Annotated in this window: 45 protein-coding genes, 1 other RNA gene and 1 pseudogene (1 of these 47 running past the window's edge); 35 read left to right on the top strand and 12 right to left on the bottom strand. The window is 62.6% G+C overall.

Going from position 1 to position 57,671, the window contains the following annotated elements; genetic code table 11:
* Positions 1-2,405 carry the 5' portion of an nSTAND1 domain-containing NTPase gene (locus AC1KVE_RS19705; protein WP_481093015.1) on the bottom strand. The gene continues 946 nt to the left of window position 1, outside the view, so only the first 2,405 of its 3,351 coding nucleotides appear in the window; its start codon is at positions 2,403-2,405; the stop codon falls past the left edge of the window.
* 293 nt (positions 2,406-2,698) lie between these two features.
* Here AC1KVE_RS19705 and fabV point away from each other — a divergent pair, with 293 nt between their 5' ends.
* On the top strand, positions 2,699-3,907 hold the full coding sequence (gene fabV / locus AC1KVE_RS19700; RefSeq protein ID WP_047129881.1) for an enoyl-ACP reductase FabV: 1,209 nt from the start codon (positions 2,699-2,701) through the stop codon (positions 3,905-3,907).
* A 172-nt stretch (positions 3,908-4,079) separates the two neighbouring features.
* Positions 4,080-4,367 carry a hypothetical protein gene (locus AC1KVE_RS19695; protein ID WP_184457682.1) on the top strand — a complete coding sequence of 96 codons (288 nt, stop codon included), beginning with the start codon at positions 4,080-4,082 and terminating at the stop codon, positions 4,365-4,367.
* A 169-nt stretch (positions 4,368-4,536) separates the two neighbouring features.
* On the opposite strand, the gene AC1KVE_RS19690 is transcribed toward AC1KVE_RS19695, so the two are convergent.
* Positions 4,537-5,559, bottom strand: a complete 1,023-nt coding sequence (locus tag AC1KVE_RS19690; protein ID WP_481093016.1) for a PfkB family carbohydrate kinase — start codon at positions 5,557-5,559, stop codon at positions 4,537-4,539.
* Positions 5,560-5,844: 285 nt separating this feature from the next.
* On the opposite strand from AC1KVE_RS19690, the gene AC1KVE_RS19685 reads away from it, so the two are divergent.
* The 11 genes from AC1KVE_RS19685 to AC1KVE_RS19635 all read left to right on the top strand — a co-directional run bounded on the left by AC1KVE_RS19685 (position 5,845) and on the right by AC1KVE_RS19635 (position 23,365).
* Positions 5,845-8,625: a TonB-dependent receptor gene (locus AC1KVE_RS19685; RefSeq protein ID WP_349778274.1), complete on the top strand. Its 2,781-nt coding sequence runs from the start codon at positions 5,845-5,847 to the stop codon at positions 8,623-8,625.
* A 245-nt stretch (positions 8,626-8,870) separates the two neighbouring features.
* Positions 8,871-12,071, top strand: coding sequence for a TonB-dependent receptor (locus AC1KVE_RS19680; RefSeq protein ID WP_481093100.1), 3,201 nt, complete (start codon positions 8,871-8,873; stop codon positions 12,069-12,071).
* Positions 12,072-12,084: 13 nt separating this feature from the next.
* A complete protein-coding gene (locus AC1KVE_RS19675; RefSeq protein ID WP_481093025.1) occupies positions 12,085-13,062 on the top strand; it encodes a pectinesterase family protein in 978 nt (325 codons plus the stop codon).
* Complete coding sequence (gene pelA / locus AC1KVE_RS19670) at positions 13,062-14,090, top strand: pectate lyase (RefSeq protein ID WP_481093026.1); 1,029 nt, start codon at positions 13,062-13,064, stop codon at positions 14,088-14,090. The genes AC1KVE_RS19675 and pelA overlap by 1 nt, the downstream gene beginning before the upstream one ends.
* 88 nt (positions 14,091-14,178) lie before the next feature.
* On the top strand, positions 14,179-18,018 hold the full coding sequence (locus AC1KVE_RS19665; protein WP_481093041.1) for a LamG-like jellyroll fold domain-containing protein: 3,840 nt from the start codon (positions 14,179-14,181) through the stop codon (positions 18,016-18,018).
* A 187-nt stretch (positions 18,019-18,205) separates the two neighbouring features.
* Entirely contained in the window at positions 18,206-18,415 is a 210-nt protein-coding gene (locus tag AC1KVE_RS19660) for a hypothetical protein (protein WP_059027527.1), read from the top strand.
* Positions 18,416-18,474: 59 nt separating this feature from the next.
* Entirely contained in the window at positions 18,475-18,624 is a 150-nt protein-coding gene (locus AC1KVE_RS19655) for a hypothetical protein (RefSeq protein ID WP_481093043.1), read from the top strand.
* Positions 18,625-18,880: 256 nt separating this feature from the next.
* Entirely contained in the window at positions 18,881-19,855 is a 975-nt protein-coding gene (locus tag AC1KVE_RS19650) for a hypothetical protein (protein WP_481093027.1), read from the top strand.
* 156 nt (positions 19,856-20,011) lie between these two features.
* Positions 20,012-21,136 carry a hypothetical protein gene (locus AC1KVE_RS19645; protein WP_481093028.1) on the top strand — a complete coding sequence of 375 codons (1,125 nt, stop codon included), beginning with the start codon at positions 20,012-20,014 and terminating at the stop codon, positions 21,134-21,136.
* A gap of 13 nt (positions 21,137-21,149) precedes the next feature.
* A complete protein-coding gene (locus tag AC1KVE_RS19640) occupies positions 21,150-22,412 on the top strand; it encodes a hypothetical protein (protein ID WP_481093029.1) in 1,263 nt (420 codons plus the stop codon).
* A 599-nt stretch (positions 22,413-23,011) separates the two neighbouring features.
* The gene (locus tag AC1KVE_RS19635) at positions 23,012-23,365 is read left to right on the top strand and encodes a SymE family type I addiction module toxin (RefSeq protein WP_481093030.1); all 354 of its coding nucleotides are present in this window, start codon (positions 23,012-23,014) and stop codon (positions 23,363-23,365) included.
* An 82-nt stretch (positions 23,366-23,447) separates the two neighbouring features.
* Here the strand turns inward: AC1KVE_RS19635 and AC1KVE_RS19630 are convergent, their stop codons facing one another.
* Entirely contained in the window at positions 23,448-24,257 is an 810-nt protein-coding gene (locus AC1KVE_RS19630) for an XVIPCD domain-containing protein (RefSeq protein ID WP_481093042.1), read from the bottom strand.
* A gap of 552 nt (positions 24,258-24,809) precedes the next feature.
* The gene (locus tag AC1KVE_RS19625; RefSeq protein WP_081280661.1) at positions 24,810-25,226 is read right to left on the bottom strand and encodes a hypothetical protein; all 417 of its coding nucleotides are present in this window, start codon (positions 25,224-25,226) and stop codon (positions 24,810-24,812) included.
* 357 nt (positions 25,227-25,583) lie between these two features.
* On the opposite strand from AC1KVE_RS19625, the gene AC1KVE_RS19620 reads away from it, so the two are divergent.
* The 11 genes from AC1KVE_RS19620 (at position 25,584) to AC1KVE_RS19570 (ending at position 34,270) form a co-directional block, all read left to right on the top strand.
* Complete coding sequence (locus AC1KVE_RS19620; RefSeq protein WP_481093099.1) at positions 25,584-25,922, top strand: SymE family type I addiction module toxin; 339 nt, start codon at positions 25,584-25,586, stop codon at positions 25,920-25,922.
* 42 nt (positions 25,923-25,964) lie between these two features.
* On the top strand, positions 25,965-26,294 hold the full coding sequence (locus AC1KVE_RS19615; protein ID WP_481093032.1) for a hypothetical protein: 330 nt from the start codon (positions 25,965-25,967) through the stop codon (positions 26,292-26,294).
* Between the two features lie 57 nt (positions 26,295-26,351).
* On the top strand, positions 26,352-26,588 hold the full coding sequence (locus AC1KVE_RS19610) for a hypothetical protein (protein ID WP_481093033.1): 237 nt from the start codon (positions 26,352-26,354) through the stop codon (positions 26,586-26,588).
* A gap of 339 nt (positions 26,589-26,927) precedes the next feature.
* Positions 26,928-27,419 carry a hypothetical protein gene (locus AC1KVE_RS19605; protein WP_481093034.1) on the top strand — a complete coding sequence of 164 codons (492 nt, stop codon included), beginning with the start codon at positions 26,928-26,930 and terminating at the stop codon, positions 27,417-27,419.
* Positions 27,420-28,006: 587 nt separating this feature from the next.
* Positions 28,007-28,396, top strand: coding sequence for a hypothetical protein (locus tag AC1KVE_RS19600; protein ID WP_481093035.1), 390 nt, complete (start codon positions 28,007-28,009; stop codon positions 28,394-28,396).
* Between the two features lie 333 nt (positions 28,397-28,729).
* Positions 28,730-29,287 (top strand): hypothetical protein, encoded by a 558-nt coding sequence (locus AC1KVE_RS19595; RefSeq protein WP_481093036.1) that lies wholly within the window; start codon positions 28,730-28,732, stop codon positions 29,285-29,287.
* 783 nt (positions 29,288-30,070) lie between these two features.
* The gene (locus tag AC1KVE_RS19590; RefSeq protein WP_481093037.1) at positions 30,071-30,526 is read left to right on the top strand and encodes a hypothetical protein; all 456 of its coding nucleotides are present in this window, start codon (positions 30,071-30,073) and stop codon (positions 30,524-30,526) included.
* A 135-nt stretch (positions 30,527-30,661) separates the two neighbouring features.
* A complete protein-coding gene (locus AC1KVE_RS19585; protein ID WP_481093038.1) occupies positions 30,662-31,099 on the top strand; it encodes a hypothetical protein in 438 nt (145 codons plus the stop codon).
* Positions 31,100-31,512: 413 nt separating this feature from the next.
* The gene (locus AC1KVE_RS19580) at positions 31,513-31,902 is read left to right on the top strand and encodes a hypothetical protein (protein WP_481093039.1); all 390 of its coding nucleotides are present in this window, start codon (positions 31,513-31,515) and stop codon (positions 31,900-31,902) included.
* 264 nt (positions 31,903-32,166) lie between these two features.
* Positions 32,167-32,604: a hypothetical protein gene (locus tag AC1KVE_RS19575; RefSeq protein ID WP_481093040.1), complete on the top strand. Its 438-nt coding sequence runs from the start codon at positions 32,167-32,169 to the stop codon at positions 32,602-32,604.
* Positions 32,605-34,045: 1,441 nt separating this feature from the next.
* The gene (locus AC1KVE_RS19570) at positions 34,046-34,270 is read left to right on the top strand and encodes a hypothetical protein (RefSeq protein ID WP_046345278.1); all 225 of its coding nucleotides are present in this window, start codon (positions 34,046-34,048) and stop codon (positions 34,268-34,270) included.
* A 173-nt stretch (positions 34,271-34,443) separates the two neighbouring features.
* Here the strand turns inward: AC1KVE_RS19570 and AC1KVE_RS19565 are convergent, their stop codons facing one another.
* The 4 genes from AC1KVE_RS19565 to AC1KVE_RS19550 all read right to left on the bottom strand — a co-directional run bounded on the left by AC1KVE_RS19565 (position 34,444) and on the right by AC1KVE_RS19550 (position 37,617).
* On the bottom strand, positions 34,444-35,175 hold the full coding sequence (locus tag AC1KVE_RS19565) for a carbon-nitrogen hydrolase family protein (protein ID WP_481092591.1): 732 nt from the start codon (positions 35,173-35,175) through the stop codon (positions 34,444-34,446).
* Positions 35,176-35,410: 235 nt separating this feature from the next.
* The gene (locus AC1KVE_RS19560) at positions 35,411-36,646 is read right to left on the bottom strand and encodes a hypothetical protein (RefSeq protein WP_481093098.1); all 1,236 of its coding nucleotides are present in this window, start codon (positions 36,644-36,646) and stop codon (positions 35,411-35,413) included.
* A 20-nt stretch (positions 36,647-36,666) separates the two neighbouring features.
* On the bottom strand, positions 36,667-36,831 hold the full coding sequence (locus tag AC1KVE_RS19555; RefSeq protein ID WP_481093097.1) for a hypothetical protein: 165 nt from the start codon (positions 36,829-36,831) through the stop codon (positions 36,667-36,669).
* Between the two features lie 120 nt (positions 36,832-36,951).
* Positions 36,952-37,617: a hypothetical protein gene (locus AC1KVE_RS19550; RefSeq protein WP_184609732.1), complete on the bottom strand. Its 666-nt coding sequence runs from the start codon at positions 37,615-37,617 to the stop codon at positions 36,952-36,954.
* Positions 37,618-37,901: 284 nt separating this feature from the next.
* Between AC1KVE_RS19550 and AC1KVE_RS19545 the strand changes: the two genes are divergently transcribed.
* Positions 37,902-38,522: a DUF4142 domain-containing protein gene (locus tag AC1KVE_RS19545; RefSeq protein WP_481092588.1), complete on the top strand. Its 621-nt coding sequence runs from the start codon at positions 37,902-37,904 to the stop codon at positions 38,520-38,522.
* 173 nt (positions 38,523-38,695) lie between these two features.
* Here the strand turns inward: AC1KVE_RS19545 and AC1KVE_RS19540 are convergent, their stop codons facing one another.
* Positions 38,696-39,586 carry a hypothetical protein gene (locus AC1KVE_RS19540; RefSeq protein WP_481092587.1) on the bottom strand — a complete coding sequence of 297 codons (891 nt, stop codon included), beginning with the start codon at positions 39,584-39,586 and terminating at the stop codon, positions 38,696-38,698.
* A gap of 350 nt (positions 39,587-39,936) precedes the next feature.
* Here AC1KVE_RS19540 and AC1KVE_RS19535 point away from each other — a divergent pair, with 350 nt between their 5' ends.
* The 9 genes from AC1KVE_RS19535 (at position 39,937) to AC1KVE_RS19495 (ending at position 53,315) form a co-directional block, all read left to right on the top strand.
* The gene (locus tag AC1KVE_RS19535) at positions 39,937-43,053 is read left to right on the top strand and encodes an alpha-1,4-glucan--maltose-1-phosphate maltosyltransferase (RefSeq protein WP_481092586.1); all 3,117 of its coding nucleotides are present in this window, start codon (positions 39,937-39,939) and stop codon (positions 43,051-43,053) included.
* On the top strand, positions 43,050-46,400 hold the full coding sequence (gene treS / locus AC1KVE_RS19530; protein WP_481092585.1) for a maltose alpha-D-glucosyltransferase: 3,351 nt from the start codon (positions 43,050-43,052) through the stop codon (positions 46,398-46,400). Before AC1KVE_RS19535 ends, treS begins: the two co-directional genes overlap by 4 nt.
* Positions 46,401-46,411: 11 nt before the next feature.
* Positions 46,412-48,595 carry a 1,4-alpha-glucan branching protein GlgB gene (gene glgB / locus AC1KVE_RS19525; RefSeq protein ID WP_481092584.1) on the top strand — a complete coding sequence of 728 codons (2,184 nt, stop codon included), beginning with the start codon at positions 46,412-46,414 and terminating at the stop codon, positions 48,593-48,595.
* A 389-nt stretch (positions 48,596-48,984) separates the two neighbouring features.
* Entirely contained in the window at positions 48,985-49,284 is a 300-nt protein-coding gene (locus tag AC1KVE_RS19520) for a hypothetical protein (RefSeq protein WP_104577506.1), read from the top strand.
* A complete protein-coding gene (locus tag AC1KVE_RS19515) occupies positions 49,274-49,546 on the top strand; it encodes a hypothetical protein (RefSeq protein ID WP_026064062.1) in 273 nt (90 codons plus the stop codon). The genes AC1KVE_RS19520 and AC1KVE_RS19515 overlap by 11 nt, the downstream gene beginning before the upstream one ends.
* A complete protein-coding gene (locus tag AC1KVE_RS19510) occupies positions 49,543-51,108 on the top strand; it encodes a PepSY-associated TM helix domain-containing protein (RefSeq protein WP_481092583.1) in 1,566 nt (521 codons plus the stop codon). Before AC1KVE_RS19515 ends, AC1KVE_RS19510 begins: the two co-directional genes overlap by 4 nt.
* A gap of 155 nt (positions 51,109-51,263) precedes the next feature.
* A complete protein-coding gene (locus AC1KVE_RS19505; RefSeq protein WP_104577504.1) occupies positions 51,264-51,731 on the top strand; it encodes a metallophosphoesterase family protein in 468 nt (155 codons plus the stop codon).
* 105 nt (positions 51,732-51,836) lie between these two features.
* A non-coding RNA gene (locus AC1KVE_RS19500) (sX9 sRNA) lies at positions 51,837-51,913 on the top strand.
* Positions 51,914-52,166: 253 nt separating this feature from the next.
* Entirely contained in the window at positions 52,167-53,315 is a 1,149-nt protein-coding gene (locus AC1KVE_RS19495) for an aldo/keto reductase (RefSeq protein ID WP_104543656.1), read from the top strand.
* 78 nt (positions 53,316-53,393) lie between these two features.
* On the opposite strand, the gene AC1KVE_RS19490 is transcribed toward AC1KVE_RS19495, so the two are convergent.
* The 3 genes from AC1KVE_RS19490 to AC1KVE_RS19480 form a co-directional block, all read right to left on the bottom strand.
* On the bottom strand, positions 53,394-54,299 hold the full coding sequence (locus AC1KVE_RS19490; RefSeq protein WP_425598413.1) for a rhamnogalacturonan acetylesterase: 906 nt from the start codon (positions 54,297-54,299) through the stop codon (positions 53,394-53,396).
* A gap of 192 nt (positions 54,300-54,491) precedes the next feature.
* Entirely contained in the window at positions 54,492-56,114 is a 1,623-nt protein-coding gene (locus AC1KVE_RS19485) for a carboxylesterase/lipase family protein (protein WP_184457728.1), read from the bottom strand.
* On the bottom strand, positions 56,111-57,178 hold the full coding sequence (locus AC1KVE_RS19480) for an alpha/beta hydrolase (protein ID WP_184457730.1): 1,068 nt from the start codon (positions 57,176-57,178) through the stop codon (positions 56,111-56,113). The genes AC1KVE_RS19485 and AC1KVE_RS19480 overlap by 4 nt, the downstream gene beginning before the upstream one ends.
* 140 nt (positions 57,179-57,318) lie before the next feature.
* Here AC1KVE_RS19480 and AC1KVE_RS19475 point away from each other — a divergent pair.
* Positions 57,319-57,671 (top strand): annotated as a pseudogene (locus AC1KVE_RS19475) (2-keto-4-pentenoate hydratase); the annotation flags it as partial.

The raw sequence follows: 57,671 nt of genomic DNA, 5'->3' as shown, positions 1-57,671 counted from the left end.
CCCTGTTCCTTGGCCAGCGTGCCGAGGTTGTTGAGGGCGTAGGACAGTTCCAGTTGCCAGTGCGGATCCTGCGGCGCGGCGCGCACCAGGTGTTCGCAGGCGGCCAGGTACTGCGACCAGTAGCGTTGCGCCACGGGCAACTGCTTGCTCCGGTAGGCAAGATCGCCCAGCCAATACGCGGTCTGCCCGGTTTCGGCGTGCGCCTCCAGGGACGCCGGTGCACGCGCACGCGCCTGCGCGGCAGTGGCGGCGGCACGCGTGAATGCCGCCTGCGCCTCGTCCAGCTTGCCCTGGTTCATCAGCACCTCGCCGGTGGTGCGCAACGCACGGGCGTGGTTGATCAGATCGCCTGTCTGCATGCTCGCGCTGGGCAGGTCTTCCAGATAGCGCAGCGCGCGGCTGCCCACGCTGTCGAGCAGCTTGAGGTTGCCCACCGTGCGCAACTGCTCGGCCAGGTCGCCGAGCATGTAGCTCACCAGTTGCTGGGCCTGGTCGCGCCGTTGTTCGGCCACCTGCTGCGCTTGCCGCGCCTGCCAGCCCAGCAGCATCGACGCGCTTGCCAGCACCACCAGCAAGATCGCCGCCGCTGCATACAGGCCGCGGCGGCGGCGTTGCGAGCGCTCGCAGGCATGCAGGAACGCGTGATCCAGCGCATCCAGATCCTGCGGCATGCGCCGCGCCGCCTCGCGCGCTTCGCTCAACGGGCGGCCGCTGTTGAGCAGGTGATCGCTGCGCCGGCCTTCGGCAGCCCAGCGCTGTGCGGCCAGCTGCAGCCGCTTGCGTGCCTGCAGCAGACGGCGGTTTTCGTGGATCCACTCGGCCGCGCGCGGCCATTGCCGCAGCAAGGCTTCATGCGCAACCGCAAACCCCGGCTCGCCGGCCACCAGCTCGCTGACGAACAGGCGCGCCTGCACGAAGGCATCCACCAGCACGCGCGCTGCGCCGTGCGCCGGCAGCGCCGACCACAGCGCACGCCGCGCGGTCACCGCATCGCTGTCGGGGTGGATCACGCTCAGCAAGCTCAGCACCTGGCCCAGCGCCGCCTGTGCGGCAGCCGGCAGGGCACGGAAGGTGTGTTCGGCATGGTGCGCCAAGGCGCCTTCCAGCCCGCCCAATGCGCGGTAGGCGGCAAAGGTCAGCAGCCCGTCGTCGCTGCGTTGCGCGTGCAAGGCATGCAGCAGATGCTGCAGCAACGGCAGGGCATCGGGCTGGCGTGCGGTGGCATCGCGCAGCACATCGTCCAGCCGGCTGGCGCTGTCGCGGTCCTCTTCGAAACGCAGCCCGGCCATGGCCGCCGGCACGCGGATGATCTGGCCGATCTCGCCATCGCGCGGCGCCAGCAGATCCACGTGGCCGTCGCCGCGTTTGAGTTCGACGATCTGCGGCAAGGCGTCGATCAGGCGCGGGTAGAAATCGCTGCGGGTGAGCATCAGCACCGCCACCTGCGCGCTGCTGCACAGCGCCTGCAAGGCCGCGGCCAGTGCGGCGCGGTCGGCATCGGTGATCCCGGGTGTGGCCACCAGCGCTTCTGCGTGATCGATCACCAGCAGAAGATGGCGCTGGGTCTGCGCGCTGTCGCGCGCTGGTGCGCGTTGACGCATCGCCTCGCCAATGGCCGCATGCAGCGGGGCAGGGCGCTGCAGCCACTCGGGCAACGCCGCCATCTGCGCCGGCGAAAACACCGCGCGCCCGCCGGCTGTCCAGTCGCCGAGTGCGCGCGCCAGCGTGTCGAGCACATCGCCGCCACGGCATTGCGCCAGGTTGCAGTACGCCACCGCAATGGCTTCCAGCCCATCCAGCCCGCCGGGCTGCGCCAGCAACGGCACCACGCCGGCGCGCAGCAACGAGGTCTTGCCGCAGCCGCTGGCACCGCTCACCAGTACCAGCCCGCGCTGGCTGTGCAATTGCGCACGCATCGCGCCCAGCACCTGCGCAATCGCATGGCTGCGGCCGAAGAAGACTTCGGCATATGTGGGATCGAACGCCTGCAGCCCCACATACGGGTTGCCGTGTCCCCACACCTGCGTGCCCATCACCGCACCGCGATAATCGTCGGGAAACACCACCTTGGGCAGCAGCCGGTACCCGCGCTTGCGGATGGTTTCGATGTAGCGTGGTTGGCGGCTGTCGTCGCCCAGCTTGCGGCGCAGTTGGGCGATGGTCTTGTGCACCGGGTTGTCGCCGTAGAAGCTGCCGTGCCACACCTCGATCAGCAACTGCTCGGCGCTGACCACCTCGCCGGGACGCTCGGCCAGCGCGATCAGCACTTCCATCATGCGCGGTTCCAGCGCGATGGCCTGGCCGTCGTCGATCAGCGCAAGCCGTTCCGGCTCGACCAGCAAGGGCCCAAGCCGAAACCGCGGGACGGAGCCCAGCTGCGTGACGCGCTCGCTTCGAAGAGACATTCGCTCGGATACCGGTCGCACGGTGGGAGGAGCCTCGACGATCGCCATCAGGCGCGGCCAGGCACGGCACGGCAGGCGCAAAAGTAGCACAGGCGCTGACGCAGGAAATCGATGGTGATCGCCGTTCGTTCGCGTCCGTGCGCGGAAGATGCATGCCCGGTCGTGCGGCATGCCAGGCGCTGCAAGCGGGCTTCACGCAGCGCCATACAGCGGCGTGTGGTGCGCCTCAGGCTGTTTCGCCAGCAGGCCAGCGATTAAGATGCCGCCAGCATCTTGCTGACCAGGAGTCCACGTTGATCATCCATCCCAAAGTGCGCGGCTTCATCTGCACCACCACGCATCCGCTTGGCTGCGAGCGCAATGTGCTCGAGCAGATCGCGGCCACGCGCGCGCGCGGCGTACGCAACGACGGCCCGAAGAAGGTGCTGGTGATCGGCGCATCCAGCGGCTACGGCCTGGCCTCGCGCATCACCGCCGCGTTCGGCTTCGGTGCCGACACGCTCGGCGTGTTCTTCGAAAAACCCGGCAGCCCCAGCAAGGCCGGCACCGCCGGATGGTACAACTCCGCGGCGTTCGACAAGCACGCCAAGGCGGCGGGCCTGTACAGCAAGTCGATCAACGGCGATGCGTTTTCCGATGCCGCACGCGAGAAGGTCATCGAGCTGATCAAGACCGAGATGGGCGGGCAGGTCGACCTGGTGGTGTATTCGCTGGCCTCGCCGGTGCGCAAGCTGCCGGGCACGGGTGAAGTGAAGCGCTCGGCGCTCAAGCCGATCGGCAACACCTACACCGCCACCGCCATCGACACCAACAAGGACACCATCATCCAGGCCTCGATCGAGCCGGCCAGCGCGCAGGAGATCGAAGACACCGTCACCGTGATGGGCGGGCAGGACTGGGAGCTGTGGATCGACGCGCTGGAAGGCGCCGGTGTGCTCGCCGACGGCGCGCGCAGCGTGGCCTTCAGCTATATCGGCACCGAGATCACCTGGCCGATCTACTGGCACGGCGCGCTGGGCAAGGCCAAGGTCGATCTGGACCACACCGCGCAGCGGTTGAACGCGCGCCTGGCCAAGCGCGGCGGCAGCGCCAACGTGGCGGTGCTCAAGTCGGTGGTCACCCAGGCCAGCGCCGCAATCCCGGTGATGCCGCTGTATATCTCCATGGTCTACAAGATCATGAAGGAAAAGGGCCTGCACGAAGGCACCATCGAGCAGCTCGACCGCCTGTTCCGCGAGCGCCTGTACCGCGAAGACGGCCAGCCCGCCGAGGTGGACGCCGAAAACCGCCTGCGCCTGGACGACTGGGAACTGCGCGACGACGTGCAGGACGCCTGCAAGGCGCTGTGGCCGCAGGTCACCACCGAGAACCTGTTCCAGCTCACCGACTACGCCGGCTACAAGCACGAGTTCCTCAAGCTGTTCGGCTTCGAACGCGACGATGTGGATTACGACGCCGATGTGGAGACGGATGTGAAGTTCGACTGCATCGAGCTGGGCTGAGAGCAGGGATTCGGGAATCGGGATTTGGGATTTGGGATTTGCAAGCGCGGTGGGTGACTGCACCGCTGATCTTCGGCGGATCCAAATGCATTGCGAAGGACAATCGGCAATCGATGCCGGTTGCCCTCGCTGTTACGAATCCCCACTCGCCAATCCCAAATCCCCGCCCCCAATGGACAAACTGATCGCCTTTCTGGTGCTGGCCGTTGTAGTCAGCGTGGCCTGTGCCGTGTTGCTGCGCTTCGTCAGGTTGCACTGGTCATTGAAGGCGATCGCCAATCTGTTGATCACCACGGCCGTCGTCTGCGCCGTGGTGATGCGGGACGGCTCTGCACCGCCCTGGAACCACGCCTTGCTGATCACGCTGTTCTTCAGCGTCCCGGCGTCGCTGTGTGTGGTGCTGCTGAGCGCAGGCTTCAAATGGATCACCAACAAACGCCGCAGCCGTGCGCCCGCCTGAAACGCGTGAGCGCAGCGAACAACACCTAGCAAGCACCTGCCCGCTGCCCACGGGCGCATCAGCCCTCAGCGCACCGCGCTCCGTTAGCAACAAGCCTGGACAGAGCGCCGAAAACCAGCGCTCTTAAGCTCTTACGATTCCCCAATCCCGATTCCCGATTCCCAGCGCGTCAGCGCCGCACATCAAACCGCGCATCGCCCACGCAGGCCTGCACATCGGCCACCGACAGCGGATTGAAATCGCCGGGAATCGAGTGCTTCAGGCAGCCGGCCGCCAGGCCGAAGCGCACCGTGTCGTCCAGCGACCAGCCTTCGATCAGGCCGTGCAGCACGCCGGCGGCGAACGCGTCGCCGCCGCCAATGCGGTCGATGATCGGGCTCAGTTCCTCGCTGGGCGCGCGCGCCACCGCGCCACTGCGCGGCACAAGCAGTGCGCCCAGGCTGTGGTGGTCCACGTTGTGCGCCACGCGCTGCGTGCAGGCCATCAGCTGCAGCTGCGGGAATGCGGCAAAGGCCTGCTGCCCCGCCGCTTCCACACGCGCTTCCAGCGTCTCCTGCGGGAACTCGCCGCCCAGCACCACGCCGATGTCGCGGTAGTCGGCAAACACCACGTCCGCACAGGCGAACAGCTGGTGCAGGATGCCGCGCGCATCGCCCTGCCAGCGTTGCCATAGCTTGGGCCGGTAATTGCCGTCGAATGAGACCTTGACCCCGGCCGCACGCGCCGCGCGTGCCGCCGCCAGCGTGGCCTGCGCCACGTCCGCACCCAGTGCCGGGCTGACCCCGGACAGATGCAGCCACTGCACCCCGTCCAGCAGGGCCGGCCAGTCGTAGGCGTCGGCCGGGGCCAGCGCAAACGCCGAGTCGGCGCGGTCGTAGACCACTTCGCTGGGGCGGTGGATCGCGCCGGTGGTCAGGAAGTACAGTCCCATGCGCCCATCCACCCGCCGCACATGCCGCGTATCCACGTCATGGCGGCGCAACTCGCCCAGCACCGCCGCACCCAGCGGGTTGTCCGCCACCGTGCTGACCATGGCCACGTCATGGCCGAAATGCGCCAGCGACACGCCGACATTGGCCTCGGCCCCGCCGCAATGCACGTCCAGCCGCAGTTGCTGCAGCAGCAGCTCGTGACCAGGCGCCCCCAGGCGCAGCAACAACTCTCCAAAGCACAGGATACGGGCACGACTCATGCGGCAATTACCTCGGCTGTGTGGTGCGTCACGGTGTGGGGGAACCGTCGCGCGTCAGGATGACCATCGGTGTCATTCTAGCCGGCGCCAAACGCGCCGGGCGAGGCCCATGATGCGACGCGCAGTGACCGCTTGCACCCCTTTTGGGCAAATTTGGTGACGTTTTCTGCTGCGCTGCAAGATGTTACGGGAGGATTCAGCTGGTAACGTCGTTTTGACCAGCGGTGTCATTGCCGCTCACAACCAGACTTTCATGTTGTTCATGGACCCTTGGGAGGGGAGGACATGCAATTTCGGACCACCAGCCGGAAGACACCGGTTACCTTGCTGGCGTTGTCGATCGGCCTTGCGCTGAGCGGCCACCTGGCAGCACAAGAAACCACCCAAGCGCCCGCAGAACCGGCCGTCGACCTGGACACCGTCACGGTGACGGGCTATCGCGCCTCGGTGGAAAAGGCCCTGGACATCAAGCGCGGCGAAGCCGGCGTGGTCGATGCGATTGTCGCCGAGGACATCGGCAAGTTCCCCGACCTCAACCTGGCCGAGTCGCTGCAGCGCATCCCCGGCGTGGTGATCACCCGTGAGGCCGGCGAGGGCCGCGCCATCTCGGTGCGTGGCCTGGGCCCGGAGTTCACCCGGGTGCGCATCAACGGCATGGAAGCGCTCACCACTGTGGGCGCCGGCGACCAGAGCGGCGGCACCAACCGCGGCCGCGGCTTCGACTTCAACGTGTTCGCCTCTGACCTGTTCTCGCAGCTGATCGCGCGCAAGACCGCCTCGGCCGATGTGGAAGAAGGCTCGCTCGGCGCCACCGTCGACCTGCGCACCGCGCGCCCGTTCGACTACAACGGCTTCACCTTCGCCGCCAGCGGCCAGGCCGCCTACAACGCCATGGCCGAGAAGGCCAACCCGCGCGTGGCCGCGCTGATCGCCAACACCTGGGCCGACAACACCTTCGGTGCCCTGCTGTCGGTGGCCTACACCGAGCGCGAAGTGCTGGAAGAAGGCGCCAACACCGGCCGCTGGGCCAACGGCCCCAGCAACGGCAACTTCAGTCCCGCCTCGCCGTACGCCGCGGCGCGCTCGGCCGATGTCTACCACCCGCGCTTCCCGCGCTACACCCAGCAGATCCACGACCAGGAACGCCTGGGCGTCACCGGCTCGCTGCAGTGGAAGCCCACCGACCGCACCACGCTGTCGCTGGACGCGCTGTATTCCAAGATCGACGCCAAGCGCGACGAGCACTACATCGAAGCGATCTCCTTCAGCCGCAACCGCGACGGGCTCACCCCGCGCCGGCCGGTGCGCGACGGCAAGCCGGGCACCATCGTGCGCAACGGCGAGATCCGCAACAACGCGCTGGTCTATGGCGAGTTCGACAATGTCGACATCCGCTCGGAAAACCGCCACGACGAGTGGAACACCAAGTTCACCCAGGTCAGCCTGGACCTGGAGCACCGCTTCAACGACGACTTCAGCATCAATGCCCGGGTCGGCACCTCGCGCTCTGCGCACGAGAACCCGGTGCAGACCACCATCATCATGGACAAGTACGACGTCGACGGGTACAGCTACGACTACCGTGGCAACAGCCGCGCGCCGGTGCTGAACTACGGCATCGACCCGACCAACCCCGCCGGTTGGGAACTGGCCGAAATCCGCCTGCGTCCGCAGTCGGTGGACAACGACTTCGACACCGGCCAGATCGACTTCAACTGGAACATCAGCCCCGGCTTCCGCCTCAAGGGCGGCGTGCTGGCCAAGAACTACAGCTTCAGCACCGTCGAGCTGCGCCGCGCCAACGAACTGTCCGTGCCCACCTTTGCCAACGGTAGCACCATCGTGCCGGCCGACCTGACCGAACAGGCCGGGCTCAAGGGCATCAACGGCAGCCCGTCCAGCTGGGTGGTGCCCAACCTGGATGCGGTGGCCGACCTGTTCGGCATCTACAGCAACAGCGGCACCTTCGCCGTGGCGCCGCGCGTGAATAACAGCCGCAGCGTCGAGGAAAAGGACCGCGGCGTGTGGTTGATGGGCGAGTTCTCCACCGACCTGGGCTCCATCCCGCTGTCGGGTAACTTCGGCGTGCGCTATGTGCGCACCGAGCAGGAGTCCACCGGCTATGCGCTGATCAACAACGCACCGGCGCTGACCACCGTGGGCCGCAAGTACAACAACACGCTGCCCTCGTTCAACCTGGTCGCCGAACTGGCACCGGACCTGCTGCTGCGCCTGGGCGCGGCCAAGGTCATGAGCCGCCCCGGCCTGGGCAGCCTCACCCCCGGCGTGACCGTGGCGGTGGCCGGTGGTGCGCGCACCGTGGCCGGCGGCAACCCGGACCTGGACCCGATCGAAGCCACCAACGTCGACCTCGGCCTGGAGTGGTACTTCAACGAAGGCGCCATGCTCGGTGTCGGCCTGTTCTACAAGGACATCGAGAGCTTCATCCAGACCGCGCGCGAAGTGCGTCCGTACTCCAGCAGCGGCCTGCCGGCCTCGTTGCTGGAGGGCACCGGCGCCACCGTCAACGACGACTTCGCTTTCAGCATCCCGCTCAATACCCCGGGCGGCGAATTGAAGGGCGTGGAAGCCAACTACACCCAGCCCTTCACCTTCCTGCCGGGCAAGTGGGCCAACCTGGGCGTGCAGCTCAACTACACCTGGGTCGATTCGCAGATCCAGTACCTGGCCAGCAGTGGCGCACCGGTGATGAAGAACGACCTGCTCGGGCTGTCGCGCTCGTCGTGGAATGCCACGCTGTTCTACGAAGGCGACTCCTTCGCCGGGCGCGTGTCGGCCACCAACCGCGACGACTACCTCACCCAGGCACCGGGTGCGGAAACCGGCTTCAACGTCGACGGCGTGCACGGCATGACCGGCACCACCATCCTCGATGCCTCGCTGCGCTACAAGATCAGCAAGCAGCTGGAGCTGAGCCTGGAAGGCATCAACCTCACCAACGAAGCCTCTGACGAATGGGTGTCCTCGCCGCGCACCGGCCAACTGCCGCTGCAGTACGCCGAAACCGGCCGCCAGTACCTGCTGGGCCTGCGCTACAAGTTCTGACCCGCTGTCTGCCCGCTGCGCACATGCGCAGCGGGCCCCGATCCGACGCCTGATCGCTGCGCATGCGTTGCCGTTGCTGCACGCATGCAACGCGGTGGGCGTGATGTTGGAAGCGTCAGGCACCACGCAGCGGACAGTCGCCTGACGACTGCGCAGCGGTGCTGTCGGTCGCTCATGTCGACGCCGGTGGCCCGTGGGGAGGCTGAGCGCGTCATTGCAGCCAGTGCCATTGGAGTGAGTGCATCATGCAAGCCCGTTTGCGTCGTCCCGCCGCCGAGGCAGGCGTCCGCCTGTCCGCCGCACGTCTGTCGGTGGCCATCGTCCTGGCCTTGCACGGTGTGAGCGCTGCCGCGCAAACCGTCGGCCCGCCGGCCACGCCCACCGATGCGGTCGACCTGGACCGCGTGCAGGTCAAGGCCACCTACCGCGAAAGCCTGCAGCAATCGCTGGATGCCAAGCGCTACAGCGTGGAGCAGGTGGATGCCATCTATGCGGAAGACATCGGCAAGTTTCCCGATCTGAACCTGGCCGAATCGATGCAGCGCATCGCCGGTGTCTCCATCGACCGCGAGGGCGGCGAGGGCAAGCAGATCTCCGTGCGCGGCCTGGGTTCGGACTTCACCCGCGTGCGCATCAACGGGCTGGAAGCCCTGGCCACCGCCGGCAGCGGCAGCGATGGCGTCAACCGCAGCCGCGGTTTCGACTTCAATACCTTTGCCTCCGAACTCTTCAGCCGCGTCACCATCAGCAAGACCCAGTCGGCGCAGATGGACGAAGGCTCATTGGGTGCCACGGTCGATCTGCGCGGCTCGCGCCCGTTCGACTTCGACGGCTTCGAAGCGGCCGCGTCCACGCAATACGGCTACAACGACCTCTCGCGCGAAAAGGATCCGCGCTTTTCCGGCCTGATCAGCAACATCTGGGCCGATGGCCGCGTCGGCGCGCTGATGTCGGTGTCCTACAGCGAGCGCCATCTGCGCGAAGAGGGCTACAACCCGGTGCGCTGGGAGCACGGCAACTACCGCAACTCCAACCAGAGCACCGCCACCAACAACGGCACCTATGGCTTCTGTTCGCCGGTGGGCTACAACCCGCAGACCCCGCGCAACCCGCTGGCCAACGAAACCCCTGCCGGGGTCGGCTCGCAGGCCAACCAGGACCGCAACAACGGCTGGGGCAGCTACGGCATCAGCGCCACCAACTGCGGCACCGGCATCGCGCGCCCGGCCAACACGCCGGAGAACATCCAGGCCTACGAAACCGCCACCAACGCCTGGATTCCGCGCTACCCGCGCTACATCCGCACCGACCACGAGATCAAGCGCCTGGGCGTCACCGGCGCGCTGCAGTTCAAGGTCAGCGACGACACCCTGCTGAACTTCGACATGCTGTATTCCAAGCTGGACAAGGACCAGCGCGAAGACTCGGTCGGTGCCAACCTGCACCGCACCGCCAACTTCGGTGGCAAGACCCAGATCGCCGTGCGCGAGGCGCAGGTGGACGACCAGAATCGCCTCACCTACGGCGTGTTCGACAACGTCGACTTCCGCACCGAATCCAGCAACATCGAAGAATCCACCGAGTTCAAGCAGTTCAGCCTCGACCTGCAGCACCGCTTCAACGACCAGGTGCGCGTCAACACGTTGGTCGGCCACTCGACCTCGGACTACGAACGCCCCGAGTTTTCGATGGTGAGTTTCGACAACACCAACCTGGACGGCTTCGTGCTGGACCGGCGCGGCGGCGGCGACTACCCCAGCATGAGTTTCCCCTTCGATGCGGGCAACCCGAATAACTGGCAGTGGCTTGGCTATGGCGCAGTGCCGGTCAACAGCAACGGCACCGCGCGCGGCACCAACATCAGCGAGGTGCGGCTCAACCCGCAGTCGGTGGGCAACACCTTCGATACCGCCAAGGTGGATCTGGAATTCAACATCAGCCCCACCTTCACCTTCCGCACCGGGCTGGCCTACAAGAACTACGACATGGACACGTCGGAGTCGCGCAACATCTCCTACGGGCGATTGGCGCAGGCATTGCCGGCCGGTGTGGGAGTGGGTGACCTGAGCACCAACCTGGACGGCTTCGGCCGCAGCTTGAACGGCAGCTTCCCCACCACCTGGGTGATTCCGGATTTCCAGAAGGTCGCCGACCTGCTCAACATCAATTGCGATTGCGACACCGGCGTGCCCGGCGGCGACTACCGCCTGGCCGATGTCGGCCACTTCGGCTCGTCCAACAACAATTTCGCCGTCAACGAAAAGAGCCTGGGCACCTACCTGCAGCTGGACTTCAACACCGACCTGTGGGGCCGCGCGCTGCGCGGCAACCTGGGCGTGCGCTATGTGCAGACGCAGATCGCCGCCAGCGGCTATGCCCCGTGCACAGCCACCGCAGCCGGCGCGATTTCGCCCAACTGCCAGTCGTTCTTCGGCGTGGCCAGCGCCACTGCCGCGGCCGGTGAGCGCCTGCTGGTGCCCACCACCGTCAACCACAACTACCGCGACATCCTGCCCTCGTTGAACCTGTCCTGGGATGTCAGCGACGAGGTGGTGCTGCGCTTCGGCGCGGCCAAGACCATGGCGCGCCCCACGCTGGCGTACCTGTCGCCCAGCGTCAGCGGCGGCCCCACCCAGTATTTCGACGACGGGCGCTTTTTCTCGATCAACCTGGGCAACCCCAAGCTCGACCCGTTCCGCTCCACCAACTACGACCTCAGCGCCGAGTGGTACTTCCGCGAGGGCTCGCTGCTGTCGGCGGCGGTGTTCTACAAGGACATCGACAGCTACGTGCAGCGCACCCGCGTGCTCAGCACCTGGGAAGCGATGGGCTACTCGCTGGATCTGCTGCCCGCAGGCTTTACCCCGGACACCATCTTCAACGTGCAGAGCTACTTCAACACGCCCGGCGGCCCGCTCAAGGGCTTCGAGCTGACCTACCAGCAGGCGTTCGACTTTTTGCCCGGCTTCTGGCGCAACTTCGGCGTGCAGCTCAACTACACCCAGGTCGATTCCAAGATCAATTACCTGTTCAGTACCGCCGGCAGCAGCAATACCAGCATCACCACCACCGCCACCGAGCGCGACCTGCTCAACCTCTCGCCGCAGTCCTACAACGCCACCGTCTATTACGACGACGGCCGCTTCAGTGCGCGCGTGTCCACGAGTTATCGCGATGGCTACATCAACAACATCCTCGCCCAGGAAGACGTCTACGACCTGGATGGCAAGCGCCTGGTCACGGCCGACGTGACCGGCAAATACAGCGTGGAAAACGTGGATTTCAACATGTCCTACAAGCTCAACGACCAGCTATCGCTGACCTTCGAGGCCATCAACCTGCTCGACACCCCCGACCGCCGCTACGTCGATTCCACGCTGGAACTGCCCGACAAGTACACCGTCACCGGGCGCCAGTACTACATCGGCGCGCGCTACAAGTTCTGACCAGGAGAGCGACATGCAACCGCATCGCAGAACCGTCTTACGTCAGTTGGCCGCCACCGCGTTGGTGGCCGTGGCAGGCCTGTGCAGCAACGCCGCCCTCGCTGCCGACCCGGTCTACACCGTCGCCAAGCAGGGCAGCGCCGGCTACCGCACCGTGCAGGCCGCCATCGATGCCGCCGTGCAGGGCGGCAAGCGCGCGCAGATCAACATCGGCGCCGGCACCTACCAGGAACTGATCGTGGTGCCGTCCAACGCACCGGCGCTCAAGCTCACCGGTGCCGGCGCCACCCAGACCATCATCACCTACGACAACTACGCCTCACGCATCAATCCGGCCACCGGCACCGAGTACGGCACCTCCGGCTCGTCCAGCGTCATCATTGCCGGCAACGACTTCACTGCCGAGCAACTGAGCTTCGGCAATCACGCCGGCCCGGTCGGGCAGGCGGTGGCGGTGCGCGTGGATGGCGACCGCGCCGCGTTCCGCAATGTGCGTTTCCTCGGCTACCAGGACACGCTGTACCTGCGCGGCGCCAAGCTGTCGTACTTCCTCGACTGCTATGTCGAAGGCACCGTTGACTTCGTGTTCGGCGCCGGCACCGCGCTGTTCGAGAACGTGCAACTGCACTCCCTGGGCGACGGCTATCTCACCGCCGCCTCCACCCCGCAGGAGAGCGCACGCGGCTTCGTGTTCCGCAATGCGCGCGTCACCGCTGCCAGCGGCGTGTCGCGCGTGTTCCTGGGCCGGCCGTGGCGCCCGTATGCCAGCGTCAGCTTCATCGGCAGCCAGCTCGGCGCGCACATCCTGCCCGAGGGCTGGAACAACTGGGGCAACGCCGCCAACGAGGCCACCGCCCGCTACAGCGAGTACCAGAGCAGCGGCGCCGGCGCCAACCCGTCGCGCCGCGTGAAGTGGTCGCGCCAGCTCACCGCTGCGCAGGCCGCCGCGCTGGACCGCAACACCATCCTCGGCACCTGGAGGCCGTTCTGATGCGCAAGCTCACCACCTTCGCCCTCGCCACTGCGCTGCTGCTGGCACCGCTGTCCGCACTGGCCGACAAGATCGCCGACAACATGTTGCTGCTGCAGACCGCCTCCGGCGGCTGGTCCAAGCAATACAAGGGCGTTGCCGTCGACTACAACCGCACCTTCACCGCTGCGGAAATCGCCGAGCTGCAGCAACCCGGGCGCAAGGACGACGCCACCATCGACAACAAGGCCACCACCTACGAGATCGGCTATCTCTCCACGCTCTACAAGACCGAGAAGAACGCCAAGTACGTGGCCGCCGCCAAGCGCGGCGTGGACTATCTGCTCACCGCGCAATACGCCAACGGCGGCTGGCCGCAGTTCTACCCGGACCTGTCGTCCTACCATCACCAGATCACCTACAACGACGATGCGATGGTGCGCGTGCTCAACCTGCTGCAGGACATCAGCGAGGGCAAGGGCGACACCGGCGCGCTGCTGCGTGCCAGCCACGGCGCACGCGCGCGCCAGGCGGTGACCAAGGGGCTGGAATGCGTGCTCGCCACCCAGGTCAAGATCGGCGGCACGCTCACCATCTGGGGGGCGCAGTACGACGAGGTCACGCTCAAGCCGGCCAAGGCACGCGCGTATGAGCTGGCGTCGCTGGCCTCCAGCGAGTCGGTCAGCATCGTGCGCTTTCTGATGCGCCAGCCCACCCCGTCCGCACAGATCAAAAGCGCGGTCGAGGCCGCTGCACGCTGGTTCGACACCCACCGCATGCGCGACCTGGCCACCAAGAAGATCGACGACCCCACTCAGGAAACCGGCCAGGACGTGATCCTCATCGCGCAACCGGGTGCGTCACTATGGGCACGCTTCTACGACCTGCAGAATCAACGCCCGCTCTACGCCAACCGCGACGGCAAGGCCTTGACCGAGTACATGCAGGTGCCCAACGAGCGCCGCGTCGGTTATGCCTGGCACGGCACCTGGCCGGACAAGCTGTTGAAGGACGACATTCCCAAGTGGCGTACCGCCAACGGTCTGTAAGTGCGTCGTCGCCACCGCGTGCAAGCGCGCGGTGGCTGTTTTACGTTTTGGAATTGACGAGGTGAGCGTGTCGAAGTTCTTGTTGGGAATGCTGTGCCTGATCGCGCTGCCGCTGAGCGCGGCCACCACCACCGCGCCGGAGCTGTTGTTCCGGGTGTCGGCCGACCGCGACCTGCAGGCCGATGTGGCCCGCGGCGACGGCGTGCCCAACTTCCGCGACAAGATCACGCTGGTGCCCACCGGCAAACGCGGCAACGCCATCGAATGGGCCGACGACGGCGTGCTGTCGTGGAACGCACCCGGCAACCTCTACACCCAGCGCGGCACGCTCGGCTTCTTCTGGCGCTCGCGTTATCCCGTGGGCGAAGCGCCGTTCGTGATCTTCCGCGTCGGCTACGCCGACCACACCAGCTGGGACATGGCCTGGCTGCGCATCGACTGGAACGGCCACGGCTTCGATGCCTTCGTCACCGACGCCAACCTCGCGCGCACCCGTGTCTCCTTCAAGCTCGACAAAGCCCCGGCTGCCAGCGACTGGACCCATATCGCGTTTGCCTGGGACGAAACCCGCGGCGTGCGCCTGTATGTCGATGGCAAGGAAGCCGCCCGCGTGGACTGCGGTGCGCCTTGCGCCAACGGCGGCGCACTCGACTTCGACGCCGCACTGGACCAGTTCGGCCTGGCGGGCCGCGTGATGTCGCCGCACCAGGTGCAGAGCCGCTACAACTTCCTGCGTGGCAGCGACTTCGACGAGATCCGCATCTACGACCGCATGCTCGACGCCAGCGCCGCCGCCGCGCTGGCACGCCTGCAAGAGCCCGCCACCGCTGAAGCACCCACCGGCAACGCGCAACACGCTGCCTTCCTGCACCGTTACGGCTGGGACAACGGCCACGCACCACCACTGTTGGACGCACCGGTCACCCGCATCCGCAAGGTGGAGTTCGCCGATGCCCGCGACCTCAAGCAATGGATGTGGAAGGCCACCGACGGCATCGCCGAAACCACCTGGCCCGGCGTCTACAACCGCTCGCGCCTGCCCGGGCGCGACGACTACTTCCAGCTGCCGGACTGGAACACCTATGTCGAAGGCGGCAAGGCGCTCGACCTCACCCTGCCGGACGAGCCGGTCAACCGCATCGAGCTGCGCGGCGCCGCCTACGGCCAGGCCACTTACGCCGCGCCCAACGCACAGGCGCAGCCACTGTTCGCACGCAGCCAGGGCGTGGTGCGCAGCGTGGACCAGTTCTCCGAGCGCCGCGGCGGCACGCTGCGCTTTGCCAACACCGCGCAGGAAACCCCCATCCAGGAAATCTGGGCCTACAACGTGCAGCCGGGCGAGGTGCCCAAAGGCAGCGCGCAACTCAGCTACACCGTGCGCAGCGACATCCAGCCCGACTACGACAACCTCGCCCCCTTGCGCGATGTCATCGCCGGCCGCTACCCGCCCGGCGAGCGCCAGACCGTGATCGCGCTGCCCACCAAGGCACCGGCGCGCAAGCGCCCCAGCGACAAGGCCGCAGCAGGCGCGCAGCAACCCATCGTGCACATCCTGGTGCCATCCAGCCTGGGCGACCCGCCGCCGGATCAGGCGCTGATGCGCAGCTGGTCCTACGGCTGGGAGAACATGCACGACGGCCTGGACGGCATCGCCATCACCCTGCCGGCGCTCAACCTGCCGGCCACCCACAACGGCAGCATCCCGCTCAACATCCGCATCAAGGACCCCATCTGGCCCGCGCGCGACATGATCGATGTCTCGGTCGCGGTCACTCCCGGCCAGGCCCGCACGCTGTGGCTGGACCTGCGCGACCGCATCCTCAGCAACGACAGCCTGATGCTCAGCATCGCCGCCGCCGCGCCCGGCTTCAACGCCAACGCACTCGACGGCACCCAGCTGCAGCTGGTGTTCAAGCCGCGCGCCGAGGCCATCAAAGAGCACGTCGCCGACCGCTTCAACCAGGTCAAGGACAACTGGGGCTTTCTGGTGGAAGAGCACACCACCTCCAAGCGCCAGCTGCTCTACAAGCGCCTGGACGCGGACATCACCGACCTGCTGCGCGTCGACCCGGACCACGCCCTCGGCCGCCAGTACTGGAACGACATCAGCTACGCCAACCAGGGCGCGTTGCCTGTCGAACTGCCCAGCGTGCCCAAGGGCGTGCCCGCCTGGGCGTTCTGGCAGCTGCAAGACCTCAGCGCCACCCGCCGCTATATCCGCTGGTGGATCGAGCAGCGCCAGGTGGCCTACGGCGATTTCGGCGGCGGCATCTCCGACGATTCGGACCTGGTGCAGCAATGGCCCGGCGTCGCGCTGATGGGCGTGGACCCGGACATGCTCAACGCCTCCATGCTCGCGCTGTCCGATGCCAACTACCGCAACGGCATGTTCACCAACGGCCTGTCCACCATCGAAACCGACGAGCTGCATTCCTACGAGGAGGGCATCAACCTCAACAGCGCCCTGCTGTACCTCAACTGGGGCGACCCGCGCACCGTCGAGCGCCTAATGCAGACGGTCAAGGCCTTCGACACCATCATCCAGGTCAACCCGCAAGGCCACCTGCTGTTCGCCAGCAACTGGTTCGGCGGCCGCAAGGTCTACCGCGAGCCCAACTGGCAATGGCAAAAACCGTACTCCTTCCCCATCGTGCACCCGGCCATCCTGCTGGGCGGCTATAACGCCGACCCCAACAGCCGCCGCATCGTCACCGGGTTAGCGGATGGCTACCTCGCCCACGCCTACACCAACGCCAAGGGCAACTGGGCGCTGCCCAACGAGATCAACTGGCAAACCGGCAAAACCCGCGGCGGCGAACTGTTCGAAGGCAGCGGCGGCGCCGACACCTTGCACACCTTCTGGGCCGCCTACCGCTTCACCGGCGAGCAGCGCTATCTCAAGCCCATCGACTACCGCGTCGCCAACAGCGGCCCCAACGGCCTGTCGCTGCTCAACGAAAACTTCCTCGATGTCATGGGCAAGCGCAGCGACTGGAGCGCCAAGCTCATCGATGCCGCAAATAAAGACGATGGCAGCGCCCCGGACTTCCCGCACCACGTGGCCTGGGAGCAGACCGGCAATCTCGATTATCTCGCTTCCATCTACCGCAGCGAGGCAAGAGAGAAACTGCAGAACTTCTACATGAACACCGAAGGCCACTGGTGGAGCGACCGCGTGGAATCCCCCACGGTCAACCTGCAACGCGCACGCCTAGGCGGTGTGGCGCTCAAGCGCAATCAAACCTACCCCGGCCATACCGTGAGCTGGCGCTTCGCCGATCCAGAGGCCGCCACCCAAGTGGCCATCGCCATCCCCGCACCCCAGCAAGACCGCTTCACCGTCATCGCCTACAACACCTCCAGTAAACCTCAGCGCGCCAGCATGACCGGCTGGAACGTCGCCCCAGGCCAATGGCGCATCACCCAGGGCGTGAGCAAAGGCAACGACGGCAAGCTCGACAGCAACGCCAAGACGCAAGAGCTCGCTTTCGAAAAAAGCGCGGCCATCGACATCGACTTCCCCGCAGGCCGCACCACCGTCCTGCAGCTCGAACGCATTGCAGCCACCACCCCGGTCGAACTGCGCCCGGACCTGGGTATTGGTCATGGCGATGTGCGCGTGACCGCAGACGGCATTGAGGTGACCGTGCACAGCCTCGGCCATGCCGATGCACCGGCGGGGTTTGTGGTGCTGGAGGATGGGCGCGGGAAGGAACTGGCAAGAGCTCCGTTCCCGGCACTCGCGGCACCACGCGATCTGCAGCCAATCACCACGCAGGTACGCCTGCCGCTAACCAACGCCGCAAGCGCAAAAGCCGCGCAACTGCGCGTCATCACCGATAACAACGTCGCAGAGATTACCGACCTCAACAATAAACTGCCGCTGCCAATCCCAACCACCGCGACAACGACAAAAAGCAGCCCATAACCAAACGCACCGATCCCTTCTCCCGCACGCGGGAGAAGGTGCCCGAAGGGCGGATGAGGGCAAAGCCGATAAAACCAACAATCAATCGCCAAAGCGCATTGACGCAACCCAAAAACTCGGCGAGGATCGAGGCACGCAGGACTTAATGCAGCCGCAAAGCCACACATTTCTTCAGGGGGAAGAAACAATGTTGAGCAAGGCATGGAGCATCGTGGCACTGACTGTGGCCGCACTGGGATTGTTTACCGCATCTGCGCAGGCGCGCGTCAGGGCCGCCGGCACGCACCACACCACCAGTCACGGCGGTCACTACAGCGCAGGCCACGGCGCCTCGCACAAGGGTGGCAGCTACCGCAGCACCAGTACCAATAACCATTATCGGCGTCACAAGTCCTAGCAGGTCTCGAGCCAACGCCACTCGGAAGTGCAGCGTATGCAAGAACTAGGACGCAAAGAATGCGCTATCAAAAACTCCTGAAGCTGCTGGCTGGCCTCGCTGGTGACATGCTTGCTGCGGCAGGCGCATTGGCGATGGCGCTGTTTGCAGCAGGCCAGATACGTGCAGTTCCTATTGGCTACCATCTTGCTAGATTGAGGGCGCATTAAATGATTTGCTTGATTGGATCGGCCTCAACGTCGTGCAAGCCGCCGTGCATTTCAGTAGTGTCTGGTTTCCAGGTAGGCTGATAAATGACATCTGGTTAGGACGCTTAGATTAATTCAGTGCGAAAACTAGCAAGAGAGCAAGGGCTAGAGGATTAATTAACTGCTTCCCTATTCGCTGTGTCGCTTAAGTGCTAATGCTTGCAAGAAATTTTGAAGGCATACAGAAACACCTTCTGGAGAATCAAAGGATTTTTTCATGGCTCCTCATGTAAATGCAATGATTGCGTCAGTGGATCTAATATGCCCTCCCATCGCTAATAGTAGCGTCTCACAAATATCAAAGAATAAAAATGTAGTAAAAATCCTTAGGTTGAGCGATTTCTACATGATCGGCGGGCGGGCAAAAGCTATTTTTTCTGATGTACATGCGGATGATGAGGGCAGAATCCACTTTGAAATACAAGTTCAAGGCGGTGCAAGCGATAAAGGATTTATTGATACTGGTTTGCTTCCCCCAGTCGCGAATATTAATGAAGAAGTAGAGATCACGATAGGGGTCTCAGACATTTCGATCAGTTTCTACAAAGAAGAAAAGTCCGGAACTAGAACCGTCGTTGCAAGCTTCCATCCGGAGGATTTACTTTGGCGTCGGGGCCGCGCAGAAGAATTCATTGGCGGGTTAGAAAAATATCTTGAATTAGCCAGTTATGACCTTTTATATGTAGGAAAGGCAACCGGAACGGATAGCTTCGATAGGTTATTAAAAAAAGGACACGACGCAAGGCAGAAGATTGTTTCCGACGAGCCCCAGCGTTATCCAGGCGCGCACGTCAGTGATGAAATTTACCTTTTCTTATTTAAGGTAGAGCCCCTAATAATAAAAAGTTGGCGGCCCGAAGACGTGATTGAGGACAAGGATGTAATGATGTCCTATAGCAATTCGCGGCTGGTGTCTGACGCTGAGAAAGCTTTTGTCAGCCTCCTTAAGCCGAAGTACAACAATGAGCTCTATAGAAATTATCCGAAGGGGAAAGACGGGATTTACAATGAAGGCTATACTGGTTATTCGTATTCATTATCTGATGGCTTGGTATTTCGGACTAATTTTGGTTCAATGAAGGGAGCCCGCGAGCGCGGAACCACAATGTCAAATGACGCTGACTTTATTTCAATAAAAGGAGAGTCGGTGAAATTGCATATCGCAGGCGTTGATTATGAATTGGACGCATAATGCGCAGAGGATGGCACTCCGGTATCCGGACCGCTCGACGCATAGATCCTGAATTCGTAATGGCAACGTCCCCTATATAAGTAAGTTTTTGGCGATTTTTCATTAGCTATCATGAAATGGCTGGATATTAACTGAAGTTGCTAATAAAAAACTTATTTGCGTATCCTTATAAAAACTATTTTTCTTGGGGGATTAATGGGTTTTTTTACCGAAGATGAGCTCGCCTCACTAGCTATCGTTAAGATGAACTTCCAAGTTGTAGGCGATGAAGATTTTACTTCACGAGATCGTATGCCTGAGGTTGAGCACGCTGAATTCTTTCTTGCTAGAATTTTGGCTGTTGATATAGCTCCAGTTTTCACGTTCGAAGATGAAAGTACGACAAAGGCAACGCTTGAAGAGATGGCTTCACGATCCAAGCAATTTGCAACGGGCGCAACAGCGCTAGCGAAAGATTTTCATCGTCTTCATCGAGGCGGACAAACAGGCAAGGGCGCCTTTTTCTGCTTTGAGCTAGCCAGTGGGCGTGCTTCAACAAAGCTTTACGCAATGCTCAAGTATGACTACAGCGAGGTCTTGGCGCCTTCGGTGAGGCGGGCTGGTTCTCAAGATACGAGACAGCTGCGCCGTATTGTGGAGGCATTCGTTAAAGACAAGCGAGCGCTTCAAAAATCAGCAATTTTCAGAGTCGTTAATGATCAGGCGGAAGTTTTAGTTGCTGCTAAAGATCGCGCTGCGAGATCACCTAACATAACAGGATTTTATTCCAATTTTCTTGGTGTCAAGCGTGAGCGTGATGATGTAGAGCTAAACAAAGCCGTATCCGATGCTGTTCTGGATCTTCTGAAGGCAGCTCCGGATAACACTTGGCCTGAAGGACGGGCAGTTGCGAGATCGACGGTTGTGGAAATACTTAGGCGCTCGGTTGAAATCAACGATGATACGATTATCAATGCAGTGTTCGTTGCTGCAGGGCGGCCTGACGATGAAGAGATTGCTGAAGATCTGAAAAACCTAACCATGGGGGTGCTGCGTAAGAAGAAGATTGCAGGCCTCGAATTCCCGCCTAATTTAGAGGTATTGAAAGCAGCAGCAAAGCGTAAGATTCGTACTAAAGAAAAGATTAGCATCGAGTATCCGGAATCGTTGCAGGACGTACGTGTTACGACTGTCCGCAGGAGCGATGGTTCCGCAACCATAACTATCATTACTGATAAAATTGAGAGTGAAGAAGTTGTCCCCGAGACCATTAGCGCACTTCGTCGATCAACTGACGGTTAGGCCAGGAATTAGCTTGTCAGAAAGTGCCGAAGCGTCCGTTACGATTAATGGAGCAAGTGCTGCCGATGCGGTAACGCTTGCTGCTTTGCTTACATCGCTGAATTGGGACGTAAAAGTTGTAGATGATGCGGAATACGATGTGCCATTACATGCACTTCATGCCGGTTTAGAGCCGTATGCGATCACCTTTCAGAAGCCTTTATTTAATGATGGTATAGGCTTCGTAACTACGAAGGCATTCCACGATTGGCTTTTGATAAACCCAAAGGCTGAAGGCGTAGTGCGTGTCGCTAGTTCAACCGTATGTTTTTGTACAATGGGTTTTGTCGTATGTTCTTGGGATGAAGTAGGCCCAAGTAAAGTGAGAGAGGGGGTCAAGTCACCTAGAGATTTAGTAAGGTCAATTGGTACTGTTAATCCACTGCCACAAGATATACGTCCTTTTCTGTTAACCGACAGCAAAAATTTGCCCTGGGGAGACTTGGCTTTTGATGCTTGGATGTCGGCGGCTTGTCGAGCTACGTCTTACTCGGTGGCAGCAGAGGTCGAAGTTTCTAAAGTTACTTTTACTGGCCCGCCAAGACTAGATCTAGATCTAAATGAAGGTCGATTTCTAGATGATCTTGGAAGCGTTGGTTTTCTTGCTCTACAGGCTGCGGCGCTTTGGATCTACGAGCTTGATCGAGAGTCAGAAGTCCGGCATAGAATTTTTACGCACGAATTTGCTAGGATAGCTGAACGAGGACGTGGCCTAGGTAAAGCACTAGCAGAATCATGTGCTCTTGCTTTAGATGGAGCAAAAATTACATACCAATATGGACTTCACGAGCAAAGCAAAGACGCCATAAAGGGTCTTGGGGAGCTCCGTAAATCGGTTGTAGAGGATACTGCTAAAACGACCGAGGCCGCTCGCCAGCTTGCATTAAGCGCAGCTGGAGCTCTATTTTATAGTCTAGGCCTCATAGCTGGAAAAATAACAACATCTATTTCACCATTGCTTCTCGATGCAATGGGAATTCTCGGAATCCTATATTTGGGTTCAATTATCGGAATAAATTTTCGATTTTTATCGCAGCAAAGGGTGCTCAGAGATACCTGGCGTGGAAAGCTATATCGATATCTAACTGAGCCTGAATATAATGATTTAGTTGGTGTTCCGGTAAGGTCTGCAGAGTTATCTTTATGCGTCGCGCTTTTTGCTTCATCATTTCTTGGGCTGGTGATGTTTATTTGCGTAATTCTTAACAATCATTATAACTTTTTTTTCAAACAATGAGGCCGTATGGGCTGCCACTGATTTAATAGAAATATTGGTTGGGAATCACACATCATCATCTCAAACTCGGCTCGCAAATTGTTAGCCCGGAAAAATGTTCAGGCGCTGCCGATTGTAGAAAATTTCGATATATCTAATATCTTCCAGAGCGCGTGGTCGAGTATCGACGAAGCACTTGGAGTGAGTAATCTCTAGCGAAAAAAAGGATCGGGAAACGGCGTCAGTTTCAATTCTTGATACCGGCCTGCCAAATAAAGGCTCAGAAGCATCTTCCGCGCGTCGAATCGAGATGGCGGCACTCTAAAGTCATTATTAGCGCTCTGTCACACCAAACAGTTGACATCCCAACAAACCCGCAGCAATCTCTACCACAAGGAGCGTAGAAACTCCTCACAGAGCGGTACCCACCTCCGTCAAACCGGTGGGTTTTTTGTGCCTGCAGCATCTTGCGGGTGCAGCCGACGCGATGCCTGCGTCGGGAGGGCGGCTAATACAACACCCTTCGGGGAAATACGCCCGCCGGCTCTGTGCGGTTTCTAACCTCCCGACATCCCGTCGCCACCCGGCGGCGGGGCCTGTTCGTCAAGGAGGGCTTTGCCATGCGTCGATCCACGTCCAGTCCCAAGCCAGCGCGCAAGCGCGCCACGGTGCCGCCGCCCACCGAGATCGGCTGGCACTCGCTCGATCCCTCGATCCCGCCGCGGCCCTACCTTGAGCGCACCCCCATCCCCGAGCCCCGCCCCGATCCCACCAAGCCGCGCCGCCCAGGCCACCCGCGTGCCCCGCAACACTGCACCGTCGGCTACGGCTACTACCCCGACAGCCACCAACGCATCCCCACGCTGCGCCTACGCGGCCGCTGGCTGGAACAACTCGGCTTCACCATCGGCAGCAAACTCCACATCCGCATGCGCAACGGCGAGCTGGTCGTCACCGTGGCACCTCCGGAATAACGCTGGCGCGCCGCGTACACAACCGCGTACACAAATTCGTTGGGTTTGGCCTGGTATGCCGCCGGTGAGCGGGGCTGCGACCTCACACCATTCGATGAGGTGGAGTGATCGAAGGTTCCTGTTGCTGTTCTTGCTGTTGCGCTTGTTGCTGTTGCTGTTGCGTCTCGCCAAGCGCCTGCAACTGACTCAGTGACTGCTCTACTGGCCGTGCGATGGCGTCGCTTGTTTTCATGTGCGCCATCAGGTGGGCAGGGTTGTCGAGCGCCCCTTGAACAACAAATACGTTCTCGCCCTGCCGCACAGAACTTGTCTCGGTACTCAGCACGATGTGATCGATCCTTGATAGCCCGTTATCCATGGCCAAATACGCGCTGCTTGCTGCCAGCCGGGCACTGTTGTCGTCATAGTCACGGCCCAGCCCCTGTTCCAGGCGGCGCACGGCATCTTCTGCCTGGCGATGGAGTGGGTCTTGTGATTGCACGGCCCCCTGGATGTTTTGATACGTCGGCGCAGTGTTGTAATCGTCCTTGTTCACCTCTGGCGGGAACGTGAGCGGAGCAATCTGCTGCAACGTTGCAGGGTCGATGTCTCCGGTCTGGGAGAGGCCATGCGCTTGCTGGTAATTGATAACGGCAGCCTGCATCGAAAGGCGGTAGACGCCATCTTCTTGCAGCGGTTGATTGTCAGCACCTCGAAAGCCTTCGGCATTCAATTTCTGCTGCACCTGCCGCACCATCTCCGACGACTCACCGATACGGATTGTCCCGTCATCCACGAACGGCCTGGGCTCGATGCCGTGGTCCCGTCTCGCTGCATCAATGGGCAGACGGCCACTTACGAGGTCGCCGACATAGTTTTCGTAATGTTGGTAGTAACGGCTATCCACTTCCATGTGCACATGGATTGCGCCTGTCGCCTGCTTGCCTTGTACTCCCAACGCCTGGCCATACTCGACCTGGTCACCCTCCTGTACAAGGAGGGGGGACATGTGACGGACACGCAGGATGACATCGCCCCCTTCCCGATCCAGCACATCGACCAGGCCGGTTTTCGCGTTGACCGTGCCCACGACACCAGCAACAGGCGATGGAACATCCTGTGCCCTTGACGCAGGTCCAGAGGGCATTGCGGAGTCTTCAAGGATGAAGTCTTTCTTCAGCAATACCTGGCCGGGGCGAAGGCCATAGTCGTTGCCGACTTTGGCGACCTCGATTTCTTGGATCTCACCGCCAACCAGCGCCAGCGTGCGTCCAGGTTGCCCGCCAACCACTGTGCCATTGACCAGATGCGCACCGCTGTTGCTGTTGGGATGGTGCGTGACCAAGCCATCGAAGTTCTCGACAGCCTCGTTGTGATAACCCTTCTCCGCGTCCCACTCAAGTTGAATGACGCGATAAGGGACTTGCTGTGTTGCATCCTGTGCGGCCATGTGCCCACTCCCTGGTTAGTCCCTCAGGTTGATCGCGCGAGCTAGGTACCAACAGCCCTGGCTCCGTCTGAAAACGTAGGTATCTACTTCGTACTCCATGCCGAAGTCCACACTGCGGCCGTCACCGGCCATCGTCTGGATAGACACAGGGTATCCCACCTTACTTTGGCGCTCTGGCTTCATCTCCCCTGGAACGACTCGATCAAAGACCTTCGCATCCTTGAAATAACGATACGGGAATAGCTCCAGGCGGGAGCGACCTGTTCGCTTGGAGAGATGCGTGGCGGGTGACGTATCCGTTTCTTTTTCGACCGTGTGAGTTGGCACCTCATATTCCAGCGGATCATCGGTGAAGCTGCGACGCACGCTCTCGTCGGCAGAATCCGCATAGCGTTGCAGAAACGTGCCGAAATCTTTGGAGGGGCAAGACACAACTGGAGCCTTTGCAGCGTGTTGACTTGCATGCTCGCGCTGTGACGCGGTGGCGGGTGCAGGGGAGGTACACCCCGCTATTGCGGCGCAAAGCAATCCAGCGAATGCTACATAGGCCTTTCGGTGATTGGCACCCATACCTATCGTTCCCTCTGCGCTTTTGGCTGTTGGCGATGCAGGTCGCCAGAATGGTCTGTTACGTGCATCTGCTTCCGCACGACCGCTGGAATTCTGGTGAGGGTATCTGACCGCTGGACGTTGTGCGAATCCCTCCAAGGCGGCATGGCTTGTTCGCCAAGGAGAAGTCTGCCATGCGTCGATCACTTTCCGTTCAAGCCAACGCGCAAGCGCGCCACGGTGCCGCCGCCCACCGAGATCGGCTGGCACTCGCTCGATCCCTCGATCACGCCGCGGCGCTACCTCGAGCGCACCCCCATCCCCGAGCCGCGCCCCGATCCCAACAAGCCGCGCCGCCCAGGCCACCCGCGCGCGCCGCAACACTGCACCGTCGGCTACGGCTACTACCCCGACAGCCACCAACGCATCCCCACGCTGCGCCTACGCGGCCGCTGGCTGGAACAACTCGGCTTCACCATCTGCAGCAAACTCAACATAAGCATGCGCAACGGCGAGCTGGTCGTCAGCGTGGCTGTTGATGGCGGCATGGGCATGGGCACGAAGATCGACGGCAATTGACGGCGCCCACCGAGTCGCCGAGGATCACGTGACGCGGCGCTCATGCCCTTCAACGATCAGGCCGCAATGCAAGGACACCCGCCACCCGCAGAGATGCCCCACGTACGGGCCGACCTCAACGCCCAGGGCTGGGGCGGAGGTGGAGACACCGCGTTCTACGTTTTCGATCCCACTGCACTGGCATCAGCGCATCCGCAGCCGGGTAAGCATGTTTTTCTATGGGATGACGACGGCCCTGGAACCGTCCTTGGCTGGATTGGGGCCCTCGAACATGTCCAACTCGGCAAGTTCACCGGCTGGCGAGCAGTTCCTATTCCCGGCAGCTTCTACCGTGGCCCCAGCCCACTCGCGCTGATGCAGTTTGAGGCCTGACAATTCAATCACGCCAAACGGATCTTCCGGCTGGCCGACTTAAACGTAGGATCAAAAATGAGCAAGCAGGCGTTTGTCGATCTCGATTCTGCATTGGTAGCCATTGATGCTTTCACCGGTCTTGCGGAGGAGTTTGAGTTATCCATCCCCAGCGATCTGCAAGACCCATTTGGTGTCAATATGGCCGTCATCACCGACCGGGTACTGGCACGCGGCTGGTGGCCTGAGGGTTTTGAGCAAAAAGATGGCTATCGGCTATATCGCTATAGCACCCCTGGCAGAACGGGTAACTAGCAGTGCATTCAAGCCGACGATAGATATGTTGGGTTAGTGTCGCATCGGTAGTGGAATCGATTAAAAATCGTGTTTAATGAAAGATGATGCCGCGTGATTTGCGTGGTGCCGACGTACCACCGCTACAAGACAGACGCAATTTGTACTTGGCTAGCGCCTGTGTCAGGCGAGGGCTGTGAAGTCATCGTGCCGCACGCTTGTAATGAGTACGCGGCGTGGTAAACGGGTCAGTCATCCGCTACAAAAGGTTGTAACTTCCGGTTTGAAAAGCCAAAGTAGCTCAACCTGAAGTCGCACGGGACGGCATAATTCAAATGCCAGTAACCATGGAGTAAATAGATGGAACGTGCTACTGAGCTTGCAGGTTTTCTTATCGCCCACGGCATATGGTGTTTATCGGACGGAGGGCCTCTGATACCAATGCTGGGGCAGGAATCTCCAGCGGGTGAACGGAAGATGCAACGTTTTGCAGCCGAACAGCTCGAGGATGGGGTCGCTCATGGCCGTCGACTTCTCGAATCAAATCCGGAGAGGTCTGACCGCGCCGCATTGGTGTACGACGGGTACATCACCCTCCCCACCGGTCGAACGGACGCCCTGTTCGTCATCATTCGCTACTACGCACAGGCTGCCGCAACCCTCACCATGGCAATCCCTTACCAAAACGCGGAGTCTGCCGGAGGATTTGCAGTTCATCGCCCAAAATTTCTTGAATGGCAAGGCCAGGGAAGCCCGGACTATCAAGCGCTCACACAAGCCTTTTTTCGCGGCGTCGATTCGCATAGCGAGGGAGCACGCGTCTGGATGGAGCACAGTAACGATTCTGCTTAGCAAACCATTCCTGCTTTGAATCAGCTCAATGCGCATCTACGCTTCAGCTATATTTCCAGTGGCTGGCCGCTTCACGAATCGGCTTAACTCAGGTGCTAGTCCTCAAGATGATCAATCGCGCGTTGTTGGTGGTCCTTCTCACTGTCGGCTTGCTGTCTTGCGCTGAAAAGCAGAGAGCCCAGCTGCTCAGCAAGCCCCCGCTGCCAAAAACTGAGGCCGATTGTATCTCTCGCAGTGGAGAGTGGATCTTCGCCGGGCCACAGAATGTCACCAAGTACTGCTTATTAAAGGCCACAGACGGAGGTAATAGTTGCAGCACATCGAGTCAGTGCCAAAGCGAGTGTGTAGAGCATAAGACGGGAAACACCTGTGCCGAGTACCTCAGCGGTTGTTTCTCGCCCACCGGCCACGGTACCGTAACCCAATGCGTCAACTAAGCAGCAAACTCCACATCCGCCTGCGCGACGGCGGGCTAGTCGTCCGCGTTGCTGAGCCCAGCGCCAAGGCGGCAGACTAAAGGGGCGACAGCAATTGACGGCGGTCCATGCCTCGCACACCATCACGTGATACCAAAAGACGGTTAGTTCATGCTGAAAGCGCTCCTATTGTTTTTGATCTTTTGCTCCAGTGACGCCCTCGCGCACGGTAGTCAGACACCCATTCCCAAGGCTGCGGCTCAACTGGTCACTGCGGTACATGACGCCGCGGTCTCGGAAAGGCCCGAGTCTCTGCGCAAGTTCATGGCGCCCGACTTTGTATCAAGCTTTGGTGGTGATGGCGGGCCCGATGAGGCCATTGATCTCTGGGGTCAAGATCGGTCCTACCTGAAGCAACTGGAGCGGGCTACAGTGGGCGAGTGCGTGCTCACGTCGCCCGGTTATTTGGAATGCTCTGCACAAGCTGGCGCTAACCACCGCGCTGGCTTCAAGCTTACAAAGGGCGGCTGGCGCTTTTTCTCATTCGTCGCCGGTGACTGACGCGCAGCACAGGGCTTGGCAATCGACGAGTCGACCCGTAGAAAAGTTTGATAGGAAGGGGAACCATGAGCTCAGCAATCTACGAACAACAACCGTCACGTGCGACGAATTGTTTGAATCTCTGGGAGAGGTTGATCCTTACGTCATCGCGCATGCGATAAATCGAACGCAAAAACGGGATCGGGCTCACTTTATAAACCAAGCTGACCGCGTTTCCTAGCGAGCTGGCTCAACTTGGGTGTTGGAACTCATGGAAGGAGTATTTAAAATTCCATCCAGGTAAAAATATTGCGTTTGCTTCAGCAGTATAGATGCCCGAAACTGGGACAAGTCATGAGTTCATACAAAGAAAAAAATAGAACGCGTCTCATCGAATTAATTAATAAAATATCGACGGAGAAGAACCCAGAGGGGTGGATTCATGTAGCTTCTATTGCGGTAGGTGGGCTTGCGTGTGTGGGGTTCTCCCGTGAGCGGCCTTGTCTCCTCGTTGTTTCAAGCTCTGGCCGCGCCGTCATTGATTGCAAGACAGGGGGAAAAATTGAGCGAGACTATGAAGAGTATGCGGGGCTAAGTGAGCATGGCCTGCACTGTGAAGGGATCGGAATAATAAAGAACGAGATTATTCCCATGGGTGGGTTGTACGGAGGTGGATTGCCTTTTGGCAATGAAGCCGGCGAGGCCCTGGAAATAGTTTCCCCTGAATGGCCTGAAAGTCACCTAATATTAAGCAAGCCAGGAAAAAGCCCATTAATTGAAGGTCATCAGTCGAGCTGTACAATTATATACACTGGTCATTTACTGGCGTATGGATTCTCATGGTGCGGCGATTATATCGTGGCTGCCTGCAGTAGCGATCTGGATCTTTGGTGTAAGAAACCGGATCTCTAAAAACTGGCTCAGCCGACCCGCAGAAGCTGAGGAGACGAGCGAGTGTGCGGCTCGTCGAGCTTCGCGTGCTGAAGGTCTGGAAAGGTCAGCTGAAGCCAGGAGACCGTGTCCAGGCAACAGCGGAAGATTCAATCAATTTTGTCAGTGATGGGTTCGTTCCACTCTTGGGCTCCGATCGGTTGGTATACGCGAGCGGTTCCCAGCCTCTTATGCTGGGCAGTTGCTCAAGGACCGCACCACTGGAGACCATGCGTGACCTACAGGCGCTGGAGGCGCTATCCAGGTGGTCGCATGGCAGGTAACGTGAGCGGCACTGCCTCCACGGCGACGGCGAGGTGACGCGGGCATTAGGTCCTTTGGAGCATATGGTCACTTACCCATCAGAGCCGGAACTTGTTCTCGCCCTCGATCACCACGATGAGTTGGTGCGGCAGTGTGCTGCCGGTGCGTTGTCGTTCGGAGCTTTCTGTGCAGCGTACGATAACTTTTACTGGGCATACGCACTGGACGGGCATGAGTCCGACGCTGCAGGCCAGGCGCTGCTAGGCCGGCTGGTAGTCCGCGTAGCTCCACATCGCGCACTGGCCGAGACCGTCCTGGCTCATATCCATCCTGGGACCCCCGAGAGTCATGCCAGCTATGGCAAGGCCGGCAGGCTCGGTACCGATGAGGCCATGGTGCGTCTCAAGCTCATCGCTGCTGGCCTCCTTTCTTGGAGAGCCTGAAAATTCATTCAAGCCGAACCCGCCCCGCGACGCGGTTCAATTCAGGAGCTCATCCCTCATGACGTATCTGGCGACACTTTTATTGATATTCCTATCGTCCTCTGCCGCCGCTGCCGTCCCCAAAGCTTGGCTGGAGCGCGTGCCTGATTCAGCCGGCAGTTGGCGCGATTGGACTGCGATTCCCGAAAGTGCGTTTTTTGAGGTTCCAGGGCCAATGTTTTCGAACGCAGAAGCCTTGCTTGCAGATGCCGCCTTCCTGGCTCAAGAGCAAAGTGACATGGCCTCCTTTGGCCGCCCTGATTTTGCATGCCCGGCCCATACCAAGCCTTATCTGCTACGTGCAGCCTATATCAACCATGGTACTGGCAGGTTTGGCCTGGATTGGGCAGGTTCCGTGTTGATTGTGTCGCATGCGTCACTTGGACCCGGGGGTCCCCCAGGCCGGTCGGCTCTGGTTGCCTGCCTTTCTCAGGCGCCGTCCGCCGTCTTCAGTTCCTTGTCCGGTGCAATATGAGGCCTGACACGTCGAACGCGCATTGCATGACTTGGGAATGAGAAGTAAGGATTCACTGGGATCTCTCTGACCACGCATTCATACCGTCGCCACTGTGCGGCGCGACGTACCTCTGGTGTCAGGCGCCAAAAATATATGATCGCAATCGAGTTTGAACCACCAAGCGTTTCCTCCTGCGAGTGCTGCGGGAAAGAGACCGTTCGCCTCACGCGTTTTGTTACAGATGACGGTAACGCGCACGCTGTTTACTACCTTCAGTACACGCCCGGGCACGAACCGGAGCATATAAGCGGTTTGATCAGCCTCGGCGAGTGGGGTGAATCGGCCTCGCCAGCAGATCGCATTGCATTTCCGTTCCGCCTCTGGGCCACCGAGGGGACGTATAACGTGGGACTCACCGATGCCGCAGAGTCGCCATGGTCCAAAGCAACGTTTCTTGGGGCCGTGCTCGACCGGGCTCAGGCAATGAATCACCCCTGGTGCAAGGAGGTGTTTCACATCACGGATCACATCACTAGTCAGGATCTTGAGGCAATTGCATTTCTTGCTAGGAAGCATCAACGGAGCGCCTGACAACTCGCTCAGGTAGGAATTGTCTAGCTGCAGCACTGACGTCCCGGCTATCACACCATGCTTGCCTGTCACCCCGTCTTCCTACGTCATCGGCGCATCGTAGGTAGGAGTTAATCGAGATTTGCTATGCTTGCGGTGAGGAGAGAGCTTTGTCGTCTCGAGAAAGAACGGAGTCAGGTTCACTTTATAGCTCAACCTAACCCAATTTCACGGAAGTTAAGCCTAAAATGATTGGGCGTAACAATATGAGCACACAAGGATGCGGCCTAATGCTTGGTGGTAACGGTGGGGACGCAGCTGAGAAAGCGATGAGCTTCAAGTGCTTGCAAAGATTGACTGCTCTCAGGGCGTTGGCGAAGATCAGTTTATGCCGCGCTTAGGCGGTCCAATAGTAGTTAGCCGGCAAGACAGCCATGATCTTCACCAGAAAGAACTGCAAGCCCATTGAGTCTCCCAGCGAGGCTCAGATAGCGCGTGCGATTTCGCTTAAAAAGTCTTCGTTTGCCGCGCTTACTTCCACGGATGGCGCCTACATCCAAGCTGCTGGCGGCCCTAGTTTGTTCTTCATCGAGTGGCGCGATGTCACCGGGAGTCATCATCGTGGGGCTCAGGCAACTACTGTTGTTCCCTTCCCCGATGGCACGGTCCTTTCCTTCAGCGCCGGCAGCGTAGAGCTCGCCAAAAATGAGTGGTTTCTTGCCTCACAGGTTAACGAGGTTTTCCGAGCATTCCTTGCTGGCAAGCCATTCCCATCTTGGCTTCGGTGGTCTGCTCTCTCCGCTGGCTATATTCATGCAGATTAACAAATCGTTCAAGGCGGACGGCTACACCGCCGCTTAACTCCAGCGTTAGGCCCCAGAGGAAACTATGCGCAAGCTTGTAGCGGTCGCTACACTCTTCATTGCTGCTTGCTCTAACTAAGAACGGAACTAAGAACCGGGTCAGGTTAAATTGAAAATTCTACCTGACCCTTTTCCACATCTTGAGGAACATCCGTGCTTAGCCTAGAGAGTCCACGCTGGTCTGAACTTCAGCACGCATATGGAGCGGCTTCTGACATCCCGGCCATGCTCGCTCAACTGAAAGCGCTATCCACATCTGAAGGCAAGAGTGAACCATGGTTCTCACTGTGGAGCGCCCTTGCCCACCAAGGAGACGTGTACAGCGCCTCTTTCGCAGCAGTGCCGCATGTGATCAGTGTGCTCGCCACAGCGCCGCACACAGTTGAGGCGGTCTTCTTCCAATTCCCCGCATGGGTCGAAATCTGTCGCAAGAAGACCGGGGTGGCAGTGCCCAAAGATCTGACTGCGTCGTACTTCGAAGCGCTGTCAAGGCTACCAGCGCTCGTAGCGGCGGCATCATCGCGCGAATGGAGTGAAGAGTTTCTCCAGTGCGCACTATCTGCGATAGCGGCCGCAAAGGGGTCGGCCGAGGTAGCCGAGGCGGTGCAGGAGATGTCAGAGTCCGTCGCAGGAGAGTTCCTAGAGTGGTTCTATGAGCACTGAGACGTCCAACCCTTCAATCAACAGGACATGTCCCGGCTAGCCGAGTCATGCCTGTTATCTCAAACGTTAGGGCCCACATGGAACGTATGTTGCGAGTCGGACTTTGCATGGGAGGCGCCTGGATCGCGGCCATGGCCCTATCGCTCGTCACGTACTTTGCCTATTGGCCATCTCGCTGGAACATTACGACCCCAGACAGCTTTCTTTGGATTGGCTTTCTGGGTGCACTGTTCACAGATTTTCTGCCATTGCTTACGTTAAGTATGCTGAGCATTCGTAGGGCTCCAACTCCAGCTACATCCGCTGCTATTCCTGCTGGCTGACTATTGGCAATCTGCCTTATTCGCATGTCCAAGCAATGGCGCTACTATGGCCAATTTCCCGCTTGGATGCTCTACCGGGACTTTTTCCAATCCGCCGCAGCTGCTGCCATTGCGTGCCGCGTTGTACGGGCAGGGACAGTTGCCGGGATACGCATTGATCGATTGTTGAATCAGCAGCGTCCTGATGTTGGCATCAGACAACGCTGTAGAAGGTCCTTTGGCAAGTGCGTGTGGCGCTAATGCCATCGCTACCGCAAGCAAGCAGAACTGCAGTCGCATAGGTTCGTCCTAATGTCGCACGTTAGGTGCGCAATAGAACAGGCAAGGCTTGTTCCCGCGTCCTATCGAGTTCGCTCTCACATACTCTATAAATGGCTGTGTTCGCTTTCCGCCGTGTTCAAACGCCCACACCGCGATCGCCTGAAGGTGGAAGCTAGCGAACTCTCCAAAAGCCAGGGCCAAACATGACTTCAGATGACTTTGTTAGCGGGCTGAAGACCCAATGCGCGAATGCAGCCGTTCGCGATTGCGTGGAACTTCTTAAAGCCCCGCCGGGCCGTAGGCCCGAACAATCTTTGGTTAGCTTGTCCGTCTGGTATCGCGGTCTCACTCCTGCCGACAAAGCCAACGTTGTCGCCGCATTACAAATTGCGGCCGATGCAACGCTGTTCGGCGTCTTGTGCGTTATCGACGGTGTTCGCGCTATCGAGGATCAATCAACCAAGTCCAAGTTCAGACTCACAGCCACATGCAACGGTTCGACGTCACTCATAGCGCCCGGACCCGAAGATCTTCATGCTCTTCTACAGACAGATTCTCTGTAAGAAACGAAGTGCGCCGCGCATATGCAGCAGACACTGTCTAGCTCTGGCGTAGCGCGCCGCAGGTGAGCTGGGCTGTACCTTACACAAGGCGATGAGACCGCAAGAAGTGGGGTCAGGTTAATCTAATGAGTCGACTTGACCTCTCATCCCTTCATGGCGCATCCGCAATGCAAACGTGGTTGTCATTTTTATGCTGGACTCGATATCGTTGAATGATTGACCAAGAGCCCAGAGTGCGGGAATATCGTACGGTAGTAGTCTAACGCTCACTGCGGATTACAAAGGACTTCATGGATGAATAAGAAGATGCGCCCTTCTCTTGGGGGCCTGATCAATCCTTATAGCAAAATCGGACTCATATTATTGGCGGTGGCCGCATTGGTTTTCTTGAGGGGCCTAATCAAGGCTCCTTCGCCCAGCGATGAGATCCGGCAGTTGGTTGTCATTGGCCTTGCCGTGATGGGTGTCATCCTGTGTACGCTTGGCTTTCTTACGGTCAAGCAGCCTGATGGCAGATAGGCTTTGTCTAACTCTGACTTTGATAGATGTCCATTGACAATCTTCTATCAACGCAGTTTGCGATGAAAGTTGGCTTATGCCGCCTCATTTTAATGTGCTGAGGTCTCTAATCTGCACGACATTGACCGGGGCAGTGAAAAGCAAGAGAGCGATGGATGAGCAGCATTGTGACCTCAAGGCAATCTGAAAACGCTCGCTTCTCCATTCCTTGTGTCGTACGCCACCAATGCCTCCTGGAAGGCATCAGCGCTGCCAACGAGGTCACCGTCACTGCTCCAGATGGCAGACCGGCCCGCTCCTACGAAGGTATCGGCGGGGCCTACACAGTTCGCCATCAAGACAGTCATGGAATGCGTTTTTGCAATCGTCGGATAATGACTGTAGGCCGATGTCACGCCCCTTTCCGATTTGGCCACGCTTGCCAGATACACGCCAGCACCTGACGCTGCAGCTTGTTCTGCATGGCTTGCCTGCAGTGACTCGTAGCAAATGGCAGGCGCTAACACCTGACCTGCGTGTCTGAGCACAAGCTGCTCGGTACCTGCGGTGAAGAACGGTAACTCGTCGGGGTGTAACTGCTGTTTGGAGTAGCTTGTGCGCTCCAGCCCCGGTTGGAAGCAGAGCATGCTGATTTCGGTGCCTTTTGCTCTTTTCGTGGGCGCGCCAACGGCGATGAGCATGCCGTACCGGTCACTTGCCAGCTGAAATTGATCAAAGCGCTGATCAGCCGGCTGCACCGCCAGCGTCTGCGCCAATCCGGGTTCGTAACCGGTGAGGGACAGCTCGGGAAAGACCAGCACATCCGCACCCCTGCTCGCCGCCAGGCGAATGACATCGAGGTGCTTACCGATGTTCTCTTCGATTTGGCCAGGCGTCGAAAGGATTTGCGCAGCTGTCAGCTTCATTGCCTGTCTCGTGTCCACGTGATGGGGTTTGAGCGTAGCGGATTCCGAAAGGCGGGTAACCAGTGCGCTTGAAAGCCCGGAAATGCTGCTCGAACGCCTACACTTTCGAAAGCGAGACGTCTTGCCTGGATGCCTATCTTCAGCGCCGGTCAGGAGAATAGGTTGACCGGATGGTTACCGGTCTTCTCCAGCGTGCTTGGTTATAGATCAGGGTGCGCCGCACTGAAGCAGTGACTCATTTGTTGAGCACCTTGGTTGTCCACACCTGGTCGTAGTCGGCATTGTGTGCCTTGGTGAATCCGTTGGCATCGCTGCGTCCATCGTCAACTTTCTGGCCATCCTTGTAGATCACGTAATGGCGCCCGCCGGCAGCCTGGTCGCCGTGGTAATGCAGCTGCATCCGGTACACCAGCCTGCTCTCTTCTACTGCTGGCGTCGCCTGCTGCCGTATAACGCTGCTGGCCATTTGCTGTATCTGCAACAGCGGTGTCGTCTGCTGCGGATGGGCCACGACCCAGCGCATGAAATTGGCCTGGTCCTGCGCTGACGCCTGCCCGGACGCTGGCCAGATGTAGAGAAAGGTTGCCGGCGTATTGGGTGCTGTACTGACGGCCGGCATGTGCCACTCGTAGACCTGTTGCTTGCCGTCGGCTGTCGTCATCTCGAGCAGGCGGGCACTGCCTTGCGATGGGTTGCCGGCGGCACCCGACAGTTCACTGATCGGCGCCAGGCCGGAGCCCGGTACGGCGCCCGCCAGTGCCACTAGCAGGTCGCGCTGGTTTGTCACTTCCTGTTCGTTCAACGACAGCGAGCGTAGGTAGCGCGAACGCAGACTGAAACGGTAGCGCGTTTCCTGCAGGGTGAATTCTCCCTCGACTCTGGATGCCTCGTGCCAGTCGTGTCCGGGTGCCAGATTGACGGTGCCGTGCATGACGCAAAACCCCTGCTGGGACTGTGCCGCTGGCGGGAAGGGCGATGCGCTGCTGGTGATCGAGGCCAGGATTTCCTTGGTGCGCCGTTCGGTGATGTCCTGCAGGCGGCTGATGGCGGTCTTCTGGAAACGAAAGGTGGTGCCATCGCGATGGGCGAAACCGGTGACCTGTACGACATTCGGGTCGAGCGGCAACGTGTCTTCCGCGTGTGCGACGATGACCCTGCCATCGTCCTGTGCCAGCCTCTCCACCGGCTTGATCAGTTGGCGCACCTTGCCATCGCTGGCCGATGCTTGTGCGCTCAGCAGGCGCTGCGCATAGCTGGCGGTGTCCTCGCGGTAGGTATCGATGTCGCCCCAGTAAAACTGCGCGGAACTTCCCAGAAAATGCAGGGGCACATCGGTCGTCACGGCAAGACGCCCGATGCAGTAACTGGTGTTGACGGGATTGTCCGCCGACGGCAGCAACGATTTGTTGGTGGTGTTGGTTGTGCTGCAAGCGGCAAGCAACGCCATGGCAGCAAGCAGCGGTGCGCGCATCAAACGCGTGGCGGAACGTCTCAACGCAATTCCTTCAAAACAGCAATCGGCAATGATAGATGACGCCGGTCCACGCGGTGCGTCACCCCTGACAAGGTCTTCTGGCGCGCCCTGCTGCTATCACCATCCATTTGACTGATTGCGGGATCGAGCGAGCCGAATTCGTTCTGGTCGTTGCGGGCCACCGTAAACCGCAACGCGCTGCCTCGCATCGACTTTTATGTCGCGCGGTGGTCGATGGCGGGCCTGCCTCGATGCGCCTGCCACTGCAGGCGTGAGGCGCACCGGGGGGGCTCGGCTTGCGATTACTTCTTTCGGTACACCCCGCCGAAGGAAACGTTCATTCCGCCGCATTCCAGGTTGTCGTCGGCCAGCAGCATGTCGCCCAGCAATTGCAGGCGCACCTTGCACGTGTCTTCGTTGACCTCGACGCGGTTGCCTTCCGGATAGCCGCGCGCGGTGACCGAGCCCGTGTGCGGACCGCCCGGCGTCTGTTCCGGGTCGGGAAAGGCGCTGGGCCAGTACGCATCGCCGTTGACGGTGATGCTGCCGTCTGGGTTGGTGGTCAATTGCAGCGTGTTGTCGCCGTCGTGCCAGTGGCCGTTCCACGCCTGCGGTGTGGGCGTGGCCGCGCTTGGCTGCATCTGCAGGCTCGACTGTGCGACCCAACCAGCATTGCCGCCTCCCTTGTTGGGATAGAGCACGCAGACGTAGGCATTGCGGCGCTGCGCCGTCAGGACGATATCGTTCTTGACCACGTAGGCGCGTCCCTGGCATGCGGCCCCGCCCGTGTCCGGGCAACCATCGGTGTCCTTGAGCAGGTACAGGCGCGGCGGGATGACCTTGCCGAGTGAGAACGCCACCGGCGCACTGGTGAACAACCCATTGCGGCAGGTGGCATCGTCGTCAGCAGGCGCGGCGTGGACCAGCGGCGAAACGCCCAACAGGGCAAGCATCCAGGCCTTCAGCATGGCAATCACTCGAAATGTGGCGCGATAGTGTGCGGCAAACCGGGCCGTCTTTCAGCAGGAAAGTGCCACCACACGCCACGCATGCCACAGCTGCGCTGACCACGTCCAGGTCCACGCCCGCGCACAGGAGCGGGCCGCCGATTGCGGCGCGGTGCCGCGCGTGGTGCGGCGTTGTGCATTCGCCTCCGGGGGATGCATACGTCTGAATCACTCAGTGGACGTGTATGAGCCTTCTTCACCTGGGCAGGCAGATGCTGTTGTCTCCAATCGAGAGGGAGTGGAGCATGAAACAGTCACTGTTGGTCCTGTCCATCGTCGCGGCGCTGGCGCTCGCTGGCTGCAAGCCGAATGCCGACAAGGAGGCCGCAGCGCCTGCCGCGTCCACCGAGCCGACGCCGACCGGTGGCGCGGCGACCCCGACCACGCCGCCTGTCGGCGAAGCCAGCCCGGCGCCTGAAGGCGCGGCGCGCGCGAGTTCCGGAGACGACATCGCCCTTGGCTTGCTCGGGGCGGTGGACAACCACGAGATCGCCGCAGCGAAGCAGGCGCAGGACAAGAAGGTCACCGGCGCGGTGCTGGACTACGCGAAGATGATGGAGAAAGAGCACACCGAGAACCTGGAAAAGACCAAGGCGCTGGGAACGCTGGCTGAAACCCCGGACGTCAAGAAGCTGGAGAGCAAGGGCGAGCAGGACCTGTCCACGCTGGGGCAGAAGTCCGGCAAGGACTACGCGGCGGCCTACATCGATGCAATGATCGCCGGACACAAGGACGCGCTGCAGCTGATCGAGACGCAGATGATGACAGTGGCGTCGACCGAGCCGGTCAAGCAGCATCTGACCGAGACCAAGACGCACGTCGAGCAGCACCTGGCGAAGGCGGAAGCCATCCAGAAGGCGATGTGAGCGTGGGCGTGGCAGATCGCCGGTCTGCCACGCCTGGTCTGCAAGCGGCGAGTGGGCGCGACGTCGCCCTTTTAAGCGTCAGGGATCTGCGCGGACGTCGATCAAATGTTCTCTGGCGATGCGTTCGAGCCCACGTCGCGTTGCCGTAAACGTGATGGCAACCGACCTTCTGCTCAGCGGCAACGATCGAAGGTTCTGACGCGGGTTTGCTCTGCAATGATCAGGCGGTCTTCCATCTGGCTCAGGATGAAGACTGCAGGAACGTCTTTCTTCGGCGCGTTGGCAGACGCGGTGATGATGCGCCATGTCCATGGTGTGCGTGCCAGCAGCGTGACCGCGTTGGGCCAGAGGTCTTCGCCCTTGCCGGTCATGTGATCCCAGCCGAACTGGATGAGGTGCTTGGGGTCCGCTGTCTCGGCGTCGCGGCAGGCGATCCCTGCGGTGACCCAGGCGCCTCGCAGTTGCTCGGGAAAATGGGCCTTGGGGACGTGTGGTTCATAGCTGCCAGCGCCGGTAATGCGCGTCAACGCGCCTGGCTTCCAGGTATACGTCCAGCTGTAGCGGCCGGGGGCGGGACAGCGCTGCGACCCGTCCGGCTTGGGTTGTTCCCGTTTGCAGATTGGCGAGTTCTCCTGCACGACGAACACGACCTCGATGCGGTTGCCCTGGACTGCAAGAGTCATCACTTCGCCAGGAATCTGCTCGCTGGCGTCTGGCGTGTAACCGGTCTTGCGTGCCCTGGTTTCCCATTGGTCGATCGGAGCGCTGACGTTGGGTGCCTTCCCGGGTGGGTGCTTGCGCAATACATCGATGCTGTTGGGGCAGTCGGAAGTGGAACCCGAGCAATACGAAGAACTCAGATAGACGATCTCATCGACTCCATCCTTGTCCAGGTCGACGACCTGGACGAAGCCGGCGTAGTCCTCCTTGACGATGTCGTCGTTGACGCTGACGTCTTGCCAAAGCCCTACGATCTCTCCGGCACGGCTCGGGCTCAGCCTCTGATCCTTTGCCGTTGCAACTGTGGCGGTGGTCAGCAGTGCCGCCATGACGTAGCTGCGCATCCTTGCTCTCCCTGCAGGTTGAGGCCATAGCCTACAACCCTTGGGAGTTGGCCAGCGCTGCCTGAGCCCTCACCACTGCCGCGCTTGTTTGATTTTCGTCAATTCCACCGACACATGAAATTCGCAGTGGGGGTGCTTGACTGCATCGGTCAAGAATCGTTGCGGAGTTGCGCATGAGTGCAGTCACGGTAGGAAGGGTCGACCAGGCCTTGAGTAGGCAGGGGTCGATCCGGACGGGAGTTGGACTGGTGCGTCGTGACCGAGCGCCGGTGGATCTGCGGGGTGGGTCGGCCCGCGTCGTTTCCTTCGTCACGGTGCGTGCGCGCGCCGTGGTCTGCTGAGGGGGCGCCATGCGGATCTGTGTTCTCAATGAGGCCACCGGCGAGCAGGCCGGGCTAGAGCAGCGCTGCAAATCGGCGCGTGAGGCCGGCTTTGACCATGTGGTGCTCGCGCCGCCATTTGCACGCGACGCCGAAGGCCGGCTGAGCGAGGTCGCCACCACCGGCGACGAAGACGCGCAGCGTCTGCGCGAGGTGGTGCAGGCCGCGCACCGGGCCGGCGTGAAGCTGCTGCTCGATGTGCGCCTGGATGAAGTGGGCGGTGCCAGCGCCGTGGTGCGCGACAACCCGCAATGGTTCCGGGCACGCAGCACGGCGGTGCCGGACCCGCGCCAGCCGCGCGCCACGCCGGAAGTGGCCGAGGCACGCTTTACCTATGCGCAGGAAGGTGCGGCGCTGGTGGAGTGGTGGAGCGCGCGCTTGCTGGACTGGGCCTCGCAGGGCGTGGCCGGCTTCCGCCTGTTGCAGCCGCAGCAGGTGCCGGCGCAACGCTGGCGCGAGCTGATCGCGCGCGTGCATGCGCAGGCTCCGGAGGTGGTGTTTGCGGCGTGGACGCCGGGCCTGGGCATCGAAGCCTTGCAGCAGCTGGCCGGTGCCGGGTTCGACGTGGCGTTCTCCTCGCTCGCATGGTGGGACGGCCGCGGCAGCTGGTTCTTCGACGAGGACACGGCGCTGCGCGCGTTGGCGTCGCAGGTCGTGGCGGTGGTGGGCGCGCCCGATGGCAAACGTGTGGCCACTGCCGGGCAGCACTGGCAACTGGCCCAGGCACTGGGCGGAGCATGGCTGCTGGACGAGACGCAGCTGGAGACATTGCCCTTGTCGATCAGGGCCCGCGACGGCGTGCCGCCGAGCAATGCCGGCTTGCGGTTGCGTCCGCTGCTGCGCGAGGGCACCGGCCTGACGGCGGTGGCAATCGAGCCGCTGGGCGGCTTGCCGTCGCTGCTGTTGATCAACGGCGATGCCGATCATGTGGTGCCGGTCCCGGCGCCGGATCTGCTGCGCCTGCTCGGCGATGCCGAAGCACTGGTGGGCGAGGACGGCAGCACGCTCTCCGGCGCGACGCTGGAAGCATTGGAGCCGGGCGAGGTGCGGGTCTATCGCAGCGTGCCGGCCCGGCACGTGCTGGCGGTGCCGCGCATGCGCCCGCGCCCGCAGACCGCGGCCGCCTGGCCGCGTGTGTGCATCGAGTCGGTGACCCCGTCGGTCGATAACGGCCGCTTCCCGGTCAAGCGCACCGTGGGCGATCGCATCTGCGTGGAAGCCGATGCGTTCTGCGATGGGCACGACCGTATCGCGGTGGCGGTGCTGTGGCGCCCGGCTGATGCCAAGACCTGGGCCAGCGCGCCGATGCGTGCGTTGGGCAACGATCGCTGGCGTGCAGAGTTCCCGCTGGAGCGCATCGGCACCTATGAGTTCCGGGTGGAAGGCTGGCGCGATGTGTTCGCCACCTTGCATGCGGATCTGGAAAAGAAGCGCGCCGCCAACACGGTGCTGCCGGTGGACGTGCAGGAAGCGGTGGCCGTGGTGCAGGCCGCGCATGCACGCAGCAGCGGTGCCTTGGCCGAGCGCCTGCAGGCCGTCCTCACCCGCATCGGTGCGCAGAGCGAGCCGCTGCAGCAGCTGGCGATCGTGCTGGAGCCGGACACCGCGCAGGCAATGGCAGCGGCCGACGACAAGCCGTTCCGCTCCGAGACGCCGGTGACCTTCCGGGTGGAGTCCGAGCGGCGCGCGGCGCATTTCGCCAGCTGGTACGAATTGTTCCCGCGCTCGCAAAGCGGCGATCCGCAGCAACACGGCACCTTCGACGATGTGATCAAGCGGCTGGCGCATATCCGCGCGATGAACTTCGATGTGCTGTACATGCCACCGATCCACCCGATCGGCGCGAAGAACCGCAAGGGCCGCAACAACTCGGTCACCGCGGTCGATGGCGAGCCGGGCAGCCCGTATGCGATCGGCGCGGCCGATGGCGGGCATACCGAGGTGCATGCCGAGCTCGGCGGGCTTGAGGGCTTCCGCCGCTTGATCCAGGCCGCACGTGCGCATGGGCTGGAAGTGGCGCTGGACTTCGCCATCCAGTGCGCGCCGGATCACCCGTGGTTGAAGGATCACAAGGACTGGTTCACCTGGCGCGCGGATGGCTCGATTCCGTATGCGGAGAACCCGCCGAAGAAATACCAGGACATCGTCAACGTCGACTTCTATGCCAGCGGCGCGGTGCCGGATCTGTGGAACACGTTGCGCGATGCGGTGCTGTTCTGGGTCAACGAGGGCGTGACGCTGTTCCGCGTCGACAACCCGCATACCAAGCCGTTCCCGTTCTGGGAGTGGTTGATTGCCGATATCCGCGGGCGCCGGCCGGATGTGGTGTTCCTGTCGGAGGCCTTCACCCGGCCGAAGATGATGTACCGCCTGGCCAAGTGCGGTTTCTCACAGTCCTACACCTACTTCACCTGGCGCAACCACAAGCACGAGTTGCAGGAGTACGTGGAAGAGTTGAACCAGGGCGTGCCGCGCGAATGCTTTCGCCCGCACTTCTTCGTCAACACGCCGGATATCAATCCGCTGTTTTTGCAGACCAGCGGGCGCAACGGGCATCTGATCCGCGCCGCGCTGGCGACCACGCTGTCGGGGCTGTGGGGCATGTATCAGGGCTTTGAGCTGTGCGAGGCCACGCCATTGGCGCCGGGCAAGGAAGAGTACCTGGACTCGGAAAAGTTCCAGCTGCGCGCCTGGCCCGAGCGTGCGCCCGGCGACATCGTCGATGAGATCACCCGCTTCAATCAGCTGCGCCGCATGCATCCGGAGCTGCAGTCGCACCTGGGCACGCGCTTCTACCAGGCGCACAACGATCAGGTGCTGTACTTCGGCAAGTTCCTGGATGCCGGCTACCTGTCGCGCAGCCGCAGCATGGTGTTGGTGGCGATCAACCTGGACCCCAACGCTGCGCAGGATGCCGCAATCGAAGTGCCATTGTGGGAGTTGGGCCTGCCCGATCACGCCAGCGTGGCGGTGGACGACCTGTGGGACGGCCATCGCTTCACATGGCAGGGAAAACAGCAACACATCCGTTTAGAGGCGACGCGGCCGTTCGCGTTATGGCGCATCCGCGCAGGAGAGGTCGCATGAATGCAGTCCCATCGTTACAAGCCGACGCGGAACAGTCCGCGGTGGTTGCAGACCAGCTTTGGTACAAGGACGCGATCATCTATCAGGTGCACGTCAAGTCGTTCTTCGACTCCAACGACGATGGCATCGGCGATTTCCCGGGGCTGATTTCCAAGCTGGATTACATCGCCGAACTCGGCGTGGACACCATCTGGCTGCTGCCGTTTTACCCCAGCCCGCGCCGCGACGACGGCTACGACATCGCCGAATACATGGCGGTGCATCCGGACTACGGCAGCATCGAAGACTTCGAGCAGCTGGTGGCGCAGGCGCATGCACGCGGCATCCGCATCGTCACCGAGCTGGTGATCAACCACACTTCCGATCAGCACCCGTGGTTCCAACGCGCACGCAACGCGCCGGCCGGCTCGCCGGAGCGCGACTTCTATGTGTGGTCGGACACCGACCAGGAATACGAAGGCACGCGGATCATTTTCTGCGATACCGAAAAATCCAACTGGACCTGGGATCCGGTGGCCGGGCAGTACTTCTGGCACCGCTTCTATTCGCACCAGCCGGACCTGAACTTCGACAATCCGGCGGTGCTGGAAGCGGTGCTGGAAGTGATGCGCTTCTGGCTGGACCGCGGTGTGGACGGCCTGCGTCTGGATGCGGTGCCGTACCTGATCGAGCGCTCCGGCACCTCCAACGAGAACCTGCCGGAAACCCACGCGATCCTGCGCAAGATCCGCGCCACGCTGGATGCCGAGTACCCGGACCGCATGCTGCTGGCCGAGGCCAACATGTGGCCGGAGGACACCCAGCAGTATTTCGGCCAGAACGCCGACGAATGCCATATGGCGTTCCACTTCCCGCTGATGCCGCGCATGTACATGGCGATCGCACGCGAAGACCGCTTCCCGATCACCGACATCATGCGCCAGACCCCGGAGATTCCGGAGAGTTGCCAGTGGGCGATCTTCCTGCGCAACCATGATGAATTGACGCTGGAAATGGTGACCGATTCGGAGCGCGATTACCTGTGGCAGACCTATGCTGCCGACCGCCGCGCACGCATCAATCTGGGCATCCGGCGCCGGTTGGCGCCGCTGCTGGAGCGCGACCGCCGCCGCATCGAGTTGATGACCTCCCTGCTGCTGACCATGCCCGGCACGCCGGTGCTGTACTACGGCGACGAGATCGGCATGGGCGACAACATCCATCTGGGCGACCGCGATGGCGTGCGCACGCCGATGCAGTGGTCGATCGACCGCAATGGCGGCTTCTCGCGCGCCGACCCGGCGCAGCTGGTGCTGCCGCCGGTGATGGACCCGTTGTACGGTTTCCAGGCAGTGAATGTGGAAGCGCAGATCCGCGACCAGCATTCGCTGCTGACCTGGACCCGCCGCGTGCTCAGCGTGCGCAAGCGTTACCAGGCCTTCGGCCGCGGCAGCCTGCGCTTTCTGTATCCGGGCAACCGCCGCATGCTGGCCTACCTGCGGTGCTACCAGGACGAGACGGTGCTGTGCGTGGCCAACCTGTCGCACACGCTGCAGGCGGTGGAGCTGGACCTGTCCGAGTTCGAGGGCCGCGTGCCGGTGGACATCATCGGCGGCGGCAGTTTCCCGCCGGTCGGGCGGCTGACCTATCTGCTCACCGTGCCGCCGTTCGGCTTCTACGCATTCCAGCTGGTCAGCGAGGGCACCTTGCCGGACTGGCATGTGCCCAGCCCGGTGCCGTTGCCGGACTACCGCACGCTGGTGTTGCGCAGCGATACCGACGAGAGCAATGCGCTGCTGCCGCATCTGCCCACGCTGGAAGCGGAGATCCTGCCGGCTTGGTTGTCGGCACGGCGCTGGTTCTCGGCCAAGGACCAGGCACTCAAGCACGTGCGCATCTCGCGGCGTACGCCGTTGCCGGGCGCCGAGCCGATGAGTCTGCTGGAGCTGGAAGTGGAGCTGGAAGACGGCCACCACGAGAGCTACATGCTGCCGGTCGGCATCGTGTGGGAGCGCGACCAGCCCAGCACCCTGGCCGAGCAGCTTGCGCTGGCGCGGGTGCGCCAGGGCCGCGAGGTGGGTTACCTCACCGATGCCTTCGCGCTCAAGCCGATGGTGCGCGGGGTGATCGACGCATTGCGCGACAACGCCGCGCTGGAGTTCTGCGATGGCGACGATGCCTCGCAGCAGGGACAGGTGCGCTTCGAGGCGACACCGGCGCTGGCCACGCTGGAAATACCGCAGGATCCGGAGATCCGCTGGCTGTCGGCCGAGCAGAGCAACAGTTCGCTGGTGGTGGCCGACAAGGCGGTGTTCAAGCTGCTGCGGCACGTGGCCAACGGTGCCAACCCGGAGATCGAGATCGGCCGTCGCCTGACCGAAATGGGCTACGCCAACGCTGCACCCTTGCTGGGCAGCGTCAGCCGTATCGATGCGCAAGGCACCATCACCACGATCGCGCTGTTGCAGGGCTTCATCCGCAACCAGGGCGATGCCTGGCGCTGGACGCTGGACCATCTGGCACGCAGCTTCGACGAGTACGCCACCGCGCAGACCGACGAATCGCGTGCCGAAGCCATCGCCGGCTACGACGCCTTCGCCGCGGTGGTCGGCAAGCGCCTGGCCGAGTTGCACGAGGCCTTGTCGCGCGACACCGACGACGCCGACTTCGCCCCGCAGCGCATCGACCTGCCCACCGCCAACGATGTGGTGGCCGGCGTCGCACGCCAGGTCGAAGAGATGTGGGACACGGTCAATGCCCGCCTGGCCAGCAGCGACGATGCGACCGAACGCGAAGCGCTGCAGGCAGTGCTGGCCGAGCGCCCGCGGCTGGATGCCTTGCTCGCCCAGGCACCGAGCGTGCTGGCCGATTCCTTGCTGACCCGCGTGCACGGCGACTTCCACCTGGGCCAGATCCTGGTGGCCTTCGACGATGTGGTGCTGATCGACTTCGAAGGCGAGCCGGCCAAGCCGCTGTCCGAGCGGCGCGCCAAGGCCAGCCCGCTGCGCGATGTGGCCGGTTTCCTGCGCTCGCTCGATTACGCCAGCGAAGTGTCGGCACGTGGCGAGGAAGGCACCGCCGCCCGTGCGGGCGTGGGCGTGGATACGCATCTGGACGAGTTCCTGGTGCAGTTCCGTCGCCGCTCCACACAGGCGTTTCTGGACGCGTACCATGCCGTGCTCGACGCCAGTACGCACCCGTGGATCGCACCGGCAGCGTTCAACGCGGCCACCTTGCTGTTCCTGGTGGAGAAGGCCTGTTACGAGGTGCGTTACGAGGCTGCCAACCGCCCCGGCTGGCTGATGGTGCCGATCGAGGGCTTGCGACGCATCCTGCACCGCGCGCGCGCTGGTGCGGGAGACACATGATGAGTGGAGTGATGACAGCAGTGACCAATCGATGGGATCCCGGCGCAACCCGCGCCCTGGCCGAGGCACGCCATGGCGACGCATTCGCCATCCTGGGCGCGCACCCGACCGATAGCGGTCGGCTGCTGCGCACCTATCAACCGGGTGCCAACTACGTCAATGCCGTGCTCGACGATGGCCAGGTCATCGCGCTGGAGGCAGGCCCGGAGCCGGGCCTGTTCGCCGGCGCGTTGCCGGCGCAGGGCGGCTACCGCCTGCGCATCGGCTGGCCCGGCGGCGAGCAGGATACCGCCGACCCGTATGCGTTCGGCCCGCAGCTCAGCGACTTCGACCTGCACCTGATCAGCGAAGGCCATCACCTGCAGTTGGCCGACGCGCTCGGCGCCAACGCGATCGAAGTCGATGGCGTACGCGGTACGCGCTTTGCGGTGTGGGCGCCCAATGCCACGCGCGTGGCGGTGGTGGGCGATTTCAACAGTTGGGACGCGCGCCGGCATCCGATGCGGTTGCGGCACCAGTCCGGCGTGTGGGAGCTGTTCGTGCCCGACGTCGGCCCGGGCGCGCATTACAAGTACCAGCTACGCGGCCCGCATGGGAACGAGTTGCCGGCCAAGGCCGACCCGGTGGCGCGGCGTGCCGAGCTGGCGCCGGGTACCGCCTCGATCGTGGCCGACCCCACCCCGCATCAGTGGAGCGATGACGGCTGGATGGCCACGCGCGCGCGTCGGCAGGCGCACGACGCACCGATGAGCATCTACGAGATCCATGCAGGCTCTTGGTTGCGCGAGGAAGGCGTGGACCTGGACTGGGATGGCCTGGCCGACCGCTTGATTCCGTACGTGGCCGATATGGGCTTCACCCATGTCGAGCTGATGCCGGTGACCGAGCATCCGTTCGGCGGCTCGTGGGGTTATCAGCCGCTGGGCCTGTTCGCGCCGACCGCGCGCTTCGGCTCGCCGGATGGCTTTGCCCGCTTCGTCGATCGCTGCCACCGCGAAGGCATCGGCGTGATCGTCGACTGGGTGCCGGCGCATTTCCCCACCGACGCCCACGGCCTGGCGCATTTCGACGGTACCGCGCTGTACGAGCATGCCGACCCGCGCGAAGGCTTCCACCGCGACTGGAATACGCTGATCTACAACCACGGGCGGCGCGAGGTATCCGGGTTCCTGATCGCCAGTGCGCTGGAGTTCCTGCAGCGCTTCCACATCGACGGCCTGCGCGTGGATGCGGTGGCCTCGATGCTGTACCGCGACTACAGCCGCAATGCCGGCGAGTGGGTGCCCAACATCCACGGCGGGCGCGAGAACTACGAGACCATCGCCTTCCTGCGCCGGCTCAACGAGGTGGTGCGCGAGCACACCCCGGGTGCGGTGATGATTGCCGAGGAATCCACCGCGTTCCCCGGCGTCACTGCCGATGTGGCGCACGGCGGCCTGGGCTTCCACTACAAGTGGAACATGGGCTGGATGCACGACACCCTGCATTACGCCGCGCTGGATCCGATCTACCGCCGTTACCACCATGGCGAGCTGACCTTCAGCATGGTCTATGCGTATTCGGAGCGCTTCGTGCTGCCGATCTCGCACGACGAAGTGGTGCATGGCAAGGGCTCGTTGCTCGGCCGCATGCCGGGCGACGACTGGCAGCGCTTTGCCAACCTGCGCGCCTACCTGGGTTACATGTTCACCCACCCGGGGCGCAAATTGCTGTTCATGGGCTGCGAATTCGGCCAGCCCACCGAGTGGAACCACGACGGCGGCATCCCCTGGCATCTGCTGGATGACCCGCGCCATCGCGGCGTGCAGACCCTGGTGCGCGATCTGAATCGGCTGTATGTCGAATACCCCGCGCTGCACGCGCAGGACGACGACCCGGCCGGGTTTGCCTGGGTGGTCGGCGATGACGCGGCCAATAGCGTGGTGGCGTTCCTGCGCAAGGCAAAGCGCGGCGATGCGCCGGTGCTAGTGGTGATCAACTTCACCCCGATCGTGCAGCACGGCTACCGCATCGGCGTGCCGCAAGGCGGCCAGTGGCGCGAGGTGTTCAATAGCGATGCCGGCACCTACGGCGGCGCGAACCTGGGCAATGGCGGTGTGGTGAGCGCCGAGCAGCAGTCGATGCATGGCCATGCGCAATCCCTGCCGCTGTTGCTGCCGCCGCTGGGCGTCATCGTGCTGACGCCGCAGGGCTGATGCAGCACACACAGCGCCGGACCGCTGGTCCGGCGCTGTGGCACCTGTTAGATTGCGCGCCGTAGAGCGGCCAACACCTCGCTGCGCGCGCCCACCGGGCGGTGCAGCAGGGGTTTCCACCCGCTACGTAGGCGGCCCGGGGAGGGCTGCCGGGCACAGCCGCCGCCATGCCTTCCGTTGACCGTGTGTACGGGAGTGTTGTGCGTGGGCGTTTTGATGGCTGTGGTTTCTTCGACGGTTGAGCCGTTTATCCATGACGTGCGCATCGCTGGATGCGCGCATGCACTGGTGCGGCCTGCACGTTCTCCGTGTGTCGGCGCGCAAGGTGGCGGCATGTGGCCAGCGCAGCTCGGTGTGTTGCCGTTCTCCGCTTCGGCGCAGGCGCAGGCATGAGCGGTTGGATGACCTGGTGCTACTTGCTCACCGCTGCGGCGTCGGCGCTGGCGTTCTACCTGGCAACACGGCATCAACGCCTGTGGCCGCAGCGCCGGCTGTCGGCGCGCGCGCTACGCATGGGCGCCAGCGCATTGCTGCTGCTGTCGCTGGGTTGCGCCATGCAGGCCTTGGGCACCTGGGCCGGCACCTTCGCCGCAGTGACGGCGCTGATGTTGGTGGCGGTGGCGCTGCCGTATCTGGATGCCTGGCAGCAGGCGCGCACGCAACGAAGGCAGGTGCGCCATGTGGGCTAGGTGGCTGGCCGCAGTAGTGCTGGGTCTGCCGCTGGCAGTCGGCGTGGTGGGCCTGTGCGCCTTGTTGCTGCCGGGGCCGCAGCAGAGCTACACGCTGGCATGGTTGCTGCTGATGTTTCCGGCCTGGGTGGGCGCGATGGCGCTGCCGTTCGTGTTCCGTCGCGCATCGCGCGCCTGGGCCGTGCTCGGCGGGCTGACGCTGCTGTGCTACCTCGCGCTTGCAGGCATCAAGGCATTGGGCTGGACGGAGCTGGGCGCATGAAAGCATCGACCTTGCGCGCGTTTCTGTCGGTCCACAGCTGGATGGGTCTGTTGGCGGGCATGGCCTTGTTCATCGCCTTCTACGCCGGCGCCATCACCGTGTTCACGCATGAATTGAGCGGCTGGCAGGCCACGCCGCCTGTCACACAGCCTGCGCCGGCAGATCCTGTCGCCGCCGCGCAGACCTTGCTGGATGCGGTGATCGCCCGGCATCCGCAGGTGGCCGAATCGTTCCTGGTGCTGCTGCCCGGCGAGCACGGGCCGACTCCGCGGCTTTACTGGTATGGGCCGCAGGCCGAGGCCAGTGGCGGCATGCGGCAGTATCAACAGGCCGCCGATGGCCGCCTGCTGGAATTGCCGCAGCGCGTGGGCTTTGCCGACTTCCTCTACGACCTGCACTTCACCGCCGGCCTGCCACGCGTGTTCGGCACCTATCTGTTCGGTGTGGTGAGCGTGCTGTACGGACTGGCGTTGCTCAGCGGGGTGGTGCTGTACGCGCCGGTGTTCTTCAAGGACCTGTTCGCACTGCGGCCGGGGCATAACCTCAAGCGGCTGTGGCAGGACGCGCACAACGTGGTCGGCATGTTGTCGCTGCCGTTCCATGTGATCTTTGCCTGGTCCGGCGCGGTGTTGTGCCTGGGCGTGCTGTTGCTGGCGCCGTTCCAGTTTCTGGTGTTCGACGGCAAGCTGATGCAGATCCTGGCACCGGAGTTCGAACTCACCCCGCATGTGCAAGCAGCCAGGCGTGCGGCACCGGTGTTGCCGGTTGCGGTGCTGCTGGACAAGGCGCGCGCAGCCAGCCCGGGCTTGGTACCGGAGAGCATCGGGTTCCATGATGCAGGCGATGCCAATGCACGCGCGGAAGTGTATGGCCACAACGATCAGCGCCGGCTCAACACACTCGGTGGCGTGGCATTGGATGCGGCAACCGGCCAGGTCCTGCGCGTGCTCGAACCAAGGAAGATGTCGCCAGGCACCGCTGCATTGCGCGGGCTGCAAGGGCTGCACTTCGGCAATTTCGGGCATGCGCCGGTGCAGTGGCTGTATTTCCTGCTCGGGTTGGGTGGTGCGTTCCTGTTCTACAGCGGCAACCTGCTGTGGATCGAAACACGCCGCAAGCGTCGGCTGGTGGATCAACCGCGCCGCACCCACGCGATGGCACGCCTGACCATCGGCGTCTGCCTGGGTAGCGTCGCCGGTATCTCGGCCTTGTTCATCGCCGCACGCCTGCTTGCGCAAGGACAGGAGCGTTATGTCTATTATGCGGTCTTTGCGGCCGTGCTGGTGTGGGCGCTGGTCCGCCCCACTGCACGTGGTGCGTACGAGGTATTGCTGGCCTGCGCTGTCCTCACGGCGCTGATTCCGCTGGCCAGCTGTGTTTCCGCGCGTGGCGTGGTGCTGCCGTGGCAGGACGCAACGGTGCTGGTCGTGGACCTGATCTCCCTGGTGTTGGCATGGGCGTACTGGCAACTGGCGCGTGCGAGCAGGCGGCGCGGACTGCAGGGCGATCCCAACAGCGTCTGGGCGTGGAAGCGCGCGCAGCGCGCTGAGTCGACGCACTGACGTGATTGATGCCTGGCACGCTACGGTGTGCCGGGCATCAGCTGCGGCGGAGCACTTGTCGCTGACCATGCGGCTGGCCCGACAACCTGGCCCGTTGACGCGACGGCATCGCCGGGCAGTGCATCCTGATCGCCCGCCACCTTCACCCACACCCGATGACGGCTGCCGTCTTACGCATTGGCCTGATCTCCGACACGCACGGCGTGCTGCGGCCCGAGGCCGTGGCTGCGTTGCAGGGCTGCGCGGCGATCATCCATGCCGGCGATGTGGGCAAGCCGGAGATCCTCGCCGCGCTGCAGGCGCTGGCACCGTTGCATGCGATCGCCGGCAATATCGACAACAAGCCATGGGCAGCGCAGCTTCCGCAAACGCTGGATCTGCTGATCGCAGGCGTGCGCATCCATGTGTTGCACGATCTGAAAACGCTGGCAGCGGATGTTGCTGCCGATGTGATCATCAGCGGGCATTCGCACAAGCCGTCGATACACACGCACGACGATGTGCTGTACATCAATCCGGGCAGCGCCGGCCCGCGTCGCTTCAGCTTGCCGATCAGTGTGGGCACGCTGTGGCTGGGCGATGGCCCGCCGCGTGCGCAGCTGCAGCTGCTGGAAATACGCTGACGGAAGTTGGATCCGTGCAACAGAGACGTGTGCAGGGATCTGGAGCGGCCAGCAAAAAACGACTGCACAGCCGTCATGCGTGCGCGGTCGCTGCTCGGAATCGGCGTGTACCACGCGTACTCTCCGGTTCTTAGCGTGCCGTCCGCACACATCTGACCACCGCTCGCGACGCTGTGTTGGCCACTCTTAGGCAATGCCACGCGCCGAAGTACATCGGCCCGGTGCACCTGCCACTTCCGCATGTCGTGAGCATGCGGTGCATGCGATGACCGCCAGCACCGACCGCCGACAACCTGTGCTGACGTGCCTGCTTGTCCAAACCTGCCCGTGAGTCGTTCGTTGCCTGCATGTGTAGGCCTGTGGTCCCTGCGCTGACCTTGTCTGCACGCAGGCGGGACCATCCTTGTGCATCGAGTCGCCGCAAGGATTTCCCCCATGAATACCCGTCGCCAGTTCCTTTCCGCCGCCGCTGCCGGCACCGCGGCATTGGCCGCCGCCCCGTTGTTGGCACAGACTTCCGCACCGGGCAGCGTGATGCCCACGCGCGGCAAGGCCGCCGCATCCGCATTGCCGACCAATCCCGCAAGCAAGGGCGCACGCTATCGGCCCTCGAGTCGACTGGGCTTTGGTGGCGTGGCGATCGGCAATGGGTTTGCGCCCACCAGCGATGCGCAAAGCGAAGCGACCCTGGCTGCGGCGTGGGAGTCGGGCGTGCGGTACTTCGATACCTCGCCGTGGTACGGCCTGGGCCTGTCCGAGCGCCGTACCGGCCACCACCTGCACAATCACGCTGCAGACGACTACGTGCTATCGACCAAGGTCGGGCGCCTGCTGACCGCTACCGACAAACCGCCGAAGACGATGTGGCAGCAGCCGTCGCCCTTCGACTACCGCTACGACTACAGCGCCTCCGGCGTGCGTCGCTCGATCGAAGACAGCCTGCAGCGCCTGGGCGTGTCGCAGATCGATATCGCCTACATCCACGATCTGTCGCCGGAGAACGAGAAAGACCTGGGCATGCCGTGGGAACAGCGCTTTGCCGAAGCGGTGAAAGGCGCGATGCCCGAGCTGACCAAGATGCGCAAGGAGGGCTTGATCAAGGCGTGGGGCTTTGGCGTCAATCGCCCCGAGCCGGCCCTGCGTGCGATCGAAGAGGCCGACCCGGACATCTTCCTGCTGGCCTGCCAGTACTCGTTGCTCGATCACGCGCAGGCGCTGCACGACACCTTCCCGAAGATCGCAAAGCACGGCGCGTCGGTAGTGGTCGGTGCGCCGTTGCTGGCAGGCTATCTGGCCGGGCGCGAGCGTTATCTCTACGACGGCACCGTGCCGGAATGGGCGCCGGCCAAGCGCCAGAAAGCACTCGCCATCTGCGAGCGCCACGGCGTGGATCTGCGCACAGTGTCGCTGCAGTTTGCCGCTGCGCCGAAGGTGGTGTCCGCGGTGATTCCCGGTGCGCGCACGGCCGAGCAGGCGCTTGCGAATGCGGCCTCGATGCGCGTGGCGATTCCGGCAGCGGTATGGGAAGAGCTCAAGCGCGAGCAGGTGATCGAAGCGGATGCACCGGTGCCTGTTGTGGGCTGAGGCTCACGCGTGGTGGGTGCATCGCAAACGCCTGCGCTTGCGATGCACCACGTCACGCAGCAGGCATCACCTCACCCATCACGGAATCAACAGCGGCCGCAACGCAGGCACTTGCCTGGCCAGTTCGTCGGCGACAATCGCCGCGAACAGGTCGGCGCCGTCCGCACCCAGATGGGTGTAATCGAATGCCAGCTTGGCCTGGCCCATCGGCTCGGCACTGGCGTTGTCCTGTGCACGCGCAGCGGCGAGAGCAGGCGTGGCGGGCGTCGATGTGGTTTGCGCCGGGGTCTTGCCGATGGTGGTGCCCGATTGCGCGGCTAGCACCTGCTCCGGATCGGCCGGCCGCTGCGCCAGGCGCATTGCCAGCACCGGGCCCATGCCTTGCACTAGGGCGCGGCTGCGCGCGTGCAGGTCGATCAACGGCACCTGCAATTCCTGCGCGAGCGTGCGCGTGGCCTCGGCCCAGGGCGCCAGATCGTCCAGCAACTGACCGCGCGCGAACTGCCGCCGCGTCAATGGCGTGACCAGCACCGGAATCGCACCGGCAGCACGCGCTTCGTCTACATAGCGGCGCAGGTTGGCGGGGAACTCGGTCGCCAGGTCGGTGGAACGCCCCGGCTTGCCCGGTTGATCGTTGTGGCCGAACTGGATCAGCACATACACCTGGCGATACCCGCCACTGCGCAGTTCGTGCAGCGCGATGTCCCACGAACCTTCGGCGCGGTAGTTGGACGTGCTGCGGCCGCCGCGCGCCAGATTGAGGCAGCTCAGAAATGAGGTCACATGCTGTGCGCAAAAGCTCGGTCCCCAGCCGCCCTGCACGGCGGTAGTGGAGTCGCCGACCAGCACGATCTTGCTGGCCGCAAGCGCAGGCGCAGCGGCGGTGGGGGCCGATGCCTTGGATGCGCGCGGCGTACCGACCTGCGCGGAAGCGGCCGCATCGGCACACGTCAGGCAGGCAGCGGCCAGCGCTGTCAGCAGCATCGGTGCAATAAAGAAATACTTACGCATGCATCACCTCGAAAACCACTGAACCACGGCTGCGCGCTCGCCGGAATAGGGGGCGGCCAGCGCTGCGGAATTGGCGTGTCCTGCGCAGACCTGCCGGTCTGGAACGTTCGTACCCGTGTGGCGGCTGGACACCACGTGCTGATCGCCTCGCCGGAACGAAAGCGCTCAGAACGTACCGCGCTGGATGAAGGGCGCCTGCTGGTAGAGCTGCCGTTCGCCACCGCGCGGGTCGTTGTCCATCCGGCTCGGCACATCGAACAACAACGTGTCGCGGTGCTGCAGCGAGTACTGGCGCCAGCGTGGCAGGCCGCGATGATTCGGGTCGCCATGGCGTGCGAAGGCGAGCAGCGCCTCGCTCATCTGCTCGGCCATGCGCTGCGCAGCGGCGCCGTCGCCGGTGCGCGAGCCAGGCTGCGCAATGGTGTCGAACACCAGCGGGATGTCCAGCGTGTGGAAGGCGCCGAACTTGCCGCCGTCCAGCGGCGAGCCCCAGTCCAGCTGATACACCCAGGTCGGCGCACCCTGGCGCGCGCGCGCCTCGGCCTCCTCGACCGCGCCGCGCCACGAGCGGCCCGCCGTGGTCGCGGCAAAGAACACGTCCGATGGCGAGTACTGCGGATACAGCCGGCGATATTCGGCAATCACCACCTGCGGCAGCAGGTCGACGTACTGCTGGCTTTCCAGCCTGGCCGGCAGCTCGTCCCAGCTCAACGCAAAGTTCTTCGGGTCGTTGCCGAGAAACGCGCGCGTCTCGTCGCGGGTATTGCCGATCACCAGCGGAATCCTGGCCGATTGCAGTGGCGCAGTCGGCCAGAACGGATGCACCGGCACATTGCGTGCATCCAGCACCGGGCCGAAGTACAGCGCGCTGTTTTCCACCCGCGAGGGGTCGCGCAGCTGCGCGGCAGCCAGCAGCTGCGCAACCGGCAGCGTGCGGATGCGAGCAAGCTCGCCGGGCGCGAGTTTCAAGGCATCCAGCAGCAACTGCGCACGCTGCGTGGCCGCACGCGGGCCGGCCACGGTGACCTGCTGCCCGCTCATGGTCCAGGCGCGGTGGAACAGGCCGCGCGCGGCCGGCATCGCCATCAGGGTGGCGATCTTGGCGCCGCCGCCGGACTGGCCGAACACGGTGACATTGCCGGCATCGCCGCCGAATTCGCCCGCGTGCTGGCGCACCCACTGCAGTGCCTGGATCAGGTCCAGCTGCCCGGCATTGCCGGAGTCGGCAAAGCCGGCATCGCCCAGCTGCGCCAGCGACAGGTAGCCGAACAGGTTGAGCCGGTGATTGACGGTGATCACCACCACATCGCCGCGTTTGCACAGGCGCACGCCGTCGTACAACGGGTCGCTGCCGGAGCCGGTGGTGTAGCCGCCGCCGTGGATATAGAACAGGATCGGGCGCTTGCCGCCATCGCGCAGGCCCGGCGTCCATACGTTGAGGAACAGGCAGTCCTCGCTGGTGGGTTCGCTGGCCTTGAGCTGCGGCGCAGCCGCCGCGTAGGCGCTGGCATCGCGCACGTCCTGCCATGGATTTTCCGGCACGGCTGCCTGGAAGCGCCGCGCGGCGGTGTCGCCGCCGTACGGGATGCCCTTGAACACGCAGATGCCCTGGTCGCGATGACCGCGCAAGGCGCCGCCACGCACGCGTGCCAGCGGCGCGCTGGCCTCGCGCGGCGGTGGGGGTGCGGCGGCGCCAGCAAAGCCGGGGAACGCTGCGGCGGCAGTGGCGAGCAGGCCGCCACGCAGCAGCGTGCGTCGGCGCGCGTCGGGCGTGGACGGCGCTGTCATCGCGCCACGTCCTGCGCCGGTCCCGATGCAGCTGCCGGCGGCTGTGCCTTGGTGACATGCGCGATCCAGGCCTGCGCCAGCTGCGGCCATGCGGCCACGGTTAGGCCGCTGCCGCTGGCGGTGCCGAAGCCATGGCCGCCCTGCGGGAAGACGTGCAGCTCGCTCGGCACGCCGGCGCGCAGCAGCGCGTCGTGCATCAGCAGGCTGTTGCGCACCGACACCACGGTGTCGTCCTGCGCATGCAGCAGAAAGCTGGGCGGGGTATGCGCATCCACATGCAGTTGTGGCGAATACGCACGCACCTGCGCATCGGCTGGACTGCTGCCGAGCAGGCGCTCGCGCGAGCCCGGGTGCGCGTTGGCGCTGTCCATGTCGATGACCGGGTAGATCAGCAGCGCAAAATCCGGCCGCGCGCTCAGTGCATCGGCCGCATCCACCTTGGGGTAGACCTGCGCGGCGTAGCGGGTGGCCAGGCTGGCGGCGACATGGCCGCCGGCCGAGAACCCCATCACCCCGACCCGCTGGGGGTCGATGCCGTAGCGGGCAGCGTTGGCGCGGATCAGCCGCAACGCGCGCTGTGCATCGGCCAGCGGCACGTCGGCGCCGTTCGGGTGGCCTTCGCCGGGCAAGCGGTAACGCAGCACGAACAGGGTAATGCCGGCCTGGTCGACGAAGCTGGGCACCAGTGCGCTGCCTTCGTTGTCGAGCACGATGCGCTGGTAGCCGCCGCCGGGGGTGACCAGCAGGGCGGTGCCGTTCGGCCGCTTGGGCCGGTAGACCACCAGGTACGGCGTGCTGATCTGCTGGATGTAGCGATCGGGCAGGGCCGGGTCGCTGCTGCGTTGGACGATGCGCTGTGGCTGCGTCAGCGGCTTGTCCCCCGGTGCCATCCCGTTGGGCCATAGCAGGATCCGGCTGGCCTGCTCGGCTGCGGTATCGGCGCCGGGCACCTCGGCCGCCAGCACTGGCCCGGCCAGCAGCGCTCCCACCATCACCACCGTCATGCACCGGCGCATGACGCTCGAAAACGCGGCAAACACACGCGTCTGGCTTGTCTGTTCCATCCACCCCTCCCAGGGTTGCTTCGTTGCTGCGGCCAGTTTTGCCGCACTGCACATTGCCAATGACACCGGTTTACCATATACAGCACACCGTGCCACTGTCGATTGGCAGTGCAACAAAAACACCTATCAGGGAGACACCCTTGAGCAACGACGCCGCCACCCCACCATCCTCCACATCCTCGCTGTCGCAGATCGCCCAGCGCTTTGTGGAGGCACGCCGTGCAGGGGCATCGCTGCCGGACTTTCCAGGGCAGATCCCCGACGATCTGCTCACCGCCTACCAGGTGCAGGATATCGCCATCAGCCAGTGGGACGACCAGGTGGTCGGCTGGAAGGTGGGCTACATCGCCGCCGAGCGCCGCGACGCATCGGGCGACGAGCGCCTGCTGGGCCCGATCTTCTCGCACAAGCTCTGGAATGCTACCGGTGGAACAACCGAATTCCAGATCTACGAAGGCGGCTTCGGTGCGGTGGAGGCCGAGTACGTGCTGCG

The sequence above is a fragment of the Xanthomonas sp. NCPPB 2864 genome, from assembly GCF_056675615.1.
The sequence above is the reverse complement of the archived record's forward strand: the minus strand, read 5'-3'. Positions and strand labels throughout refer to the sequence as shown.

Coding starts and splice junctions, on each gene's coding strand:
- AC1KVE_RS19695 (WP_184457682.1), top strand. CDS start 4,080: ATGGACAAACTGATCGCCTTTCTGGTGCTGGCCGTTGTAGTCAGCGTG.
- AC1KVE_RS19690 (WP_481093016.1), bottom strand. CDS start 5,559: ATGAGTCGTGCCCGTATCCTGTGCTTTGGAGAGTTGTTGCTGCGCCTG.
- AC1KVE_RS19685 (WP_349778274.1), top strand. CDS start 5,845: ATGCAATTTCGGACCACCAGCCGGAAGACACCGGTTACCTTGCTGGCG.
- AC1KVE_RS19680 (WP_481093100.1), top strand. CDS start 8,871: ATGCAAGCCCGTTTGCGTCGTCCCGCCGCCGAGGCAGGCGTCCGCCTG.
- AC1KVE_RS19675 (WP_481093025.1), top strand. CDS start 12,085: ATGCAACCGCATCGCAGAACCGTCTTACGTCAGTTGGCCGCCACCGCG.
- pelA (WP_481093026.1), top strand. CDS start 13,062: ATGCGCAAGCTCACCACCTTCGCCCTCGCCACTGCGCTGCTGCTGGCA.
- AC1KVE_RS19665 (WP_481093041.1), top strand. CDS start 14,179: ATGCTGTGCCTGATCGCGCTGCCGCTGAGCGCGGCCACCACCACCGCG.
- AC1KVE_RS19660 (WP_059027527.1), top strand. CDS start 18,206: ATGTTGAGCAAGGCATGGAGCATCGTGGCACTGACTGTGGCCGCACTG.
- AC1KVE_RS19655 (WP_481093043.1), top strand. CDS start 18,475: ATGCGCTATCAAAAACTCCTGAAGCTGCTGGCTGGCCTCGCTGGTGAC.
- AC1KVE_RS19650 (WP_481093027.1), top strand. CDS start 18,881: ATGGCTCCTCATGTAAATGCAATGATTGCGTCAGTGGATCTAATATGC.
- AC1KVE_RS19635 (WP_481093030.1), top strand. CDS start 23,012: ATGCGTCGATCCACGTCCAGTCCCAAGCCAGCGCGCAAGCGCGCCACG.
- AC1KVE_RS19630 (WP_481093042.1), bottom strand. CDS start 24,257: ATGGAAGTGGATAGCCGTTACTACCAACATTACGAAAACTATGTCGGC.
- AC1KVE_RS19615 (WP_481093032.1), top strand. CDS start 25,965: ATGCCCTTCAACGATCAGGCCGCAATGCAAGGACACCCGCCACCCGCA.
- AC1KVE_RS19610 (WP_481093033.1), top strand. CDS start 26,352: ATGAGCAAGCAGGCGTTTGTCGATCTCGATTCTGCATTGGTAGCCATT.
- AC1KVE_RS19605 (WP_481093034.1), top strand. CDS start 26,928: ATGGAACGTGCTACTGAGCTTGCAGGTTTTCTTATCGCCCACGGCATA.
- AC1KVE_RS19600 (WP_481093035.1), top strand. CDS start 28,007: ATGCTGAAAGCGCTCCTATTGTTTTTGATCTTTTGCTCCAGTGACGCC.
- AC1KVE_RS19595 (WP_481093036.1), top strand. CDS start 28,730: ATGAGTTCATACAAAGAAAAAAATAGAACGCGTCTCATCGAATTAATT.
- AC1KVE_RS19590 (WP_481093037.1), top strand. CDS start 30,071: ATGACGTATCTGGCGACACTTTTATTGATATTCCTATCGTCCTCTGCC.
- AC1KVE_RS19585 (WP_481093038.1), top strand. CDS start 30,662: ATGATCGCAATCGAGTTTGAACCACCAAGCGTTTCCTCCTGCGAGTGC.
- AC1KVE_RS19580 (WP_481093039.1), top strand. CDS start 31,513: ATGATCTTCACCAGAAAGAACTGCAAGCCCATTGAGTCTCCCAGCGAG.
- AC1KVE_RS19575 (WP_481093040.1), top strand. CDS start 32,167: ATGCTCGCTCAACTGAAAGCGCTATCCACATCTGAAGGCAAGAGTGAA.
- AC1KVE_RS19570 (WP_046345278.1), top strand. CDS start 34,046: ATGAATAAGAAGATGCGCCCTTCTCTTGGGGGCCTGATCAATCCTTAT.
- AC1KVE_RS19565 (WP_481092591.1), bottom strand. CDS start 35,175: ATGAAGCTGACAGCTGCGCAAATCCTTTCGACGCCTGGCCAAATCGAA.
- AC1KVE_RS19560 (WP_481093098.1), bottom strand. CDS start 36,646: ATGCGCGCACCGCTGCTTGCTGCCATGGCGTTGCTTGCCGCTTGCAGC.
- AC1KVE_RS19550 (WP_184609732.1), bottom strand. CDS start 37,617: ATGCTGAAGGCCTGGATGCTTGCCCTGTTGGGCGTTTCGCCGCTGGTC.
- AC1KVE_RS19545 (WP_481092588.1), top strand. CDS start 37,902: ATGAAACAGTCACTGTTGGTCCTGTCCATCGTCGCGGCGCTGGCGCTC.
- AC1KVE_RS19540 (WP_481092587.1), bottom strand. CDS start 39,586: ATGCGCAGCTACGTCATGGCGGCACTGCTGACCACCGCCACAGTTGCA.
- AC1KVE_RS19535 (WP_481092586.1), top strand. CDS start 39,937: ATGCGGATCTGTGTTCTCAATGAGGCCACCGGCGAGCAGGCCGGGCTA.
- treS (WP_481092585.1), top strand. CDS start 43,050: ATGAATGCAGTCCCATCGTTACAAGCCGACGCGGAACAGTCCGCGGTG.
- glgB (WP_481092584.1), top strand. CDS start 46,412: ATGACAGCAGTGACCAATCGATGGGATCCCGGCGCAACCCGCGCCCTG.
- AC1KVE_RS19520 (WP_104577506.1), top strand. CDS start 48,985: ATGAGCGGTTGGATGACCTGGTGCTACTTGCTCACCGCTGCGGCGTCG.
- AC1KVE_RS19515 (WP_026064062.1), top strand. CDS start 49,274: ATGTGGGCTAGGTGGCTGGCCGCAGTAGTGCTGGGTCTGCCGCTGGCA.
- AC1KVE_RS19510 (WP_481092583.1), top strand. CDS start 49,543: ATGAAAGCATCGACCTTGCGCGCGTTTCTGTCGGTCCACAGCTGGATG.
- AC1KVE_RS19505 (WP_104577504.1), top strand. CDS start 51,264: ATGACGGCTGCCGTCTTACGCATTGGCCTGATCTCCGACACGCACGGC.
- AC1KVE_RS19495 (WP_104543656.1), top strand. CDS start 52,167: ATGAATACCCGTCGCCAGTTCCTTTCCGCCGCCGCTGCCGGCACCGCG.
- AC1KVE_RS19490 (WP_425598413.1), bottom strand. CDS start 54,299: ATGCTGCTGACAGCGCTGGCCGCTGCCTGCCTGACGTGTGCCGATGCG.
- AC1KVE_RS19485 (WP_184457728.1), bottom strand. CDS start 56,114: ATGACAGCGCCGTCCACGCCCGACGCGCGCCGACGCACGCTGCTGCGT.
- AC1KVE_RS19480 (WP_184457730.1), bottom strand. CDS start 57,178: ATGGAACAGACAAGCCAGACGCGTGTGTTTGCCGCGTTTTCGAGCGTC.